The organism is Inquilinus sp. CA228 (assembly GCF_052078665.1).
Taxonomy (GTDB): Bacteria; Pseudomonadota; Alphaproteobacteria; order DSM-16000; family Inquilinaceae; genus Inquilinus.
Window position 1 is genome coordinate 1 of sequence record NZ_JBQJIK010000011.1, and the last position, 54,305, is coordinate 54,305.

Genomic DNA, 54,305 nt, shown 5'->3' on the forward strand with positions numbered 1-54,305 from the left:
GTCCATGGCCGTGTCGACGGCCCGGCGGTCGGCGCCGGCATCGGCGACACCGCGATGCGGTCCGCGGCCCAGCGTCACCACCTCGCGGACCGTCAGCGGGAAGTCCAGCGTCACCTGCTGCGGCAGCACCGCCCGGCGCCGGGCCAGGGCGACCAGGTCCCAGCTTGCGATCGGGGTGCCGTCGAGGGTGACGCGGCCGGACGCCGGCGCGATCTCGCCGCACAGGCAGCGCAGCAGCGTCGACTTGCCGGCGCCGTTCGGGCCGATCACGGCGGTGAAGCGGCCGGGGGCGACGGCGAGGTCGACGCCGTCGAGCAACTGGGCCCGGCCGATGCGGAAGGCGAGGGCTTCGGCCCGGATCATGGCTCGGACCTCCGCCGGCGCAGCAGCAGCGCCAGGAAGACGGGGGCGCCGAGGCCGGTGGTGACGATGCCGATCGGCAGCTCGGCCGGGGCGACCGCGACGCGGGCGACCAGGTCGGAGCCGAGAAGCAGGGCGGCGCCCAGGAGGGCCGAGGCCGGCAGCAGGCCGCGGTGATCGGCGCCGATCACCAGCCGCAGCATGTGCGGCACCAGGAGGCCGACGAAGCCGATCATGCCGCTGACCGCGACCGCGGCGCCGACCGCGAGCGCGACCGTGCCGACCAGCAGGCGGGTCAGCTTCTCGACCGGGAAGCCGAGATGCAACGCCACGGCCTCGCCCAGCAGCATGCCGTTCAGCGCCCGCGCGGCCAGGGCGACGGCGGCCAGCAGCACGAGGGCGAAGGGCAGCACGGCCAGCACCGAGGTCCAGGTCGCGCCGCTGAGGCTGCCCAGGGTCCAGAAGGTGATGGTGCGCATCGCGTTCTCGTCGGCCTTGAACACGACGTAGCCGGTGCCGGTGGCGACCAGCGCGTTCACGGCGATGCCGGCCAGCAGCATCATGGTCACCGAGACCCGGCCCTCCCGCTTCGACAGGCGGTAGACGGCGATGGTGGTGACCAGGCCGCCGAGGAAGGCCGCCAGCGGCAGGGCATAGAGGCGGAGGATGGGGATGCCGGCCAGCGCCGCCGGCAGGCCCAGCGAGATCACCGACACGCCGGCGAAGGCGGCGCCGCCGCTGACCCCGATCAGGCCCGGATCGGCCAGCGGGTTGCGGAACAGCCCCTGCATCATCGCCCCGGAGACGGCCAGGACGGCGCCGACCATGGCGCCGAGCAGCGTCCGCGGCAGCCGGATGGCGTCGATGATGGCGGCATCGCGCGCGGTCACCGCGTCGAGGCTGCCGATCCCGAGATGGTGGCCGATGACCGCCAGCACCTGGCCGACCGGGATGTCCGCCGGCCCGATGCTGATGCTGGCGAGCGCCGAAGCGGCCAGCAGCAGCGTCAGCCCGGCCAGGGTCAGCGACAGGCGCCGGGCCCGCCGCTGCTCCGCCGGGACCGGAAGGACGCCGCTGGTGGCCAAGACCGTCACGAACCCGCGCTCCAGGCCCGGTCGGGCAGGGTGGGCGGGGTCCAGCCGGGATGCAGCACGGCCGCGAGGTCGCGCGCCGCCTGCGGCGTGCGCGGCCCGAAGCCGAGGAGGTAGAGCGAATCCATCGAGATGATCCGGCCCGACTTTGCGGCCGGGGTCTGGGCGAAGACCGGCAGCGCCGCGATCTTCTCCATGCCGCCATTCGGCTCGACGGCATGGCTGGCGATCACCACCACCTCCGGCGCCGCGGCGGCCACCGCCTCGGGCGACAGCGGCTTGTAGCGCTCCATCTCGCCGACCGCGTTGGTGCCGCCGGCCAGGCGGATGATGCCGTCCGCCGCGGTGGCGCTGCCGCCGCCCAGCGGCGCGCCCTGGGTGATCGACAGCACGAACAGCACGCGCGGCTTCGACGGCACCTGGGCGACGGCGGCCGCCACCGTCGCGAAATCGGCACGGACCGCCTGGCTCAGCCCCGGATCGGCCAAGCCGAGCGCCTTCTCCACGCCGACGATCTTGGCGACGACGCCTTCGGCGGTGAAGGCCTCGGGCAGGGCCTCGACCGGCGTGCCGGCGGAGCGGATCTGCTCCAGCACCGCCGGCGGGCCGGCCGACACCGTGGTCAGCACCAGATCCGGGCTCAGCGACAGGATGCCCTCGGCCGAAAGCTGGCGCAGATAGCCGACATCCGGCCGCTCACGGGCGGCGCGCGGGTACAGGCTGGTGGTGTCGACCCCGACGATGCGGTCCTCGGCATGCAGGGCGTAGACGATCTCGGTGATGTCGCCGCCGGCGACGACGACGCGCTGCGGCGGCTCTGCCTGGGCGGGCAGGGCGGCCACGAGCAGCGCCGCGGCGGCGAGGGAGATCAGCGGGCGCATCAGGCGGCGCCCTGGGCGCAGACCCGGGCCACCAGCTCGCGCCAGTCGGTCCGTTCCGGCTGGCCCGGCTTGCGGGCGCCGAACAGCATCGCCATCAGCGTGTTGTCGACGTCGAACAGCTCCAGCGAGGTGACGACGCCGTCCTTGGTCGGCTTGCGCACCACCCAGGCACTGTCGATCCGGTCCTCGCGCAGATGCAGGTTGAAGCCCGGATCCAGCACGTTCAGCCAGGGGCCCATGTCGTGCAGCCGGTGCACCGGGCCGGTGTGGATCTGCAGGCAGCCGGGATTGCCGACGAAGACCATGATCGAGGCGCCCATCGCGGCCGCGTCGGTCAGCACCCGGCGCAGCGCGTCGCGGCCGACCGGCTCGGCCCGCTGCGGCTCGGCCAGGCGCATCGCCTGCAGCCGGTCGAGCCGGTGCGACTTGAGCAGGCCGAAGAACTGGTGCGTGTCCTCCATCGCGTCCCAGCCGGCGCGGAAGCCGGCGACGTCGATCTCGGCATCGTCCAGCACCGCCGGGCGGATCATCTCCTGCGGCGCCAGCAGCGGCGCCTGGTCGGCATGGCGGAAGCGCTCGACCAGGGCGGCGAAGGCGGCACGGTCGCTGCCCTCGGTCAGGTAGATCTTGTGGATCGCGGTGCCGGCGGCGTCGAAGAACTGCAGGCTCGGCTTCGGCCCGGGCTGTGTCGTCTCGGCGCCGCCGACGGCGAAGCCGTGCGCCCAGCGGGTGTAGAACAGCCGCAGGTCGATGTCGGGGCCGAGCGCCAGCCCGACATGGCTGCCGGCCGAGACGTTCTGGTAGCTGCCGGTCTTCTCGTGCACCACGCTCTCGTTGCGGGTCAGCGCCATGACCGGGCCGAGCCCCTCGACCGCCTGCAGGATCGTGCTCCAGTCGCCGCCGATCCGCGTGGTGCCCGCACCGACCTGTGAGGCGACGAGCTCGCCCTCGCTGACGCCCAGCGCCGCAGCGGCGTCGCGGGCGCGCAGCTGCGGCTGCTCGGCACGCAGCGCCGCCCAGCGCGCGGCGAGGGCGGTCGGCGGGGACTGGAGATCAGGTTCGAGGCTCTGCATCATGCTCTCCGATCACCGGTGACGTGGTGCGCCGGCGGCCGGCGGGGTGCGACAGGACATGCGAAAACGCGGCCGAAACATGGGCCGCCTGGACTGCAGAAGCATGACGAGAACCTGTGCGGGCGACGGGTCCTCGCGCAGACCTGGCGGCGGGCGGTGCCCGGCTTGCTGGGGGCGCGAGCGAGAGAGGGCTACTTGGTCAGGATCAGCTTGCTGTTGCGGGTGATCCGCAGGCGGTAGAGTTCCTCGCCGTGCTGGATCGTCAGCTCACGGCGGGCGCCGAACAGGTCGCGTGTGTCGAGGCTGGTGGTGGCGGGCCGCTGCGGCGGCTCGACGGCATGCGCTGTGGGTTGATCCAGCATGGTGTCCCCATCCACGGTGAGATTGATCGGACAAGACGATGTTGAGAGTCATTCTCACATCCAGCCGTGCCGGTCAAGCGATTGCGTGTCATTCCTAATTGCATTTATCGAAAACGCCTCGCATCAATACGGAAACGGGTCCGGAAACCTTGCGAAACGCGATGCTTGGTGCCGGCGGCGTCGACGCGCATATAATGTGGCATCAGCGGTGGCCGGTGAGGGCGGTGCGGATGGAGACAGGGCTGGCGATGACCGAGGTTCAGGAGATCGAACGCAGGCCGGCGGAGCGGCCGGTTCCGCCTTCAGCCGGTCTCCCCATCTGCGAGGACCGCGTGGTCGAGCGCTTCCTCGACCGTCCCGCCGCCCCGCGCAGCGACACCGACTTCCTGCGCCGGCTCAACCGCAGCCTGTTCGACGAGCCCGAGTATCGGCCGAGCGTGCCGAGCCTGCGCAGTCTGCTCGCGGTGGCGGTGGTGGCGCTGCTGGCCGTGGGGGCGGCGGCGCTGATCGGCACCGCCTGGCACGATCTGGGCGGCGGCCGGGCCACGGAACAGGAGGCACGCTGAACCGCGGATCCGGTCCGATGGCCTCAGCTGTCGTATTGCAGCAGCGAAATGATCGGCGCGTCGAGCTTCTGGCGCCCGCCGAGGAAGGACAGCTCGATCAGGCACGCGGCGCCGCGGACATCGGCACCGACCCGGCGCAGCAGCTGGATCGCCGCCGCCATGGTGCCGCCGGTCGCCAGCAGGTCGTCCAGCACCACCACCTTCATGCCCGGCTTGATCGCGTCCGCCTGGATCTCGATCGCGTCCGACCCGTATTCGAGCTGGTAGAGATGGCCGATGGTCTCGCCCGGCAGCTTGCCGCGCTTGCGGCACATCACGAAGCCGCAGCCTAGCACATAGGATAGTGGTGCCGCCGCCAGGAACCCGCGAGATTCGATGCCGACCAGCATGTCCGGTTGCCACTCGCGGACCTTGGCCGCCAAGCTGTCGACGGCATGCCGCCACGCTTGCGGATGGGCCAGAAGCGGCGAGATGTCGTAGAACAGGATGCCTGGCTTGGGAAAATCCGGAATACCGCGTATGTGCGACTTGAGATCCATGAGACGTCCTTGGTTGCGGGCCGGAGCGACCCTGCATCGTAGTGCCTGCGGCCCGAAAGGCAATTCGCAGGTGCGGCAGCCGGCCGCCCTGGGGGCTGCGCGGTGACGACAGCGGCGGCGGCCGCGGACGCCGAGGCCCGGATCGACAGCCGCGTCGAGAGCGGCGTCACCCGCCTGCGCCTGGAAGGGCCGTGGGTGACGCGGGCGGCGGCGCCGCTGGACCGCGAGCTGTCGGAACTGGTGCAGAGTTCGGTCAAGGGCGAGGTGGTGCTGGACCTGTCCGGCGTCACCCGGCTGGACACGGTCGGCGCCTGGCTGGTGCACCGCACCCAGGAGGATCTCACGACGGCCGGCGCCACGGTCCGGGTCGAGGGCGTCTCGGACGACCAGAAGGGCCTGCTCGAGGCCGTGTCGCGGGTCGAGCGCGACGAGCCGATCAAGCATCCCGACCGCAACATCTTGTACGAGCTGGCGTTCCGCACCGGCAGGGCGACCTACCATTTCCGCGACGAGGCCGTGGCGCTCCTCAGCTTCCTCGGCATGCTGGTGGTCAAGAGCATCACCACGCTGCTGCATCCGAGCCGGATCCGCATCACCGCGCTGGCGCACAACATCGAAGCCACCGGCCTCAACGCCATGCCGATCGTCGGCCTGCTGTCCTTCCTGATCGGCGTCGTGCTCGCCTATCAGGGGGCGGACCAGCTCAGCCGCTTCGGCGCCCAGATCTTCGTGGTCAACCTGCTCGGCGTGTCGGTGCTGCGCGAGCTCGGCGGCCTGATCACCGCGATCATCGTCGCCGGCCGCTCCGGCTCGGCCTTCACCGCGCAGATCGGCACCATGCAGGTCAACCAGGAGGTCGACGCGATGGAGACGCTGGGCCTCGACCCGATCGAGGTGCTGGTGATCCCGAGGGTCTTCGCCCTGGCCATCACCCTGCCGCTGCTGACCTTCTACGCCAGCATGATGGCGATCTTCGGCGGCGCGCTGATGTCGTATTTCGTGCTGGACATCAGTGGGCCGCAATTCCTGCAGCAGTTCAAGGCGGCGATCACCGTCGGCACCTTCTGGGTCGGCATGGTCAAGGCCCCGGTCTTCGCCTTCGCCATCGCCATGGTCGGCTGCTATGAGGGGCTCAAGGTCTCCGGCAGCGCCGAGAGTGTCGGCCGCCTGACCACCCAATCCGTCGTCGTCTCGATCTTCCTGGTGATCGTGCTCGACGCCCTGTTCTCCATCCTGTTCGCCACCCTGGGAGTCTGATCATGCACAAGGACCCCCAGGCCCCGCCGCCTGAGGCGCCGGACGACGATGTCGTGATCCGCGTGCGCGGGCTTCGCACCCAGTTCGGCGCCCAGGTGATCCATGACGGGCTGGACCTCGACGTCCGGCGCGGCGAGGTGCTGGGCGTGGTCGGCGGCTCCGGCACCGGCAAGTCGGTGCTGCTGAAGGAGATCATCGGCCTGATCCGGCCCGCCGCCGGGTCGCTCGAGGTGCTCGGCATCGACATGGACCAGGCGGGCGAAGCGGAACGCAGGGCGGTGCAGCGGCGTTGGGGGGTGATGTTCCAGGACGGCGCCCTGTTCAGCTCGATGACCGTGGCCGAGAACATCCAGGTGCCGATGAAGGAGTACACCCGACTGTCGCACCACATGATGGACGAGCTGGCGCGGGTGAAGATCGCCATGGCCGGCCTGGCCTGCAGCGCCGGCATCAAGCATCCCTCCGAGCTGTCCGGCGGCATGCGCAAGCGCGCGGCGCTGGCGCGGGCGCTGGCGCTGGACCCGGAGATCCTGTTCCTCGACGAGCCGACTGCGGGCCTCGACCCGATCGGCGCCGCCGCCTTCGACGAGCTGATCTCGGAGCTGCAGCGCAGCCTCAAGCTGACGGTGTTCATGGTCACCCACGACCTCGACAGCCTGGTCACGATCTGCGACCGCATCGCCGTGCTGATCGACAAGAAGGTCGTGGTCGACACCTACGAGAACCTGCTCAAGGTCGACCATCCCTGGATCCAGGAATATTTCCACGGGCCGCGCGGCCGCGCCGCGGCGGCCGAGCATGCCGCCCTGGAGCGTGCGCATACGGGGGCGGAGGGCTGAGATGGAGACGCGTGCGAGCTATGTCGCCGTCGGCAGCTTCGTCCTGATCCTGATGGTCGGGCTGGTGGTGTTCGCCGTCTGGCTCGGCGGATCGGGGCTGCGCGAGAACGCGGAGCGCTACCTGATCTACTTCTCCGGCAACGTCACCGGCCTGCAGGAGGGCAGCCAGGTGCGCTATCGCGGCATCCCGGTCGGCGCGGTCGAGGACATCCAGATCGACCCGTCCAATGTCGAGCGGGTGCAGGTCCGGATCGCGGTCCGGCCGAACACCCCGATCGTCAAGGGCAGCGTGGCGTCGCTCGAGATCCAGGGCCTGACCGGCGGCGCTTTCGTCCTGCTCAGCGGCGGCGTCCAGGGCGCGTCGCGGCTGGACAAGGAGGAGGGCAAGGAATACGCCGTCATTCCTTCGCGCCAGTCCGGGCTGCAGGCGATCGTCGACACCGTGCCGCAGCTGCTCGACCGGCTGTCGGACATCTCGCGCGAGGTCCAGCGGATCTTCTCCGAGGACAACGTCCGCAACATCTCCGAGGTCCTGGCCAATGTGAACACCCTGACCGCGGCGCTGGCGCAGCGTTCGGCCCAGCTGGCGAGCACGATCGAGCGGATCGACACGCTGACCCAGAATGTCGACGGGCTGGTCACCGACGCCCGGGCGGACCTGAACAAGCTCACCACCGGGGCGACCGGCTTCCTGTCGACCACCGACACCCAGGTCAACGCCGCGGTGGCCGACGCCCGGGCGATGATCGCCTCGCTGCGCCAGAGCGCCGAGGACGTGGCCAAGCTGCTGAAGCAGTCCGGCCCGGGGGTGGAGAGCTTCTCCACCGACGGGCTGTACGAGATCACCCAGCTGATCACCCAGCTCCGCGGTCTGACCGACAACCTGAACCGGACCCTGTCCCGGCTCGACCGCAGCCCGGCCCAATTCCTGTTCGGCGGTTCGTCCAGCGGCGTGCCGCCGCAAGGTACCTCGAGGTGAAGATGAGCGTCTCCCCCCTGTCCCGGCGCCTTTTCCTGCGGCAGGCCGCTGTCTCCTCGGCCGCAGTCGGCCTCGTCGGCTGCGGCGGGATCAGCGCGCTGGCCCCGCCGGCGCCGCAGGTCTACGAGCTGACGCCGAAGAACACCTTCGACCCCGGCCTGCCGAAAGCCAGCTGGCAGCTGCTGGTCGACATGCCGACCGCCAATGCCGGCATCGACACCGACCGGATCGCGATCAGCGAGACCCAGACCTCGCTCGACTATTTCGCCAAGGTGGCCTGGGTCGACCGGGCCCCGGCGATGGTCGTCGGCCTGCTGGTCGAGAGCTTCGAGAACACCGGCAAGATCGTCTCGGTCGGCCGCCAGATCTCCGGCCTGCGCGCGAACTACGTGCTGCAGCCCGAGATCCGCGAGTTCCGGGCCGAGCGTTGGGAAGGCCAGCCCTACCGGGTGCGGGTGCGGATCGGCGTCAAGCTGGTGCGCTTCCCGCAGCGGACGATCATCGGCGGCGAGAGCTTCGAGCGGGTGGTGGACGTGCAGGGGCCGGAGTTCACGGATGTGATCCGGGCCTGGGACGACGCCCTCGGCGGTGTGCTGAAGCAGGTGGTCGAGTGGACGCTGCGCACCGGCGAGCGCGATGACCGCGCCGCGGGCCGGCCGCGGCGGTAGGGAGCGCGCCCCGAATTGGGGGCCTGGACGGGATCGTAGGCTTCCGTTTCCAGCAAGGATTTCTGGATATTCCATAATATATGGATATTATGGAGAATATACCAAGGAGTCCCGCCATGCGCAGCTTCACGACCTCGGACCTGAACAAGCAGGTGGGTGAAATCACCGAAGCGGCCCGGAAGGGGCCTGTCGTGATCACCCACCATCGCAAACCCAAATTCGTCCTGATGTCGATGGAGCACTACGACCGGCTTCGTGGCACTGATGATCCACGCCGGGCCTACGGCGTCGGGGAGACGCCCACCGATATTGCGGCCCAATTCGCCGACGAGCTCGACAGGCTGGCTCGCGGCGAAGGGTATGACGATGAAGCCTGAGGATCTGAAGTCCGGCGTCATCGTTGACTATCCGTATCTCTGGCGCTGGCAGCAGGAGCGGGGCGAAACCGAGGGCCGGAAGGACCGCCCCGTCTGCGTCGCCATCGCGCTTCGCCGGCTCGATTCCAGTAAGACCTATCTTGCGCTGTTGGCGATATCCGGGACACCGCCGCAGCCCGGCCGCCGCACCCTGGAACTCGCCGAGATCGAATGCCGGCGCGCCGGCATCAAAACCTGGAAGGCGGCTTGGATCTACATCGACGAATACAACTTCGATATCGCGGAATGGTCCTATTATCTCGACCTGTCCCAGGAGCCGCGCGGCCGATTCAGCAAGTCCTTCATGATGAAGCTGGCCGCCGAATGCAGCCCTTTCTTTAAGACACGGCAATCCCGCGTCGATCGTACGGATTGAGTTGTCGCCGGGCGCCTGCACGGAACGGACAACGCGCCTTGTCCGGCGGGCCGGCCGTCGAAATGGTGGCGCTGCAGCGGCCCCGGTCAGCGAGCACGGGCCGGAGGCTCGGTCAGCGGGTGACGGTCTGCCAGAAGAAGAAGGCGATGACGCCGATGATGATGACCCACTCTGCACCCATGATCCGGTCCATCCCCGTGTTTCTTGCCGTCCTTCATAGCACGGCATGGCGCGATCGCAAGGCGCTCGCGGCTGCGTCGTGCCGGGCCGATGTTCGCAAATGAAAATATTGGCATCGTTTCCGCTTCCCGATTAGCATTCTTGTTCGTCCAGCCAGGGGAAGAAGAGCGGCCATGAACGCCACGGCGCGGCAGAGCCAGATCGTCGATCTGGTCCGCCAGGAGGGCTATGTCACGGTCGAGACCCTGGCCGACCGCTTCCAGGTGACGCCGCAGACCATCCGCCGCGACATCTCGCTGCTGCAGGACCGGGCCCTGCTGCGGCGCTTCCACGGCGGCGTGACGGCGCCGGGCAGCGTCGAGAATTTCGCCTATTCGACCCGGCAGGTGCTGTGCCTGGAGGAGAAGCGCCGGATCGCCCGGCTGGTGGCGCGGCAGGTGCCGGACAACGCCTCGCTGTTCCTCAACATCGGCACGACGACGGAGGAGGTGGCCCGGGCGCTGCTGGGCCATCGCGGCCTGCGGGTGATCACCAACAACATCAATGTCGCGAACATCCTGTATTCGAATGCGAGCTGCGAGGTGATCGTCGCCGGCGGCGTGGTGCGGGCCCGGGACGGCGGCATCGTCGGCGAGGCGACGCTCGACTTCGTCCGCCAGTTCAAGGTCGATGTCGGGATTATCGGCATCAGCGGCATCGACGGGGACGGCACGCTGCTCGACTACGACTACCGCGAGGTGCGGGTGGCGCGGGCGATCATCGACAATTCGCGCCAGGTGTTCCTGGTGACCGATCACACCAAGTTCGGCCGCAACGCCATGGTACGGCTGGCCTCGATCGGCGAGATTCACGCCCTGTTCACCGACCGGGCCCCGCCGGCGCCCTTCAGCGAGGCGATCGCCGCCACCACCTGCCGCGTCCACGTCGCCGACTAGCGCCGATTCGGGGCTGGGCCGGCGGCGTCCTCAGATCACCTTGTCCTGCTGCAGCCGGGAAACCAGATCCCTGGCCGCCCGGGCGGCGAGATCGGCGAAATTGCTGTTCGAGCCGCCGCGCGCGACGGCCTCGCCCTTCCAGATGGCGGCGCCGCCGCCCGCCTCCTGCATTGTGGCGTCGTAGCGGGCCGTCGGCTCCTCGACCCAGCGGCCGCCCGTCGTCATCCCGGCGAAGGGGCCGGGATAATAGCCGAAGCCGTAGCCGTAATACGGGAAGAACGGGTCACCGACATAGGTCGGCGGCAGGTAGCGGGCGACCGTGGCGCGCTGGTCGACGGCGATGCGCAGCACGGCGCGCACGCCGGCCGCCCGGATCGCGGTGGTCTCGGCGGCCGGGCCGCCGGGCCGGGTCGGCGGCGCCAGGTCGATCATCCGCCGGGCCTGCACGCCGCGGGCGGCGAGCTCGGCGACGGCCGCGCTCTCCAGGGCTTCGCGTTCCCCGAGCCGCGGCGTCTCCGCGACCACCACGATCGAGCGGATCGGCGGCCCGCCGCGATAGGCGGGGTCGACATAGCCGGCCACCTGCGTCTGCGCGCAGGCGCCGAGGAGCAGGGCGGTCAGGGCAAGGACAAGGGCGCGCATGACGCCTCCTGAGAATCGGTCTCAAAGAGATGGCGCAGCGGATCGCAGCCGCCAAGGACCATTGTTACGGTTGTGACAAATTTGTCTCTCACCCGGGAGGACCGAAGCAGAGAGGCGCCCGTCGCCCCATGCGGCGGCTGGGCTTACGGGGGCTTCTTGTGTATTAGGGCGAGGTATTCGGGGCCGTCCGGGGGGAATAATGGCCGTTGCGAGGAAGATTGCCATAGCCGTTGCCGCTGCCGTCATCTCGGCCGGCACTGTCGCAGCGACGACGGGAACGGCGACGGCCAGCCCGTGGGCGGAGCCGGGCGATTCGACCCTGCGCAACGACATCCACATCCTGGAGAACTTCCGGCTCATCGACGGCGTGCTCAGCGCCTGGCCGCTGCCTTGGGCCCAGATCACCTATCGCCTGGCCAAGGCCGACCGGGATTCGCTGCCGGCCTATGCCCAGGCGGCGCTCGACCGCGTCCGGGCCCGGGCCGCGTCCGAGACCCGGCAGGGCCAGCTGCACGCCGAGCTGCGGGCCGACCTGACCAACCAGCCCGCTTTGGTGCGCGGCTTCGACTACACGGCGCGGCAGCGGGGCGAGATCTCCACGTCCTTCGAATATATGGGCGATTCGACCGCGCTGCGGCTGTCGCTGGGCGCCTATTCCCGCTTCATGAAGGGCGACAGCCCCTGGTACTACGGCGGCGAGGATTCGTTCCAGGCGTCGCTCGACGGCACCTATCTCGCCCAGCGGATCGACAACTGGATCCTCTATGCCGGCTGGCTCGATACGTGGTGGGGGCCGGGCGAGACCACCAGCCTGATCCTCTCGACCAACGCCCGGCCGTTCCCGAAGGTCGGCTTCATGCGGTCCAACCCGCATGCCTTCGAGACGCCGTGGCTGAGCTGGATCGGCCCCTGGCAGTTCACCGGCTTCCTCGGCGTCCTGCCGGACGACCGGCTCGTCACCAACCCGCTGATGTTCGGGCTGCGGCTGTCGATCAGCCCGATCCCGGGGCTCGAGCTCGGCGGCTCGCGCATCATGATGTTCTGCGGCAGCGGCCGGCCCTGCGGCCCCGGCACCTTCTTCGACGGCTTCTTCGGCAACACCAACGTCGATGATCCTGCACTGCAGGCCCTGGATCCGGCCAACCAGATTGCCGGATTCGACGCCCGCTACAGCACCCAGATCTTCGGCCAGCCCTTCGAGATCTATGGCGAGCTGACCGGTGAAGACGCGGCCTTTTCCGACGTCGGCATTCCGCTGCCGTCGCGGAACGCCGGCGTGCTGGGCGCCTCGCTGTGGAACGGCTGGGGCGACGACGGCGCGACGTGGAAGGTCAATGTCGAGTATTCGAATTCGACCGCGAACTTCCTGAACGACAAGATCTACGGCTACTTCTACGAGAGCGGCGCCTATCCGGACGGCTACCGCTTCTACCAGCGCTCGATGGGCGACAGCCTCGACAGCGACGCCGAGCTGTTCGGCGTCACCGGCACCTTCGTCGACGCCCACAACTGGACCTACAAAGTCTCCTATTCCCACGCCTATCTGAACCCGCGGAACAACCCGAACAACACGGTCACCCAGACCAAGGAAACCATCAATTTCGTCGATCTCGGCGTCTCGATCCCGCTGCGGCGCAACACGGTCGGCATCAATCTGCGGCTGCAGGACGACTCGCCGAACAGCCCGGGTGAGCAGAAGCCGATGGCGGCGCTGGGCCTTTCGACGACGATCCGCTTCTGACCGGCGTCGGCGGGCCTCTCAGGGCTCCTCGAGCCGGACGACGTCGTCCTCGCCGAGATAGGGGCCGGTGCGGACCTCGATCAGTTCGAGGTCGATCTTGCCGGGGTTCTCGAGCTTGTGGTCGGTGCCGATCGGCAGGTAGACGGCCTCGTTCTCGCGCAGGATGCGGGACTGGCCCTCCATGGTGACGCGGGCGGTGCCGGACAGCACGACCCAGTGCTCGGAGCGGTGGTAGTGGCGCTGCAGGGCGATCGCCTGTCCCGGGTGGATCAGGACGCGCTTGACCTGGAAGCGGTTGCCGGCATGCAGCGACTTGACGGTGCCCCAGGGCCGGTAGATCTCGCGATGGATTACAGCCTCGGGCCGCTTGGCCGCCTTGAGCCGGTCGGTGACGGCCTTGACGTCCTGGACGTGGTCCTTGGCGGCGACCAGCACCGCGTCGTCGGTGGCGATGACGATGGCGTCGTCGAGGCCGATCACGGCGGTGAGGATGCCGTCGGAGCGGACCAGGCAGTTGCGCGAGGACAGGGTCAGGGCGTCGCCCTGGGTCAGGTTGCCGTCGGCGTCGCGGTCGCCAATCTCCCACAGCGACGACCAGGAGCCGACATCGGTCCAGCCGATCGCGGCCGGGACGATGCCGGCGCGGTCGGTCTTCTCCATCACCGCATGGTCGATCGAGATCGAGGGGGCCTGGACGAAGGCGGCGGCGTCGAGGCGCAGGAAGGTGAGGTCGCGGGTGGCGGCCTTGAGCGCGGCGTCGGCGGCGGCGAGGACCTGGGGCGCGTGGCGGGCGCATTCGGCCAGGTACTGTCCGGCGGTGAACAGGAAGATGCCGGCGTTCCACAGGTGGCGGCCTTCGGCCAGGAAGCGCTCGGCGGTCTCGCGCGGCGGCTTCTCGACGAAGCGGGCGACGGTGCGGGCACCGGGGGCGCACGCGATGTCGTCGCCGGGCAGGATGTAGCCGAAGCCGGTCTCGGGCGCGGTCGGCTGCATGCCGAAGGTCATCAGATGGCCGGCGCGGGCGGCCGGGGTCGCCATGGCGATGGCAGCGCGGAAGCCCTTGGGGTCGGCGATGTGGTGGTCGGCGGGCAGCACCAGCATCAGGGTGTCGGGGTCGCGGTCGGCCAGGAAGCGGGCGGCGACGGCGACGGCCGGGGCGGTGTTGCGGGCCGAGGGCTCGAGGATGATGGCATCGGGGAAGACGCCGATCTGGCGCATCTGCTCGGCGACGATGAAGCGGTGGTCGTCGGCGCAGATGAACACCGGCGGGGCGAAGCCGTCGGCCTCGCCGACCCGGGCCACCGTCTCCTGGATCATGGTGCTGCCCGACACCAGCGGCAGGAACTGCTTGGGATAGCCGGCCCGCGACAGCGGCCACAGCCGCGTCCCCGAACCGCCGGACAACACCACCGGCACCACCGCCTGGCTGCCGGGCTGCGTCGTGGTCACCGGCCGGTCGACCGTCTTCGCCTTCGCCATGACCTTCTGTCCCATCAATCTCGATTGGGACGCTTATCGGCCATCCGGCCCGGCCGGTTCAAGCCCGCCGCGTCCTGAGCCGTCCGTTGACAGTGGCCGAACAATCATCCGACAATTTGAGCTGAACAAAGAGTCGGGATCGCGGCGCGGCACCGCCCCCGACAGCCAAATCGCCGTGGAGGAGAGCTCATGACTGGTACGTTGCAGCGCGCCCTGCTGGGCGCGGTCCTGGCAATCGCGATCGCCCTGCCGGCGGCGGCGCAGGACAAGAAGACCATCCTGACATCGGTGCCCAGCCTCGGCTTCCCGTTCTTCGTCCACATGATGAACGAGCTGAAGGCCGAGGCGGAGAAGCTGGGCGTCGCCTCGGTCGAATCCGACGGCCAGAACAGCGCGCCGAAGCAGACCGCCGATGTCGAGGCGGCGATGGTGCAGAAGGTCGACGGCATCGTGATCAGCCCGATCGACGTCAACGCCATGGCGCCGGTGCTGACCGAGGCGGTGGAGGCCGGCGTGCCGGTGGTGACCATCGACCGCCGCGTCACCGGGGTCGACGGCATCCTGGCCCATGTCGGCGCCGACAACGTGCTGGGTGGCGAGGCCCAGGCGAAATGGCTGATCGACAGCTATCCGAACGGCGCCACCATCGTGAACCTGCAGGGCCAGCCCGGCGCCAGCCCGGCGATCGACCGCAACAAGGGCCTGCACAACGTCCTCGACGCCCACAAGGACAAGTACAAGATCGTGGCGGAGCAGACTGCCAACTTCGCCCGCGACCAGGGGCTGAGCATCACCGAGACGATCCTGGCCGGCCTGTCGACGCCGCCCGACGTGATCGTCGCCGCCAATGACGACATGGCGCTCGGCGCGCTCGAGGCGGTGCGCGGCCGCAACCTGCAGGACAAGATCAGGATCATCGGCTTCGATGCGCTGCCGGAGGCGCTGGGCAGCATCCGCGACGGCGGCCTGGCCGGCACCATCGAGCAGTTCCCGGGCGGCCAGAGCCGCAAGGCGGTCGAGGTGCTGGTCGACTATCTGAAGACCGAGAAGAAGCCGGACCCGTCGCTGATCCTGCTGACCCCGATCGCCATCACCAAGGCCAATCTCGACAAGGCCGAGCGCATCGGCGAGGTGAAGTAGGACGGGGATGGGCCGTAGGTTGGGTTCGCGGTATCGCGAACCCAACAGAACAGCCGGAAAGTGTTGGGTTCGCCACGGCGAACCCAACCTACGCCGCATCGCAGGAACACCATGACCGAACCGCTGCTGCGCATGACCGCGATCACCAAGCGCTTCCCGGGCGTCGTCGCCCTGGACGGCGTCGGGCTGGAGGTCGCGGCCGGTGAGGTGCATGGCCTGCTCGGCGAGAACGGAGCCGGCAAGTCGACGCTGCTGAAGATCCTGTCCGGGGCGCAGGCGCCGGACGGCGGCAGCATCGTCTTCGCCGGCGAGACGGTCAGCTTCGCCGCGCCCTACGAGGCGCAGCGGCGCGGCATCGTCACGATCTATCAGGAGTTCAACCTGATCCCGAGCCTGACGGTGGCGGAGAACATCCTGATCGGGCGCGAACCGGGCCGGGCCGGGCTGGTCGACTGGGGCGCGATGCACCGGGCGGGGAAGGCGGCGCTGGACCGGATCGGCCTGGCCATCGACCCGCGCCGGCTGGTGCGCGACCTCAGCGTCGCCGAGCAGCAGATGGTCGAGATCGCCCGCGCCCTGTCGATGGAATCGCGGGTGATCGTGATGGACGAGCCGACCTCCGCCCTGAGTTCCACCGAGGTCGACCGGCTGATGGCGATCATCCGCGCCCTGCGCGGCCAGGGTATCGCCGTGATCTACGTCACCCACCGGCTGGACGAGGTGATGACGGTGTGCGACCGGGTCACCGTGCTGCGCGACGGCAGGCTGGTCGGCGATGCGGCGGTCGCCGCGATCACGGTCGACGACATCATCCGGATGATGGTCGGCCGCGACCTCGGCGCCCTGGCCCGGATCGAGGGCGGCGCGGCCCAGGGCGGCCCGCCGGCGCTGCGGGCCGAGGGCATCGCCACCGAGCGCAGCGCGCTGAATCCGCACGCCACGGTGCTGCACGATGTGTCGCTGGCGGTGCAGCGCGGCGAGATCCTGGGCATCGCCGGGCTGGTCGGCGCCGGGCGGACCGAGCTGGCCCGCGCCATTTTCGGCGCCGACGCCCGCACCGGCGGCCGTGTCCTCGTCGAGGACAGACCGGTCGACATCCGGTCGCCGGCCGACGCCATCCGGCACGGCATCGGCCTGGTGCCGGAGGACCGCAAGCAGCAGGCGCTGTTCCTGTCGCTGGCGGTCCGCAGCAACCTCGCCATCGCCGCGCTCGGCAAGCTGGCGGGTCTGTTCGGCTACGTCTCGGACAGCAAGGAGCGGGGGCTGGTCGAGGAGTATCGCCGGGCGCTCGGCATCCGCATGGCGGGGCCGGAGCAGCAGATCGCCAACCTGTCCGGCGGCAACCAGCAGAAGGTGGTGCTGGCCCGCTGGCTGGCGCTGCGGCCGAAGGTGCTGATCGTCGACGAGCCGACCCGCGGCATCGACGTCGCCGCCAAGGCCGAGGTGCACCAACTGCTCGGCCGGCTGGCGCGGGAGGGCATCGCTGTCATCGCCATCTCCTCGGAGCTGCCGGAGGTGCTGGCGATCAGCGACCGCATCGTCACCATGTGCGAGGGCCGGATCACCGGCGAGGTCGGCCGCGCGGAGGCCGACGAGGAAACGCTGATGCGGCTGATGACGCGCCGCCGGGCGGCATAGGAAAGACCAGGATGGCGCAGGGCACGACACTTCCGGACCGGGGCGGATTCGACCTGTTCGGGCTTCTGGCGCGGTTCGCGCCGCTGATCTTCCTGGTGGTGCTGATGGCCGGCTTCGCTATCGCCGAGCCGCGCTTCATCTCCACCGTCAACCTGCTGAACGTGCTGCGCCAGGTCTCGATCTACGGGCTGCTGGCGATCGGCATGACCTTCGTCATCCTGACCGCCGGCATCGACCTGTCGATCGGCGCCGTGCTGGCCTTCTGCGGCCTGGCCGCCGCGATCGTGGCCAAGGGCAGCGCCACCGGCAATTTCGCGCTCGGCAGCGAGGAGGCGCAGGGCTGGGGCTGGGGCGCCGCCGCCCTGGTCTCGATCCTGCTCGGCATGGTCGCCGGCGCGGTGCAGGGCTTCGGCATCACCCGGCTGAAGGTGCCGCCCTTCGTGGTCACGCTGGGCGGCATGTCGGCCTTCCGCGGCGCCGCGCTGCTGCTGTCCGGCGGTGGGCCGATCAGCGGCTTCGACGCGGATTTCCGCTACTGGGGCCAGGGCAAGATCCTGGAGATCCCGGTGCCGGTGCTGGTGTTCCTGGGCTTCGCCGTGCTGGCCCATCTGGTGCTGCGCTACAGCCGCTTCGGCCGCCAGGTCTATGCCGTCGGCGGCAATCCGGAGGCGGCGCGGCTGTCCGGGCTGAAGGTGCGGCGAGTGCTGCTCAGCGTCTACGTCATCATGGGCTTCTTCGTCGGGCTCGGCGCCTTCGTGCTGTCGGCCCGGCTGAACTCGGCCGAGGCGGTGGCGGGGCAGGGCTACGAGCTGACCGTGATCGCCTCGGTGGTGATCGGCGGCACCAGCCTGTTCGGCGGCATCGGCACCATCTTCGGCACGGTGATCGGCACCGTGCTGATCGGCGTGCTGCTGAACGGCCTCGTGCTGCTGAACGTCTCCTCCTACATCCAGCAGATCATCATCGGCGTGATCATCGTGCTGGCCGTGGCCTTCGACACCTTCGCCAAGTCGCGCCGCCGCCGGGTGTAGCCGCCGCTGATTTTTTCGCGGACGATGTCGAAAGGCCTTCTGCCGGCCCGTCATGGGGGTGAGCGAGATGCGCTCGACCCATGCGATGGAGACGATCATGCAGTACGCCTTGCTGTTCCAGCAGACTCCCGAGGAGTTTGCCGCCCGCAGCGACCCGCAAAAGCACGCCGCCTTCTGGGCCGCCTTCATGCCCTATATGACGGCGCTGAAGGAGGCCGGCCTCGTGGTCGCCGGCGCCGGGCTGGAGCCGCCCGCCACCGCCACCTCGATCCGCATCGGCGGCAGCGGGCGGCAGGTGCAGGACGGTCCCTTCGCCGACACCAAGGAGCAACTCGCCGGCTTCTTCATCATCGAGGTGCCGAACCTGGACGTGGCGCTCGACTGGGCCTCGCGCTATCCGGGCGGCCCGGGCGGCGGGGTCGAGGTGCGGCCGGTGGCGCCGCCGAAGCCGCAGCAGTGAGCCAGGAGGCGCGCCGCACGGTCGAACGGGCGGCGCGTGACTCCTACGGCCGGCTGGTGACCTTCCTGGCCGCCCGGTCGCGCGACATCGCGGCGGCCGAGGACGCGCTGGCCGACGCCTTCCGGGTGGCGCTGGAGACCTGGCCGCGCGACGGCGTGCCGGATCGGCCGGAAGCCTGGCTGCTGACCGCGGCGCGGCGCCGGCTGATCGACGGCGCCCGCCACCTCCAGGTGTGGGCGCAGGCCGTGCCCGATCTCCGCATCGTGGCGGAGGAGGCCGAGGCCCTGGCCGAGGTCGACAGGTTCCCGGACGAGCGGCTCAAGCTGCTCTTCGTCTGCGCCCATCCGGCGATCGACCCGGCGATCCACACTCCGCTGATGCTGCAGACTGTGCTGGGGCTCGACGCGGCGCGCATCGCCTCGGCCTTTCTGGTCAGCCCGTCGGCCATGGGCCAGCGCCTGTCGCGCGCCAAGGTGAAGATCCGCGACGCCGGCATCGGCTTCGAGCTGCCGGAGGCGAAGGAGCTGCCGCCGCGGCTCGACGCGGTGCTGGAGGCGATCTACGCCGCCTATGGCAGCGGCTGGGACGATGTCGCCGGCGCCGATCCGCGCCGCCGGGGCCTGGCGGCGGAGGCGATCGATCTCGGCCGGATGCTGCGGCCGCTGTTGCCGGCCGAGCCGGAGGTGGAAGGGCTCCTTGCCCTGATGCTGCTTTGCGAGGCCCGGCGGGAAGCGCGCCGCAGCCCGGCCGGCGACTATGTCCCGCTGTCGGAGCAGGACACCGCGCGGTGGGCGAAGCCCATGATCGCGGAGGCGGAGCGGATCCTGTCGGCCGCCGCCCAGGACCGCCGGTTCGGGCGGTTCCAGCTCGAGGCCGCGATCCAGTCGGTGCACGCCCAGCGGGCCCGGACCGGCCGGACCGACTGGGAGGCGATCGCCCAGCTGTATGAGGGGCTGGTGCGCCTGGCCCCCACCATCGGCGCGCTGGTCGGACAGGCCGCCGCCGTCGCCGAGGCGCGCGGCGCCGCAGTTGGATGGGTGCTGCTGGAGGGGCTCCCGGCCGAGGCGGTGGCGAGCTATCAGCCCTACTGGGCTCTGGCGGCCCATCTGCGGCGGCGGCTCGGCCAGCCGGCGGACGCGGCCTATGAGCGTGCCGTCGGCCTGTGCGAGGACCCGGCGATGCGGGCGTTCCTGCTGCGGCGGTGGCGGGACCGATCCTAGGGGGCCACGGCTTCTTCCCCGATCATCCGGTCGAGGTTGCCGTTGAGGCGCCGCAGCAGGCCGCACAGGGCTGCGACCTCGTCGTCGCTGAACCCCTGCAGCAGCGCGTCGCGACCCTGCTGCAGCGCCTCGCGCAGGGCGGGCAGCTTCGCCCGGGTCGCCTCGGTCAGGGAGATCAGGTTGCTCCGGCGGTCATGCGGATCGGGTGTGCGCCGGATCAGCCCGTCGCGCTCCATCCTGGCCAGCATCTGCGCCATCGACGGCTGCTCGACGCCGGCAAGACGCGCCAGCTCCTTCTGCGGCATCGCCCCGCCATCCCGCAGCAGATAGAGCACCGGCACCTGGCCGGCACTGAAGCCGAGCGGCTTCAGGCGGCGCTCCGCAAGCCGCAGCAGGGCCCGCGAGGCCATGTTGATCAGCGGCGCCGGCGTGTCGAACAGATCCCAGTCGGTCACTTGAATAGGGGCCTATCTTAATTATATAGGTGCCTATATATATCGAAGCATGAGCTCTCCGTCCATGACCCGATCTCCCCGCATCGCCATCATCGGCGCCGGCCCGGGCGGCCTGACCCTGGCCCGCATCCTCCATCTCGCCGGCATCCAGGCGACCGTGTTCGAGCGCGAGGACCACGCGCTGGCGCGGCCGCAGGGCGGTACCCTCGACCTCCATGCCGAGTCCGGCCAGCTTGCGCTCCACCGCGCCGGATTGGCCGGGGAGTTCCGCCGGATCGCGCGTTATGAGGACCAGGGCAGCCGGGTCTACGACAAGACCGGCGTGCTGCTGTTCGCCGACGATGCCGATGGCGGCGACCGCCCCGAGGTCGACCGGACCGCGCTGCGGCAGGTGCTCCTGGCCTCGGTGCCTGGCGAGACCATCCGCTGGGGCCATGCCGTCCGCGATGTGCGGTCCCGCGAGGACGGGACCTATGATCTGGTCCTCGACGGCGGCACGGCCGGCCCGTTCGACCTCGTGGTCGGCGCCGACGGAACCTGGTCGCGGGTTCGGCCGCTGGTCTCGCCCTATGCGCCGCAATACACCGGCCTGACCTTCATCGAGTTCGGCATCGACGACGTCGACGACCGCCACCCCGCGCTGTCGCGGCTGGTCGGGCGCGGCAAGATGGACGCCCAGGGCGACGGCCGCGCGCTGATCGTGCAGCGCAACGGCAACGCCCATCTGCGCGGCTATGCGATCTTCCGCGTTCCCGCCGACTGGGCGGCCGCGACCTTCGACTTCTCCTCGCCGGCCTCCGCCCGTACCCGGCTGGCGGCGGAGTTCGCGGGATGGGCGCCGGAGCTGGTCGACCTGATCCGCGCCGGCAACGACCATATCGTGCCGCGGCCGATCCATGCGCTGCCGGTCGGGCATCGCTGGGCGAACCGCGTCGGCGTCACTCTGCTCGGCGACGCCGCCCATGTCATGTCGCCCTTCGGGGGCGAGGGCGTGAACGCCGCCATGCTCGACGCCGCCGAGCTGGGCCGCCATCTCGCCGAGGCCGCGGATTGGACGGATGCCGTCCGACGCTACGAGACCGAGATGTTCGCGCGTGTCGTGGAGCCGGCCGGCCGGGCTGCGGAGGCCGTCGCCACGGAGCTGTCGCATATCGGCCTGGAGCTCACGCTCCGGCAGATGAGTGAGCATGCCGCCGGGCGTTAGTCCCAGAGCGCCATGGTGTCCGCGATCCGCTGTCGGGCGGTGGCGACCACCGCGTCGGAGACTGTCGGACGGGTGAGGAACTCGGCCCAGCTGAACAAATCCGCCAGCGTCGCCATCCGATGCCACTCCGCCGGCAGGGCGCCGCCCGCCGTGCGGTAGCCGGCGGCGACGGCGTCGGGGAAGCCGGGACGGGACCCGAGCGGCGGCCGCAGCAGGTTGCCGAAATCGAAGAACGGGCTGCCGGCGAAGACGAATTCCCAGTCCAGCACGGCGGCCACGGTCCAGCTATCCGGCCCTGGACGGACCAGGATGTTGGTGCCGCCGAAATCGGAATGGGTCAGGCAGGGCGGGCCGGGCCAGCGGTCGAGCAGCCCGGCCTCGCGCTCGGCGAAGCCGACCAGCCGGTCGGCCAGGTCGCGGCCGAGGCGGTCGCCGCCGGGCCCGTCGACCAGCACAAGGCGGAGGAATCCGATCAGCCCGGCCCCGCCGGCATCGGCCGGCTCGGCCACGGCCAGCGAGGCGTCGAGGAAGCCGCTGCGATCGAAGGTCACGGCATGGATCGCCGCCAGGGCCGCGCCCACGGAGCGGGCCAGCGGCAGCAACGCCGCGTCGTTCAACCCGCGGGCGGCCTCGTCCAGTTGCCGGCCCTCGATCCATTCCAGCAGGGCGAAGGGCAGGCCAGTGGCCGGGTCGTCGCCGCTGCCCAGCAGCCGCGGGGCGGGCAGGCCACGGTTGGCGGCGAGGCCATGGATCGTCCGTTCCTTCGCCGCCTGCGCCGGGTCGCGCTAGAACAGCCGCAGCACCACCGGCGGATGGCCGTCGAGGTCGAGGCGGAGATTTGTGTTGGCAAGGCCGCCCGACAGCTCGGTGACCCGCAGCACCGCCGGCCGGCCGGGCAGGGACCGGACCAGCGCGGACGCCTCGTCGGGGCTGAGGACGACCGCCGGATACGGCCTCGACCAGCTCTCGCGCACGATCCGCTACCGGGCCAGGGCGCGGGCGACCCGATCGGCCATGGCCGGCACCTCCGCCAGGTCGTGATAGAGGCCGAAGCCGAAGCGCAGCCGGTCGTCGCGGTGGTCGACGACGATGCCGGCCGCCCGCAGCCGGTCGTCGATCGTCCCGGCGGCTTCGGTCCGATAGGTCAGGAAGTGGCCGCGCACCGGCGTATCGAGCGGCACCAGCAGCCGGTCGCGGGTGAGGTCCGGCGGCCCGGCCCGATCCAGCGCCTCGGCGAAGCCCTGCTGCAGCGCCAGCACATGGGCATGGATCGCCGGCACGCCGATGCCGCGCTCGGCCAGCAGGTCGAGCACGGCGAGCAGGCGGTAGAGGCCGGACGGATCGAAGGTCGAGCCGAGGAAGCGGCTGCCGTCGATGCCGTAGGGCACGCGCCCGTCCTGCGCCCCGGCCAGCGCGCCGAAGGCGGCGTACCAGCCGGTGTCGCGCGGCCGTGGGCCGTAACCCGGCGGCACATGCAGGAAGCAGGCGCCTTCGCCGGCCATGGCGTATTTGTAGCCGCCGGCGATGTAGAAGGCGCGGCCGGCGATGGCGGACAGGTCGGTCGGCAGCGCCATGAAGCCGTGATAGCCGTCGATCGCGACCAGCGTCTCGCGGTCCGGCACCGCCGCCACCAGCGCCGCCAGGTCGGGCACGGCATAGCCCGAGTTGAAGAACACCTGGCTGAAGAACACCAGATCGTGGCCGCCGGCCGCGGCCGCCGCGGCGAAGCGGGCAGGGAAGTCGGCCGTCGGCTCCTGCGCCACGCGGGTGACCTGGACCAGCCCGTCCTCCTCCAGCCGGGCCAGCTGCCGGCGGACGCTGTGGAATTCGGAATCGGTGGTCAGCACCCGGGCCGGCCGGTCCGCCGGCAGGCAGGACAAGAGGCGCCGCACGAACTCATGCGTGTTCGGCGCGAAGGCCAGCGAGGCCGGGTCGGGCAGGTTCAGGATCGCCGCGATCCCGGCCTGCAGCCGCGGCACCAACGCGCCGAAGACCAGCTCCCATTTGTGGTCGGCCAGGCGGGCGGTGTCCTCGACGTAACGGAGCTGGGCCTCGAACACTGTGTCGGGCCACAGGTGGTGGCTGTGCGCGGCCAGGTGCAGCCGCTCCGGCGCCGCCGCCAGGAAGCGGGAGAACAGCGGCTTGAAGCTCATGCCCCGGCCTCCCCGCCGTAGGACAGTCCGGTGCGGCGGGTGATCTCCTCGGGCAGCGGCGGCAGGGCCGAGCGCGGGATCAGATAGGTCGACAGGGTGAACAGGTCGCTGAACACCCGGTGCCGCTCGGCGGTGCGGGCCAAATAGTCGTGGCCGGACGACCCGCCGGTGCCGGTCTTCAGCCCGATCATGCGCTGGACCATCAGCGCGTGGCGGTAGCGCCACAGCGTCATGGTCTCGTCGAGGTCCATCAGCAGGCTCAGCAGCCCGAACGGCACCTGCAGCGCCGGCTCGTCGCGGTACAAATTGATGAACAGCGCCGCCTGCAGCGCCCGCCAGGACATCCGCCACGACCCCTGCGCCGCCTCCTCGGCGTGGCGGGTCTCGTCGAACAGCGCGTCGAAGCGCGACAGCGCCTGGCGCAGCGCCGCCACCTCCTTCTCCCGCGCCGTCTCGTCCAGCGTCGGATGGGCGGTCAGGTGGCCGATGTCGCCCTCCAGCATCACCACCACGGCCTGGCGGTAGGCCTCGCGGAAGCGGTAGCCGCCGAGCTCGATGAAGGGCGTGCGGGCCAGCCAGGCGTCGAGCTGGTCGAACAGGCTGGGCTGGACGCCCGCCGCCTCGACCCGCTCGCGCCCCGAAGAGTCCAGCCGGGCCTCGAAGGACCGGCCCTCATAGGCCAGCCGGTCGGCCGCGCGCAGGCCGAGGCGGATCTCGATCAGCCGGAACTGCGCGCTCTGGAAGCCCGAGGCCGGGCGCAGCAGGTCGCGGAAGTCGAGGAAGTCCAGCGGCGTCATGGTCTCGAGCACGTCGAGCTGGTGCACGCCGAGCTTGAGGATCTCGTGGATGCGCCGCAGGGCGCGGCTGGCGCGGCCGACGGCGCGGTCGTCGACCCGGTCGGCGGCGAACACACCCTGCACGGCGTCGAGCTCGAACAGGATCTGCTTGAACCACAGCTCGTAGGCCTGGTGCACGATGATGAACAGCATCTCGTCATGCGCCGGCCGCCCGGCCCTCTCGCTTTCGCGGGCCTGCAGGTCGAGCAGCTGGTCGAGCTGGAGATAGGATGCGTAGTGGACGCCTGGTTCGGCCATGGCGCGTCTCCCGGTGGCTATGCCTGCCGGTTGCCGACCGGAGTCGACCGCGGTCCAGTGCTGATGGTGACGGAAGGCTAGCGTGCCGAAAGCGTTCCTCGCAAGGGGCGGAACCAGGCGGTCGCGGCGCGAACGAAGAGGGAACTGCTGGCCAGGGTGCCGCGGAATCGAGTATAATCCTATGTCAACGAGGCTGCCTCCGGATGGAACGGATGGCGGGTCCATGGCCCGAGGGCCGCGGGACCGGCTGCCGCACGCAGCGAAATCGGCGGCATTCAGCAGCTTCGACACGGGCATGGAGACCGGCAACACACCCCGCGGCAATCGCGAAGGGGAGACCATGTCCATCATCCACGGCAACGACAACGCCAACACCCTCACCGGCACGGCGTCCGACGACAGCATCTTCGGCCATGGCGGCAACGACACGCTGATCGGAGGCGGCGGCGGCGACCTGCTCGACGGCGGGACCGGCACCGACCGCGTGTCCTACCTCGACTCCGGCGCCGCCGTGTTCGTCAACCTGCTGACCGGGTCCGGCTTCGGCGGCACCGCCTGGGGCGACAGCTATGCCAGCATCGAGAACGTCTACGGCTCGTTCTATGCCGACATCCTGACCGGCAGCGACGTCGCCAATGTCCTGACCGGCTTCGACGGCGACGATGTCCTGATGGGCAAGGCCGGCAACGATACCCTCCACGGCGACGGCGGGGACGATGTTCTCGATGGCGGCGTCGGCGCCGACAAGCTAATCGATGTCGGCGGCGACAGCCACGACGCTGCCAGCTACGCCAATTCCGCGGCCACCGTGATCGTCGACCTGGGCGCCAACAGCGGCAGCGGCGGCGATGCCGAGGGCGACACCTTCAGCGGCATCGAGGACATCCGGGGCTCGGCCCACGCCGACTTGCTGATCGGCGATGGCCATTCGAACGTGCTGGAGGGCCGCGGCGGCGCCGATATCCTCCGCGGCGGGGCCGGCGGAACCGATATGCTCGACGGCGGCGCCGGCGACGACCTGATGATCGCCGGCGGCGCGGCCGAGGAGTTCCATGGTGGCGCCGGCAACGACACGGTCAGCTACCACAACTACGACAACGGCCCGCTGACCGTCGACATCGGGGCCGCGGCCACCAACGAGGGCGTCGCGAGCCAGGACCTGCTCTGGGACGATGTCGAGAACGTCACGGGCACCAGCCTCGGCGACGACGACATCACCGGCTCCAACGGCGCCAATGTCCTGACCGGCCTCGGCGGCGACGACCTGCTCGGCGGCTATGCCGGCGACGACCGGCTCGTCGGGGGCGCGGGTGACGACGCCATGTATGGTGGTAACGGCGCCGATGTGCTGGACGGCGGCGGCGGCGTCGATTGGGTCCAGTACCACCCCAGCACGACCGCCATCACGGTGAATCTGACGACGGGCAAGGGCTCCGGCGGCCAGGCCGCGGGCGACAGCTTCATCGGCGTCGAGAACGTCTCGGCGAGCGGCCACGCGGATATCATCACCGGTAACGGCTCCGCCAACTGGCTGCAGGGCCATGACAGTGCCGACACGCTGTCCGGCGAGGGCGGCGACGACATCCTCGACGGCGGCCTCGGCGACGACGTACTGCGCGGCGGCGCCGGGGCCGACCGACTGACCGGCGTCTCGGGCATCGACACCGCCAGCTACTACACCGGCTCGGTCGGCGTCGTGGTCAATCTGGCGACCGGCGTCGGCAGCGGCGGCGAGGCGCAGGGCGACACCCTGGCCTTGATCGAGAACCTGTCCGGCAGCCAGGGCGGTGACAGCCTCGTCGGCAATAGTGGCGCCAACACGCTGCAGGGCTGGAATGGCGACGACCTGCTCACCGGGGCCGGCGGCCAGGACCTGCTGACCGGCGGCATCGGTGCCGACCGCTTCGTCTATGCCAGCGTCGCCCAGAGCCCAGTCGGCGCCGGGGCCGACCGGATCACCGATTTCAGCCATGCCCAGGGCGACCGGATCGACCTGTCCGCGATCGACGCCGTCACCACTGTCGCCGGCAACCAGGCCTTCACCTTCATCGGCACGGCGCTCTACAGCAACACGGCCGGCCAGCTGCGCTACGCCCAGTCCGGCGGCAACACCACCGTCGCCGGCGATGTCGACGGCGACGGCACCTCCGACTTCCACATTGTGCTCAGCGGCACCATCGCCCTGGTTGCCGCAGATTTCGTGCTGTGACGGTGCCAATCAGGGCCAGGGATAGCCGGCCACGGGGATCCCGGCCTTGGCCAGCTCGGCCGCCACCTCGCGCCGGTAGGCGACGACATCCGGCACCGGCACGGCGCGGAGGCGGTCGACCTCCTCGGCCGTGAAGGGTGGGACGCCGGCCCGGGTCTCCGGCGCGCCGAAGCTGGCGATGACATAGTTCATGACGGCGGCGATCCGGCCGTTCGGCAGGCTGGAATTGACCACGCCGGGGACATGCATGACGTAGATCCGGCCCGTCTCGGTCCGGCCGAAGCCGTCGACATAGCCGCGGAAATCGGGGATGCCGCGGTCCGGGCTGCCCGACCCGTCGGCGCCGTGGCAGCCCGAGCATTTCAGCATGTAGTCGGTCCGGGCCGAGCGGGAAGGGGCATCTTGAGCCCAGGCGGGAGCGGCCAGCAGCAGTGCGGCGAGGACGGGCGTAAGGATCGGCCGCAGGGCCTTCATGACCCCTTGCGCAGCTTCTGCAGCGCCGAATGCGACGGCGGCGCCTCGCGGGTCCTGGCGATCAGGCCGGGGTCGATCGTCTGGCCGGTCTGGTTGAGCGTGCCGAGGAGGTAGGCGCCGATCGCCGCCAACTCCTCGTCGCTCATCGCCTGGGGCGGCATGACCAGGCCGGCATAGACCTGGCCGCCGGACTGGATCATGCCGGACAGGCCGGAGGTCATCACCCCGGCGACATAGCCGGGCGCCCGGTCGCCCAGGCGCTGCCAGAGGGCGGCGTCGTTGAGCGGCGGAGCGATGCCCGGATTGCCGACCCCACCGGCCTGGTGGCAGGCGGCGCAGGCGGAGTCGAACAGCGCCTTGCCGTCCTGCGCCCAGGCCGCCGGCGCGGCCGAAACCGCCGCCAGCAGCAGGAGCATGGTCGCCGGGCCGATCCTCATTCGGCGATGCCCACCAGCGCCGCCACGGTGCAGTGATAGCCCTGCGAGGTGTTCGCCATGCACCAGTTGATGTCGTTGTGCAGGCCCATGCGATAGCCGGGGCGCTCGCGCTCATTGGTGTTGCAGAACGGGCTGTTGTCGCAGATCGCCTTGCCGCAGCAGTCGTTGTAGGAGACCAGGTAGTCCTTGCCGTCGGTCGGGTTGCGGCAGGTGCCGACCCAGGTGACCTTGGACACCTCCGCGCCCGGCGGACACTGGTTCACCGAGCCGCCGCAGCTGCTGCACAGATTGCCGTCCAGCGCGCAGTAGCGCCAGTACTCGCAGGCGGTCGGGTCGTCGATCGCACCGACGGCCGCGTGGGCCTGGCCGAAGGTGCGGTCGAAGGGCAGGACCGGCAGCAGCATGCCGCCGACCAGGGCCGTGCCGGACTTGGCCAGGAAGGAGCGGCGGCTGCTGCCCAGCGCCAGCCGGCGGCTGCCGGTCTCGGCGATCCGGTCGATGAAGCCGGTGAGCGTGTCGAAAAGCGTGATCACGGGATGCTCCTTTCCGGCGTCAGCTGCGGGCCGGGGCGTAGCCGTCCAGGAAATCCTGGATCGAGGCGACGCCCATCTCCTTGGCGTTGAACAGGCTCTCGAGCTGCTCGCGGCTGTTGACCAGCCCCTTGGAGAGGACGGTGCCGTCCTCGCCGAGCAGGACGGCGAAGGGCAGGCGTGAGACCCGGTAGGCGAGGCCGAGCTCGGTCGAGTTGACATAAGGGAAGCCGGTCAGCCCCGCGGTCTGGATGAAGCGGCGCTGCCTGTCCTCCTCGCCGTCGCTGGCCAGCACCACATCCAGCCACGGCCGCTCCGCCTCGCGCACCGAGCGCAGCACCGGCAGCAGCTTCTTGCAGATCGGGCAGGTCGGGGACAGGAAGAAGACCAGCGTCGAGCGGCCGGGCCGCGGCCCGATCACGACCTCGCCGCCGTTCAGGTTTTCCAGCGCGAAGCGTGGCGAGACATCGCCGATCTTCGGCCCGGAATCATTGACCAGGGCGCCGAGCGGGGTGATGCGCTCATACAGCACGCCGATCTGCCGCGACAGGGCGAACAGGGCGACGATCAGGCCGAGCACGACGACCCAGAGCAAGGCCAGTGCGAAGATCATCAGAGTCATGGAATGGCCCCTTCCTTGAACGTCAGCGCCGGATGCCGATGAATGCGGCGTTGGCGAGGATCTGCTCGGCCAGCAGATAGGCGGCGAATCCGGTCAGCCCGCCGAGGGTGACGACCAGCGTCCCGGCCAGGCCGGGGACGGAGAGCGGGACGGCCGCCGCGGTCCCGGCGATCGCGGCCAGGACCAGGTTGCGCCCGACCAGCAGCCAGCCGAGCGGCTGGGGCGCGCCGCCGCAGCCGCATTCGATCCGGTCGCGGCCGCGCCGGAGGTTCACCGCCATGCCGCCGGCATAGGCCAGCAGCAGGCCGGCGGCGAGTATGGCGCCGACGGCCTGGCCCCCGGGGACGATCAGCGCCAGGACGGCGGCGATTTCGGCGGCCGCGACCAGCGCCGCGAGCGGCCGCGCCATCGATGCCGGCACCAGGCGGTAGTCGGCGACGAAGCCGGTGAAGGCGGTGAAGTCGAAGACCTTGTGGATCGCGGCCCGGGCGAACAGCAGGGCGATGAAGGCGATCGCCGTCGCCGCGGCGAGGAGCGTCGCGTCCATCACTCGACCACCGCGAGCGCCATCGGGAAGCCGGTGATGCCGGCCTCTCCGGCCGCCTTCAGGGCATAGCCGGCAGCCGGGTCGGTGGTGAAGCGCAGCAGCGACCCGGTCTCCGTGGTGCCGAACAGCACCGGCGTGTCACCGCTGCTGACGGCGATCGAGACGACATGCTCGACCGGCGAGCGCGACAGCAGCTTCTTGGCCCGCAGGTCATAGGCCCAGATCTCATGGGCCGGCGCCTTGTGGCTGCCGTCCTTGGCGTCCGGATGCATGGTGACGAACAGGATGCCCTTGGCGGCGTTGACCGCGGCGATGCCGTAGCCGCCCGGCGCCCAGCCGCCCGTGACCCCGGTGGTCAGGTCGAAGGTCTCGGCGGTCTTCATCGGGCCGCCGTCATCCTTCAGCAGCAGCGCCTTGCCGCCATAGGTCACGAAGACGCGGCCGCCATCATAGGCGGCGGGGGAGATGAAGACCGGGTCGGCATCGGCGTCGAACAGGGCCGCGCTCTGCACCTTCTCCGCCGCCTTGCCGTCCGGCCCGAGGGCGATGTCGTGGAAGGTGCCGTCGCCGCAGGCGGTGGCGAAGCGGTCGCCCTGGGCCGAGGGGTAGATGCCGTAGCAGCCCGGCGTCGGGATCTCCTCGCTGACGCTGCCGGCGGTCAGGTCGACGACCGTGACCGAGGTGGCCGGTGTCGCGTTCTGCACCAGCAGGAACCGGCCGGTCGCCGTGCGCTGCAGCAGCGGCGCGTAGCCCAGCGCCATGGCGGCCTTGGGCGGCAGCGCGATCTCCTTGGTCAGGGAGAGCCCGACGACGTCGTAGATCTCGACGACCTGCTCGTTCGGGCCGTGGGTGATCCGCTTCAGGTAGCTGGACTGGCCGTAGGCCGTCTTGCCATCCGGCGCGACCAGCATCTGGCCCATGGATCCGGCGGTCAGCAGCCCCTTGAAGGCGAGGTCGGCCTGGCCGAAGACGGCGATGCTGCCGGCGCCCTTCCATTCCTGCTGATAGACGAAGACGTTCGGCCCCGGATCGATCGCCGCCTTGACGGTCACGACCTCCGGGGTGAACTCCGCCGCGAAGGCGGCGGGGGCGAGGGCCAGGACGACGGCCCCCAGGACGAGTCGGCTCGGAGTTGCCACGTCGTGATCTCCCCCTCTGTCGCTTGCGGGGCCCGTTCGAACGGGCCGCGGCGCCTTCGAATGTTCCCGGGGGAACAGTAGCGGCGGAATTTTCGGTACCGCTATCCAGTTTCCCGGGCTTGATTGCCCAAGAATTGGGCTGTCACCCCGATTGACCGGATTCCGGGCTCGTGGTCGGATCATGCCGATTGGCTGGACGAGCGGCCCGATGCCCGATGTCGTCTACACCCGTCGCGACTACACCGACGCCTGCGCCCAGGAAGGCGCGCTGCTGGGCTGGCACCAGCGCTATGCCCAGCTGAATCCCGGCCCCTATCGCGGCGCGGTCGAGATGCTGCGGCTGGACGGCGTCTGCTTGTGGCGGGAACGGGTCAGCGTCGCGGTGGAGGAGGCGACGGCGGCCCCGGACGGCCAGCTGGTGTTCGTGCGCGCGCTGGCGGACCGGGCCACCTATCGGATGAACGCGGTGCCGGTCGGCAGCGGGGAGGTGCTGGTGATGCGGGGCGGCGAGGAGCTCCATGCCAGCCTCGCGCCGGACAGCGACATCCTGATCGTCTCGGTCGAGGCGGAGAAGGTGTTCGGGGCGCCGGCCCTGCGGGCCCCGGCGCTGGCGGCGCCGACCTTCCCGGACATGGAGGCGGCGGCGGAGTGGTTCGTCGGGCTGATGGCGCTGTTCTCGGGCGCGATGGCCCTGCCGGGAGACGACCTGGCGCGGCTGCTGCCGGAGCTGATCGCCGACAAGCTCGGTTTCCTCTATGCGCAGATTCTGCACCGGACGCAGGAGACGCGGCCGCTGCGCTCCGGCGACCACAGGCTGTACCGCCGTGCGCGGGAGGTGGTCGAGGACCAGCAGGACGAGCCGATCGGCGTGACCCAGCTCGCCCGCCGGCTCGGCGTCCCGAGCGAGATCCTGCGCTCCGCCTTCAAGGAGACGGTGGGCGTCGGCCCGGGCCTGTGGCTGCGGCTGAAGCGGCTGGACGGCGCCCGGCGCGACCTGCTGGCGGCGGAGGGCGCGGACCGCACAGTCTCCGATATCGCCATGAAATGGGGTTTCTGGCATCTCGGCCGGTTCTCGGCCTATTACGCCGCGCTCTACGGCGAATCCCCGTCCAGGACGGTGCGCGGCCGCGGGTGAGCGGGCCGTCGCTTAGGTGAGCTTGCGGGTGTCCTCGATCACCTTGCCGTCATTCGGCAGGCTGCCCGGCGGCACCGCCGCCACCGCGGCGCGCAGCTTGGTGACGTCGAGCATGGTCTCGGCTGCGGCTTCGGCCACCGCGGCGTCGGCGCTCTCCACCTGCAGCACGACGTCGTCGATGCCTTGCTGGCTCTTCACCACCAGCCGGCCGCGCTCCAGCCCGTGGCGCTTCAGCACCTCGGCGATCTGGCCGGGATGGACGAACAGGCCACGCACCTTGGTGCTCTGGTCGGCCCGGCCGAGCCAGCCGCGCAGCCGCGGCGCGGTGCGGCCGCAGGGGCTGCGCCCGGGCAGGATGGCGGACAGGTCGCCGGTGGCGAAGCGGATCCAGGGCGTGCAGCGGTCGAAGCTGGTGACCACCACCTCGCCGACCTCGCCCTCCGCCACCGGATCGCCGGTGCCGGGGCGGACGATCTCGACCAGGATGCCCTCGGCCAGCACCAGCCCCTCATGCGCCGCGGTCTCATAGGCGATCAGGCCGAGATCGGCGGTGCCGTAGCTCTGGAACAGGTCGATGCCGCGGGCCGAGTAGAACTCGCGCAGCGGCGGCAGCAGCGGTCCGCCGGAGACATGGGCGAGTTTGACCGAACCGGTGTCGTGGCCGAGCTGGTCCGCCTTCTCCAGGATCAGCTTGAGGAAATCGGGCGTGCCGACATAGCCGCGCGGCTTCAAATCGGCCATGGCCCGGGCCTGCAGCTCGGTGTTGCCGGTGCCGGCCGGAATCACGGCGCAGCCCAGCGCCTCGGCGCCGGTCTCGAACATCACGCCGGCCGGGGTGAAGTGGTAGGAGAAGCAGTTCTGCAGGATGTCGCCCTCGCGGAAGCCGCTGGCGAACAGGGCCCGGGCGAAGCGCCAGCTGTCGATGCCATGCGCCTCGCCCTCGTAGATCGGGCCGGGGGAGCCGAAGATCCGGCGGAACCGGCCCGGCCGGATCGTGGTCAGCCCGCCGAAGGGCAGGTCGACGCCCTGGATGGTCGGCAGCTCGGACTTCCGGGTCAGCGGCAGCTCGGCCAGCTCGGCCCGGCTGGTCACCGCGGCCGGATCGAAATCGGCCAGGCGCTTGGCATAGCCGGGGGCGGCGGCCTTGGCATGGGCGATCTGGGCCGGCAGCTCGGCCAGCAGCGCCGCCTCGCGCGCCTCGGGCGGGCGGGTTTCGAGATCGTCGTAATGCTCGGCCATGGAGAGGGGCCCTTGTTGCGAGAGATGCGCGAGCGTACCAGGCCGCTCGCGATCAGAGGGTCTTGGCGAGAGTGACGCCGATGGCCAGCAACGCGATCATGGTGCCGCCGAGCCAGACGGTCTGGCGCTGGATCGCGGCTGCAAGATCGGTCCGCACGGCCGAGATTTCGCTCCGGACCATGGCGATTTCGCCTCGGACTCCGGCAAACTCTGCTTTGACGTTGGCTTCAAGCACGTCGATGCGGTGGTCGATTTGCTGCAACTCGGTCTTCAGCACGGCAGTTTCCTGGGCCAAGTCGGCTCTTGTGGCGACGCTCTCGCGAAAAGCACCGTCGAGGGCATCGGCCTGGGCGACAGCATGCTGTTCATCGATGCCGGCGCTGCGGAGGCGCTGGACGTAGAGTAGGCGGTCGAAGAGCGGCGCAGCGGCGGTCATGATGGTCTCCCGAACGCAATATATGGGATTTCCGGGGAGTGCCGCCAGCATGCCGGATGTTGCCGATATGCCGGGACGGCAGCTGACAGCTATAGCCAGCGCTTGCGGCGCTTGAAGCTCTTCAGGTTCTTGAAGCTCTTGCGCTGCTCCCCGCCGCCGCCGAGGTAGAACTCCTTGACGTCCTCATTGGCCGCCAGCGCCTCGGCGGTGCCGTCCAGCACCACCTTGCCGTTCTCCATGATGTAGCCGGTGTCGGCGCAGGACAGCGCCATGCGGGCGTTCTGCTCGACCAGCAGGATCGAAATGCCGAGATCGGCGTTGAGGCGGCGGATGATGCCGAACACCTCCTTCACCATCAGCGGCGACAGGCCCATCGACGGCTCGTCCATCAGGATCAGCTTCGGCCGTGCCATCAGCGCCCGGCCGATCGCCAGCATCTGCTGCTCGCCGCCGGACAGGTAGCCGGCCAGGCCGTTGCGCTCGCGCAGCCGCGGGAAATAGCCGTAGACCCGGTCGATGTCGTCGGCCACGCCGCGGTCGCGCCGGGTGTGGGCGCCGAGCCGGAGGTTCTCCACGCAGCTCATGTCGGCGACGATGCGGCGCCCCTCCATCACCTGGAAGATGCCCCGGCGCACCACGGCGCCGGGGTCGAGGTCATGGATCGGCTGGCCCTCATAGCGGATGGCGCCGCGGGTGACCGCCCCGTCCTCGGTGCGCAGCAGGCCGGAGATCGCCTTCAGCGTCGTCGACTTGCCGGCCCCGTTGGCGCCGAGCAGCGCCACGATCGACCCCTGCGGCACCGCGAGGCTGAGGCCGCGCAGCACCAGGATGACGTCGTTGTAGACGACCTCGATGTTCTCGACCGAGAGCAGCGGCGGGGCGGTCATGCCAGGCTCAGTACCCCAACCATTCCGGGCGGCGGGGCAGGGTGATCTCGGCCACCTTCTCCAGCGACATGGTGCCGTCGGCCATCAGCGCCGTGACCTCCTTGCCCTGGGTCGCGCCCTTCACATGGCCCTGGTAGATCGGCACGGTCATGAGCCCGCGATGGTCGGTCGCGGTCCAGGTCGAGGGCAGGCACACGCCTTCCAGCCCGGCCGGCACCCAGTCCTTCTTCCCGTACATCGCGTCGCGGATGGCGACGCCGGTGATCGTGCCCTTGGCCTTCGCCGCCTTGATCGCCTCGACCATGTAGGAGGTGGCGCAGACCCCGGCGATGTAGCTCAGCGGCCGATAGGTCTCGCCGCTGGAATCGCTGGTCTTCGAGATCTCGCGCACCCTGTCCATGCCGGCGTTCTTGTCGGTCCAGATCGCGCCGGTGCGGACCGCAACCACCACGCCGTCGGCATTCTGGCCCGCCGCCTTCATGATGTTCTCGTCATAGCCCCAGACATTGGCCACGAACTGCACCTTGGTGCCGGCGGTGGCGCAGGCGTTCAAGAGCGACGGGGTCGAGCCGGCGATGTTGGCGATATAGGCGTAGTTGGCGCCCTTCTCCTTCAGGGTCAGGCATTGCGGCGTGAAGTCGCCCGGCGCCATGGTGTACTGGATCGGGTCCAGCACCTCGAAGCCCAGCTCCTGCGCATATTCGTTGCAGGCCACCTTGGGCGAGTTCGGGTACGGGTGGTTGTCGCCCATATGGACCCATTTCGGCTTGCCCTGGCCGCCCTTCTTCTTCCAGTCGTCGGCCGCCCATTGCGCCAGCGCCCGGCAGGCGTCGGAGTAGGACGGGCCGTAGAAGAAATTGAACGGCGTCGCCTTGGTCGCCTTCGGCGCCTTGCCGGTCGGGTCGGTCAGCGCCCCGGAATACGAGCCGGAGTAGTAGGGGATCTGGTCCTTGCCGATGAACTCGATCAGCGCCTCGGTGTCGGCGGTGCCCCAGCCGGCGATGGCGACGACCTGCTCGTTCGCCACCAGCCGCTGGTATTCCGAGACCGCCTGCGGCGCCTTGTAGGCGTAGTCGTAGGTCTCGAAGGCGATGTCGTCGCCATCGACCCCGCCATTCTCGTTGACCCAGTTCAACGTGTCGGCGACGCCGTCGGCATAGGGCACGCCAATCGAGGCGGTCGGGCCGGTCAGGTCGGCGATGTGGCCGACCGGGATGTCGTCCGCCCAAGCCTGGGGGGCGAACGCCGGGGCGGCGGCACAGAGGCCGATCAAGGCGGTGGCGGTGAGCAGGGATCGTCTCGACATCCGGGTGTCCTCCATGGCGGCCGTTCTGTCGCGGCCGGGTTCAGTACGAGAAGGGGTACAGCTTCCACCAGGCCTTGATCTGGCGCCAGCGATGGGCCAGCCCGTCCGGCTCGAAGATCAGGAACAGGATGATGGCGACGCCGACCGCCATCTCCTTCAGGAAGTTGATGCCGACGCGCAGGTCGAGCGTCCTGTACAGCCAGGTGCCGCGGATCAGCCGCACCAGCCAGTCCATCACATCCGGCAGCGACACCATGAAGATGGTGCCCAGGATGGTGCCCATGATCGAGCCCAACCCGCCGATGATGATCATGCCGAGGAACTCGATCGATTTCAGGATCGTGAACTCCTCGACCGAGACCACCTGCAGGTAATGGGCGTAGAGCGCGCCGCCGACCCCGGCGTAGAAGGCGGCGATGCCGAAGGACAGCACCCGGTAGCGGGTCAGGTTGATGCCCATGATCTCGGCGGCCAGGTAGTGGTCGCGCACGGCGACGAAGGCGCGGCCGTCGCGCGAGCGCATCAGATTGGTCGCGGCCAGGTACAGCAGCGCGCCCCAGAACAGCACGATGTAGAAGTAGTTGATGCGGTCGACCTCCCAGCCGAACAGGGTCACCGGGGCGGCATGGGCGCCGGCGACGCCGCCGGTGAACCAGCCGGCGCGGGCGAAGAAATCCTCCAGGATGACCTGGGCGGCGAGGGTGGCGATGGCCAGGTACAGGCCCTTGATCCGCGCCGCCGGGATGCCGAAGACCAGGCCGACCGCGGCGGTCATCACCCCGGCGATCGGGATGCAGAAGAACACCGGGATGCCGGTGGTGCGGTTCAGCCAGGCCGAGGCGAAGGCGCCGAAGCCGAAGAACACGGCATGGCCGATCGAGATCTGGCCGGTGAAGCCGACCAGGATGTTGAGGCCGAGCGCGGCGACGGCGAGGTAGCCGATCTCGATGAAGCTGTCGATCCAGCCCTTGGACAGCCAGCCGAGCTGCACCGCGATCGGCGAGAACGCCAGCAGGACCAGGATGACGATGACGCTGCGCCGGCTGAACGCATCGGCGAAGATGGTGGTGTCGGCGGCGTAGCTGGTGCGGAAGTCGCCGCAGGGGCGGGCATAGGCGTTCGCCATCAGGCCTTTCCTCCGACAGCGCGGCGCGATGCTATGATCCCGACGATGGCAAACCGGGTGGGGGGATCGCCATGCATCGTCGATGGATCCTGGTGCTGGCTGTCGCCATGGCGCTGCCGGGCGTGGCAGGGGCCCAGACGGACCCGGAAAAGGGAATCGCCTGGTTTCGCGAGTCCGACCCGGCGATGAACGGGGCGATCCGGAAGGCCCGCGACACGCTCCCGGTCTTTCGCAAGTACCTGTCGCATCCGTCGACGGATGTCACCTCGATCCAGCTGAAGGTTCGCCTGACCCAAGGGGACGAGAACGAGCATGTCTGGCTGGCCGACGTCGCCATCCAAAACGACGGGTTCGTCGGCACGATCACGAACCGGATCGAGTATGTATCCGGCTACAAGTTGGGCGAGCGGATCAAGGTCCGGCCGGGCTCCGTCTCGGACTGGATGGTGGTGACGACCAAGGGCATCCGAGGCGCCTACTCGCTTCAGGTGATCCTGGCGCGGGAGAAGCCGGCCGATCCGCATGACCTGATCGGCGACTTGGCCGATCTGCCGTTCCTCGATCATTGATCGCTGCGGTCCCGGCATCCTCACACCCTCTCGATGTCGCGGGTGCCGAACAGGCCGTAGGGCTTGATCATCAGGATCACGATCAGGACGTAGAAGGGCGCGATCTTCAGCATGTTGCCCCAGCCCAGGAAGGTCACGTCCAGCCAATGGGCGAAATGCTCCAGCACGCCGATGATCAGCCCGCCCAGCACCGCGCCGACGACGCTGTCGAGCCCGCCCAGGATCACCGCCGGGAACACCTTGATGCCGAAGCCGGACAGGGCGGAGGAGACGCCGTTGACCACGCCGACGACGATGCCCGCGACCGACGAGACCATCGCCGAGATCGCCCAGGCCATGGCGAAGACTTGGCGTACCGAGATGCCCATCGACTGCGCCACCTGCTGGTCGAAGGCGGTGGCGCGCATCGCCAGGCCCATGCGCGAGAATTTGAAGAACCAGGCGAAGCCGCCCATGATGAACAGGCTGATCGCCATCGACAGGATGTAGACGGTCTGCACCTGCAGCCCGAGGATGTTGACCGACTGGGTCTCGAACACCGGCGGGAAGGGCTGGGCCGAGACGCCGAAGATCCAGGCCATCAGCGGCTGGAACACCAGCGACAGCCCGATCGTGACCATGATCACGGAGATCACCGGCTCGCCGATCAAGGGCCGCAGCACCACCACCTGCAGCAGGATGCCGAACACCAGCATGAAGGCGAGGGTGATGGCGAAGCCGACCACGAAGGGCACCTGGTACTTCGTCAGCACCCACCAGCAGATCCAGGCGCCGATCAGCAGGAACTCGCCCTGGGCGAAGTTCACCACCCGGCTGGCCTTGTAGATCAGCACGAAGGACATGGCGACGACGCCGTAGAGCGTGCCGACGATCACGCCGTTGATCAGGAGCTGGAACAGGAAGGCGAGGTTCATGGGCTCACTCCGCCGCGTGGCGCTGCCCGGCGCGGCCGGGGGCGAGGTCGACCACCCTGAGCGTGGTGCGGATCCGCTGCCTGGTGCCGTCCTGGAAGGCGATGGTGGTGTCGACCGGGATCGCCGGGTCGCCGCGATAGATCGCGTCGATGATATCGCCGTATTTCTCGCCGATCACGCCGCGGCGCACCTTGCGGGTGCGGGTCAGCTCGCCGTCATCGGCGTCCAGCTCCTTGTACAGCAGCAGGAAGCGGCGGATGCGCTGCGCCTCCGGCAGGCCGGCATTCACCGTCTCGACCTCGCGGTGGATCAGGCCGTGGACCTCCTCGCGCGCCGACAGGTCGGTGTAGGTGGTGAAGGCGATGCGGCTCTTCTCCGCCCATTTCGAGACGATCGGGAAGCGGATGCAGATGATCGCCGCCAGGTCGGGCCGGCCATGGCCCAGGATCACCGCCTCGCCGACATAAGGCGAGAATTTCAGCTTGTTCTCAATGTATTGCGGGCTGAACCTGCCGCCTTCGCTGGTGACGGCGAGGTCCTTCATCCGGTCGATCACCACCAGGTGGCCCTTGCCGTCGACATAGCCGGCGTCGCCGGTGGCCAGCCAGCCGTCGCGCAGGTCGGCCTTCGACGCCTCCTCGTTGCGGTAGTAGCCGAGGAACATGTTGGGGTGGCGGGTGACGATCTCGCCGACGCCGTTCGGGTCCGGCGCCTCGATCCGCAGCTCGACGCTGTCGTCGAAGCCGATTCCGACCGTGTCGAAATCGACGTCGCCTTCCCGGTGGATGGTGTAGGCGCCCAGGAGCTCGGTCTGGCCGTAGAGCTGGCGCAGCGGCACCCCCATCGCGAGGAAGAAGCGGAAGGTCTCCGGCCCCAGCGCCGCCCCGCCGGTCGCGGCCGAGCGCAGCCGCGAGAAGCCCAGCCGGTCGCGCAAGGCCGCGAAGAGCAGGATCTTCGAAAGCGGTGATTTATTTTTCTGGTCAAGCGCTTTCAAGCCAAACTTCATGCCGAGGTTGAACAGGCGGCGCTTGAGCCAGGAGGCGTCCATCATCCGGCTGCGGACATCGGCGGCCAGCCCTTCCCACACCCGCGGCGCCAGCAGCACGAAGGTCGGCCCGATCTCGCGGAGATCAGCCCAGCTGGTGGTCTGCTCCTCGACGAAGTTCACGATCATCCGGCACTGCAGCGCTTTCCCGAAGACGTAGACCTGCTCCATGATCCAGGGCAGCGGCAGCACCGAGACGTACTCGTCCCGCGGCCCCTGCGGGTCGACCGCCAGGTAGCTGGCGGTGTGCCGGATCACCGACCCGGCCGAGAGCATGGCCAGCTTCGGCTGCGCCGTGGTGCCGGAGGTTGTGCACAGCACCGCGACATCCTCGCCGCGCGTCGCCGCCACCATGCGGTCGTACAGGCCGGGATCGGCGGCCAGCAGCGGGGCGCCGCGGGCGATGAAGTCCTCGACTGGCAGCAGCCGCGGATCCTCGTATTTCCGCATGCCGCGCGGGTCGGAATAGACGATGTGGCGGACGCTCGGGATGCGGTCGCCCAGGCCCAGCAGCTTGTCGACCTGCTCCTCGTCCTCGGCCAGGACGATGGCGACCGAGGCGTGCCCGATCAGGTACGCCACCTCCTCGTCCAGCGCGTCGCGGTACAGGCCGAGGCTCATGGCGCCGGCGGCGTGGGCGGCGATCTGGCCGGCCACCCAGTCCGGCCGGTTGTCGCCGATCAGCCCGACCACGGCGCCCGGCCCGATGCCCAGCGCGCGCAGCGCCAGGGCGAAACCGCGCACCCGGGTGTGGAAGCCGGCCCAGCTGATCTCCTGCCAGATGCCGAAATCCTTCTCGCGCAGCGCCACCTCGCCCGGCCATCGCGCGGCGTTGCGGGCCAGCAGCTTGGGGAAGGTGTCGAACGCGGCGTCGCTCACGCCGCCGCCTCCGCGTCATCGACCTCGCCGAGATAGGCGCGGCGGACATGGGCGTCGGCCAGCACCTCCTCGGGCGTGCCCTCGGCGATCTTGCGGCCGAAATCCAGCACCATGACGCGGTGCGAGATGTCCATCACCACGCCCATGTCGTGCTCGATCATGATCACCGTCATGCCCCATTCGGCATTGAGGTCGACGATGTAGCGGGCCATGTCCTCCTTCTCCTCGAGGTTCATGCCGGCCATCGGCTCGTCCAGCAGGATCAGATCGGGCTTCAGGGCGATGGCGCGGGCCAGCTCCACCCGCTTGCGCAGCCCGTAGGAGAGGGTGCCGGCCAGGGCGCGGCGGATGTGCTGGATCTCGAGGAAGTCGATGATCTCCTCGACCGCGCGGCGGTGCCGCAGCTCCTCTTGCCGGGCGCCGCCCAGCCACCACAGCGCGCCGGTCAGCACGTTGTTCTTCAGCAGGTGGTGGCGCCCGACCATGATGTTGTCGAGCACCGACATATGCGCGAACAGCGCCAGGTTCTGGAAGGTGCGGCCGAGGCCGAGCTCGGCCCGGGCGCTGGGCCGCAGCCGGGTGATGTCGCGGCCCTTGTAGTGGATGCGCCCGGCGGTCGGGCTGTAGCGGCCGGAGATGCAGTTGACCATCGAGGTCTTGCCGGCGCCGTTCGGACCGATGATCGAGAACAGCTCGCCGCGGCGGACGGTGAAGCCGACATCGGTCAGGGCCTTGACCCCGCCGAAGGCGAGGCTGACCGAGTCCGCGGTCAGTAGCGCATCTCCCGGTGCGGGCGGCGCGGCCCCAGCCTGCATACTCTCTCCCCCTGTACGCGTCCGGCACCTCTGGCGGGCGCCTTGTCCTCATCAATGTCGTGGAAGCCGCAGGAAAGGCAATCAGCAAAACGTCTACAGCATGCCGATGGCGGTATCGCCGATGGCGTGGTCGTCCTCCGCCCCGGCGCCGGCGATGCCGAGCGCCCCGACCACGGCGCCGGCGTCGCGCCAGGGGAAGCCGCCCGGCTGCACCAGGATCTCGCCCAGCCCGGCCAGCTGCGCCGCCTCGGCCGGGTCGCGGGCCAGGCGCAGTGCCGGCTCGCGGGTCGGCTCACCGAAATGCAGCGCCGCGGCCGCCCGGCGCCGCGCGATCTCCAGCGTCAGGTGGCCGACGCCGTCCATCCGCGCCGCGGCGACGATGTGGCCGCCGCGGTCGACGACCACCGCCGCGATCTGCTGCTCGCGCCGGCCGGCCTCGGCCAGGGTGGTGGCCAGCGCGGCCTGGGCTTCGGCGAGGGCGGGGGCGAAGTCGGGCATGGCGCTCTCCGGCGGAATCGGCGCGGCCAGCATAGCAGCCTCGGGAGCGTCCCGCCGCAGCGCGAAAGAATCGTACGCACGGCCCTTGATCCCAGGCCCGGTTGCGGCCACGCTCATTCCATGAGCTTCACGCTGAACGCCGAACAAGACGCCATCCGCGATGCCGCGCGCGCCTTCGCCGCGGAGCAGATGGCCCCCCATGCCGCCCGCTGGGACGAGGAGCAGATCTTCCCGGTCGACACGCTGCGCCAGGCCGCGGCCCTGGGCTTCGCCGGCATCTATTGCGGCGAGGCGCATGGCGGCAGCGGCCTGACCCGCCGCGATGCCGCGATCGTGTTCGAGGAGCTGTCGGCGGCCTGCGTCTCCACCGCCGCCTACATCTCGATCCACAACATGGTCGGCTGGATGATCGACAGCTTCGGGTCGGAGGAGCTGAAGGCGCGCTTCCTGCCGTCGCTGATGACGATGGAGCGCTTCGCCAGCTACTGCCTGACCGAGCCCGGCTCCGGCTCCGACGCCGCCTCGCTGCGCACCAAGGCGGTGCGCGACGGCGACCATTATGTGCTGAACGGCACCAAGGCCTTCATCTCCGGCGGCTCGACCTCCGACGTCTATGTCGTGATGGTGCGGACCGGCGAGGCGGGGCCGAAGGGCATCTCGGCGGTGATCGTCGAGAAGGGCACGCCCGGCCTGTCCTTCGGCAAGAAGGAGAAGAAGCTGGGCTGGAACAGCCAGGTCACCACCATGGTGATCTTCGAGGATTGCCGCGTCCCGGTCGCCAACCGGCTGGGCGAGGAAGGGCAGGGCTTCACCTTCGCGATGAAGGGGCTGGACGGCGGCCGGGTCAATATCGGCGCCTGCTCGCTGGGCGGCGCCCGCGCCTGCCTGGAGGCGGCGCGTGGCCACATGCGGCAGCGCAGCCAGTTCGGCCGGAAGATCGCCGAATTCCAGGCCCTGCAGTTCAAGCTGGCCGACATGGCGATCGACCTGGACGCGGCCCGGCTGATGATCCACCGCGCCGCGGATTCGCTCGACCGCCGCGACCCGGACGCGACCCAGCATTGCGCCATGGCCAAGCGCTTCGCCACCGACGCCGGCTTCCGGATCTGCAACGATGCGCTGCAGCTGCATGGCGGCTACGGCTACATCAAGGACTATCCGGTGGAACGCTTCCTGCGCGACGTCCGCGTCAACCAGATCCTGGAAGGCACCAACGAGATCATGCGCCTGATCGTGGCCCGCCGCCTGCTGGCGGAGTAGGGGCCGGATGACACTGCCATGACCGACGAGATCCTGTTCGACCGCGAGGGGCCGATCGCCATCGTGACGCTGAACCGGCCGAAGGCGCTGAACGCGCTGACGCTGGCGATGTGCCGGGCGCTGCTGCCGAAGATCGCGGAGTGGGCGGCGGATCCAGGGCTGCACGCCGTGGTGCTGCGCGGCGCCGGCGACCGCGCCTTCTGCGCCGGCGGCGACATCCGCGCGGTCTATGAGCGGGGGCCGCAGCCGGGCGTGCCGGGCGGCGACCTGGAGCAGGATTTCTTCTGGGTCGAGTACCGGCTGAACCATGCCATCCACCATTTCCCCAAGCCCTGGATCGCGCTGCTGGACGGCGTGACCATGGGCGGCGGGCTCGGCCTGTCGGTGCACGGCTCGCACCGGGTGACGACCGAGAAGACGCTGAGCGCCATGCCGGAATGCGGCATCGGCCTGTTCCCGGACATCGGCGGCGGCTGGTTCCTGTCGCGCTGCCCGGGCGAGACCGGCACCTACCTCGCCCTGACCGGGGCGCGCATCGGCGCCGCCGACATGCTCTTCACCCGGATGGGCACGCATCACGTCGCCTCGGCCCGGGTCGACGACCTGGTCGCGGCCCTGGCCGATGCCGGCTGGATCGGCAATGGCGGGCTGGTGGCGGAGGCGGTGCTGCAGCGCTTCGCCGCCGATCCCGGCGCGCCGGCCCTGGCGCCGCTGCGCCCGGCCATCGACCGCTGCTTCGGCCACGACACGGTGGAGGAGATCCTGGCGGCACTCGACGTCGAGAGCGGCGACTGGGCGCAGGCCGCGGCGGCGCAGATCCGCGCCGCATCGCCGACCAGCCTGAAGGTCACGCTGCGCCAGATCCGCCAGGGCAAGACCATGCCCTATGACGCGGTGGCGGCGATGGAGTACCGCATGGTCCACCGCGTCCTGGCGGCGCCGGATGTCTTCGAGGGCGTGCGGGCGCAGCTGGTCGACAAGACCCGCGACCCGATATGGCGGCCGGCGACGCTGGCCGAGGTGGACGACGCCGCGGTTGCCGCCTATTTCCAGCCGCTGCCCGGCCATGAGCTGAGCTTCGACTGAAGAATGATCGTGACAGGATCTTCCGATCGGGGCTGTTCCTCTATTGTCATTGCCGGGCTTGACCCGGCAATCCAGAGGGCGTCGACATTTTCTGGATGCCCGGGTCAAGCCCGGGCATGACAGCTCTCTTAGGCAGGTTCCTGTTCGAGGTGGCAGGAACAGGCCGATCGAAGACGGGACAGGCGGTGCACGCCTGGTTGGGAGGATTCCTATGTCGCTGCGTATAGCCTTTCTCGGGCTTGGCCATATGGGCCGGCCGATGGCGCTGAACCTGGTCAAGGCCGGGCACCGGGTGTCGGGCTTCGACCCGGTGGAGTCGGTGCGCGAGGCGGTGGCGAAGGAGCGCATCGCCGCCAAGCCGTCGATCGCCGCGGCGGTCGACGACTCCCAGTGGGTGGTCAGCATGCTGCCGACCGGCGCCCATGCCCGCGAGGCCTATCTCGGTGCCGACGGGGTCTGCGCCAGCGTGCCGGCGGGCGCGCTGCTGATCGACTGCTCGACCATCGATGTCGACAGCGCGCGCGTGATCGGGAAAGAGGCGGCGGCCCGCGGCTTCGCCATGGTCGACGCGCCGGTCTCGGGCGGCACCGGCGGCGCCGCGGCCGGCACCCTGACCTTCATGGTCGGCGGCCCGGATGACGCCTTCGGTCGGGCCGAGCCGGTGCTGCTGGCGATGGGCAAGGCCGTGATCCACACCGGCGGCCCGGGCACCGGCCAGGCGGCGAAGATCTGCAACAACATGGTGCTCGGCATCTCGATGATCGCGGTGTCGGAGGCCTTCGCTTTGGCCGACAAGCTGGGGCTGGAGCGGCAGAAGCTGTTCGACGTGTCGTCGAAGAGCTCCGGCCAGTGCTGGTCGCTGACCACCTATTGCCCGGTGCCGGGGCCGGTGCCGACCTCGCCGGCCAACCGCGACTACAAGCCCGGCTTCACCGCGGCGATGATGCTGAAGGATCTGCGCCTGTCGCAGGCCGCGGCCCAGGCCTCGGGCACCGCCACGCCGCTCGGCGCCGCGGCGGCCGCGCTGTATACCCTGTTCGTCAACGAGGGCGCGGCGGAGACCGATTTCTCGGGCATCTTCAAGATGATCTCCGGCGAGAAATAGGCAGACTTTCCGGTTTGTCGGGCATAATTCCTGCCCACAGACTCGGGAGGGACCCCATGCGCAAGATCGCCGCGTCGATCGCGGTTCTTCTGTCCTTGAGTGGAGCGCCGTCGATGGCCGCCGATCCCGGCATTCCCGCTTTGCCGCCGGCCGACCAGCCGCTGCGCGACTTTGTCACCCGGGTCGAGGCGGACCGCCGCATCACCTTCCGGCTGTTCGCGCCGGAGGCGAAGGCGGTCGCGGTCGTGTTCGGCTCGATGGACCCGGCCAAGGTCAAGGCGACGCCGATGGCCAAGGACGGGCGCGGCGTCTGGAGCGTCACGGTCGGCCCGGCCGCGCCTGACCTTTACGAGTACTATTTCAACGTCGACGGCTTCCGCGCGACGGATACGGGGACCAACGCGCCGAAGCCGCAGCGCCAGGTCAACACCAGCCTGATCCTGGTGCCGGGCAGCATCGTCGACACCAAGCCCGTGCCGCATGGCGACCTGCGGGTCGTGACCCTGACCAGCCAGGCGCTGGGCTCCGAGCGGCAGATGCTGGTGTGGACGCCGCCGGGCTATGGCGACGGCTCGGCGCCGCTGCCGGTGCTGTACCTCTATCACGGCTTCGGCGACACAGTGTGGTCCTGGGTCACCCAGGGCCGGGCGCCGCAGATCCTCGACAATCTGCTGGCCGAAAAGCAGATCGTGCCGATGATCGTGGTGATCCCGGACACCGAGACCGACATCGTTGCGGCGGTGCCGGAGGATTTTCCAGGCGCGACCCGGCGCCAGACCTTCTATCCGGCGAACGCCGCCGCCGCCGACCGCGAGCTGATCGGCGACATCATTCCCTATATGGAGGCGCATTACCGGGTCCGCACCGACGCGGCGGGCCGGGCGCTGGCCGGCCTGTCCCAGGGCGGCTACCAGGCGCTGGTTTCGGGCCTCGGCCATCTCGGCACCTTCGCCTGGCTGGCGACCTTCAGCGGCGTGTCGCAGACCACGGTGCCGGACGCCGGCATCGCCAAGGCGCTCGCCGACCCGGCCAAGGTCAATGCCAGCCTGCGCGGCTTCGCCGTCACGGTCGGCAGCGACGACACCATCACCGGCAAGGACATTGCCGGGCTGCGCCGCGACCTCGACGCCGCCGGAATCCGCTATGATTACAAGGAGTACCCAGGCCTCTCCCACGAGATGGCGGTCTGGCGCCCCTCTCTGATCGATTTCCTGCAAACGATCTTCCGGGACTGATCGGGCGGCCCTGCCGATCCCGGAACGAAATTCCGCGCGCGTCTGTTACGATCCCGCAACGGCGATAGGACGCTCGCGTCGCATCGCAAGCAAAGCCGGATCCGAACCGCTGCGAGATGGGAGGGCGACCCGAAGGTGCCGTCGCCACGGCCACGGAAGGATGGGTCATGCGGATTCGCGTCGGCTTCGAACTGGTCTACGACTGCCCGCAGCCCACCCCGATGATGCTGATGCTGCGGATCCATCCGGAGCGCGCACAGGATCTGGCCGCTCCGGACACGCTGCGATCCGACCCGGTGGTGCCGGTCGATGTCTATATCGACGGCTTCGGCAACATCTGCAGCCGGATCCTGGCGCCCGCCGGGCAGATCCGCCTGTCGACGGAGACCGTGGTCAGCGACAGCGGCCTGGCCGACGAGATTGCGCCCGACGCACCGGAGATCAGGGTCTCGGACCTGCCGACGGAGGCGCTGGTGTTCCTGCTCGGCAGCCGGTACTGCCAGACCGACCTCATGTCCGAAACCGCCTGGGGGCTGTTCGGAAAATCGCCGCCGGGCTGGGCCCGCGTCCAGGCGATCTGCGACTTCGTCCATGGCCATGTCCGGTTCGGCTACGACCACGCCCGGCCGACCAAATCGGCCTGGGACGTGCATCAGGAGCGGGCGGGCGTCTGCCGCGACTTCGCCCATCTCGCGGTCACCCTTTGCCGCTGCATGAACATACCCGCCCGCTACTGCACCGGCTATCTCGGCGATATCGGTATGCCGGCAGACTCTGCACCGATGGATTTCAGCGCCTGGTTCGAAGCCTATCTCGGCGGCCGCTGGTACACCTTCGACGCCCGCCACAACCGGCCCCGGATCGGCCGGGTGCTGATGGCGCGGGGGCGGGATGCGGCGGATGTCGCCCTCAGCAACGGCTTCGGCACGACGACGCTGGCCGGATTCAAGGTCCGGGCCGACGAGATCGCCGGCTGAAAGCCGGCGGCGGTCACTCCCAGTCCGCGACCTTGCCGGCGCTCAGCCCGTCCCCGGCCAGGAGCCGGGCGAGCAGGCGGTCGGCGGCAGCGTCGGGCGCCGGCTGGGCGCCGGGCGCTTCGCCCGGAAAACCCTGCTCGCGCAGGCGGGTGGCCATCGGCCCGGGATGGAACAGCGCCACCCGCAGCTCCGTCTTCGCCGTCTCCGCCGCGTAGAGTCCGGCCAGGGTGTCGAGCCCGGCCTTGGCCACGGCGTAGGCGCTCCAATAGGCGATGCCGCTGCGGGCGATGCGGTCGGTGACGAAGACCGCGCGCGGCGCCTCGGCGGCGCGCAGCAGCGGGTCGACCGAGCGGATCAGCCGGTAATTGGCGTTCAGGTTGAGGTCGAGCACCCGGGCCCAGACCTTCTCGTCGCTGTAGGCGACCGGGCCGAGATGGCCGAGCATGGCGGCGTTGGCGACCAGCAGGTCGAGCTTGCCGAAGCGCTGCGCCAGCGAGCCGCCGAGCAGGTCGATCTGCTCGAACTTCGACAGGTCCATCGGCACCAGCGTGGCGCTGCCGCCCGCGGCCTTGATGGCGTCGTCGGTCTGCTCCAGCCCGCCGACGGTGCGGGCGGCGCAGACGACATGGGCGCCGGCGGCGGCGAGCCGCACCGCGACCGCGGCGCCGAAGCCGCGCGACGCACCGGTGACAAGCGCGATCCGGCCCTCCAGAGGCCTCGTGGTCTCGGCCATCGGATCAGACGCGCTCGGAGAGGGCGGAGCTGCGGCGCGGCGCCGCCGTGTGGTCGGTCAGCGGCGTCGGATAGTCGCCGGTGAAGCAGGCGTCGCAGAACTGGCGGGCGTTGCCGGCCCGCTTCGGCGCGCCCATGGCCCGGTACAGCCCGTCTATCGAGATGAAGGCCAGGCTGTCGACGCCGATCAGCTCGGCCATCTGCTGCACCGAGTAGTTGTGCGCCAGGAGCTTCGACTTCTCCGGCGTGTCGATGCCGTAGAAGCAGGGGTTGGTCGTCGGCGGGCTGGAGATCCGCATATGGACCTCCTTGGCGCCGGCGTCGCGCACCATCTTCACGATCTTCTGGCTGGTGGTGCCGCGCACGATCGAATCGTCGACCAGCACCACCCGGCGGCCCTCGATCATCGCCCGGTTGGCGTTGTGCTTCAGGCGCACGCCGAGATGGCGGATCTGGTCAGTCGGCTCGATGAAGGTGCGGCCGACATAGTGGTTGCGGATGATGCCGAGCTCGAACGGGATGCCGCTCTGGGCGGCGAAGCCAATGGCCGACGGCACGCCCGAATCCGGCACCGGGATGATGACGTCGGCCTCGATCGGCGATTCGACCGCCAGCTCGGCCCCGATCCGGCGCCGCGCTTGGTAGACCGAGGAGCCCTCGACCACGCTGTCGGGGCGGGCGAAGTAGATGTATTCGAAAATGCAGAAGCGCCGCTCGGTCGGCTGGAACGGCTTGATGCTGGTGACGCCGTCGGCACTCAGCACCACCATCTCGCCCGGCTCGACGTCGCGGATGAACTCGGCGTCGATGATGTCCAGCGCGCAGGTCTCCGACGCCAGCACGTGGCTGGTGCCGGACGCCGTCTCCAGCTTGCCCAGCACCATCGGCCGGAACCCCATCGGGTCGCGGATGCCGATGACATGCTCGGACGACAGGGCGATCAGCGAATAGGCGCCCTCGGCCTGGCGCATCGCCTCGACCAGCCGGTCGATCACGTTGCCGCCGCGGGCGGTCGCCATCAGGTGCAGGAACACCTCGGTGTCCGAGGTCGACTGGAACAGGCAGCCGCGGCTGACCAGCTGGTGCCGCAGGCGCCCGGCATTGGTCAGGTTGCCGTTGTGGGAAATGGCGAAGCCGCCGAACTCGAAATCCGCGAACAGCGGCTGGACGTTGCGCAGGCCGGCGCCGCCGGTGGTGGCGTAGCGGTCATGGCCGATCGCGGCGTTGCCCTTGAGCTGGCCGACGACCGCTTGCGACGAGAAGGCGTCGCCGACCAGGCCGTTAGCGCGGTGGACATAGAACTGCTCGCCGTCATGCGAGACGATGCCGCAGGCCTCCTGGCCGCGGTGCTGCAGCGCGTGCAGCCCCAGCGCGGTCATCGCGGCGGCCTCGGGGTGCCCCATGATGCCGAAGATGCCGCACTCCTCACGGAGCGTGTCGCCGTAGAGGTCGAAGGGATCTGTCGTCAGCATGTCGCCGCGAGGGCTCCTGATCCTGGGCGCCATCGGCGCCAATCGGCCCGGCGCCACTTACAACGTCTGGCGCCTATATAATGTCAACCGCCACCGGTTGCACCCGCGTTCGACGGGGGGGCCGGATGCGTCTGCGTCGGGTGTGTCGGCGTGATGCCGGGTGCGGCCGGCGCCGGAGCAGGCGGCTGGGCCGGCTGCGGCTGCGCCGGTTGCGGCTGGGCGGGAGCCTGGTTCTGGTTCAGCAGACTGCCGATCGGGTCGGCGATCTGCGGCACCAGGGCCGGGGCCTCCTGCTTGGCCTTGTCGATGGCGCCGGCCAGCGCCTCCTGCGGCACCAGGCCCTTCAGGTACTCGGCACCGGCCTGCACCCAGGGCAGCATCCGGGCGTTCTCCAGCCAGGGCGGCCGCCGGGTCTCGGGGAACACCCAGGTCAGCAGCAGATAGGCGAGGCAGACCAGCACGGCGCCGCGCACCACGCCGAACACGAAGCCGAGCGAGCGGTCGACGGCGCTGAGCGCGGAGCCCTTCACCACCCGGGCGATCAGATGGCTGATGGTGGAGAAGATCACCAGCGCCACGACGAAGATGCCGACGCCGGTCAGGATGTCGGCCAGGAGCTGCATCTCGATGTACTGGCGCAGATAGGGCCTGGCGTCGTTGAAGGTCCACAGCGTCACCAGCGCGGCGCCGAGCCAGCCGGCGATCGACAGCACCTCGGCCACGAAGCCGCGCGCCAGCGCCAGGAAGGCTGAGATGGCGAGGATGATCAGGATCGCGATGTCGCCGGCGGCGATGGGTAGGCTATCCAGAATCGGTCTCCTCGAAACTCCTGCGGCGGCCTGCTGACGCGCCGCGCCCGTCGGTGTTGAACAGGGCCACCAGCTCCTCCAGCCGGGCGATGCTGCGCCGCTCGATCGGCAATGCGTCGCGGCTGGGCGCACGACCCCGCTTCGGGTGACCTTGTGGCACGATCGCGGCGGCGAATCCAAGCTTCGCGGCTTCCTTCAGCCGCGCATCGCCCTGGCCCACCGCGCGGATCTCGCCGGACAGGCCGATCTCGCCGAACACCACCGTGTCGCGCGGCACCGGCACGCCGGTGAGGGAGGAGATCAGGGCGGCCGCCACCGCCAGGTCCGCCGCCGGCTCGACGATGCGCAGGCCGCCGGCGACGTTGAGATAGACGTCGTTCATGCCGATGGCGACGCCGCAGCGCGCCTCCAGCACCGCCAGCACCATGGCCAGCCGGGCGCTGTCCCAGCCGACCACGGCGCGGCGTGGGGTGCCGAGCGACGAGGGCGCGACCAGGGCCTGGATCTCGACCAGCACTGGCCGGGTGCCCTCGAGCCCGGCGAAGACCGCGGCGCCGGAGACGTCGCCGCTGCGGTCGGCCAGGAACAGCTCGGACGGGTTGCTCACCTCGGCCAGGCCGGCATCGGTCATCTCGAACACGCCGATCTCGTCGGTGGCGCCGAAGCGGTTCTTCACCGCGCGCAGGATGCGGAACTGGTGGCCGCGCTCGCCCTCGAAATAGAGCACGGTGTCGACCATGTGCTCGAGCACGCGCGGGCCGGCGATGGCGCCATCCTTGGTAACATGGCCGACGATCAGGAGGGCGGTGCCGCGGCGCTTGGCGTGGCGGATCAGCTCGGCGGCGGAGGCGCGGACCTGGGCGACGGTGCCCGGCGCGCTCTCCAGCGCTTCCAGGAACATGGTCTGGATCGAATCGATCACCACGACCTTCGGCCCGTCCGGCCGGTCCATGGCGGCGATGATGTCGCGGACGTTGGACGAGGCGGCAAGGCGGACCGGCGCCTCGGCCAGGCCCAGGCGCCGGGCCCGCATCCGGATCTGGTCGACCGCCTCCTCGCCCGAGACATAGGCGCAGTCGATGGTGCCGGCCAGGCGGCACACCACCTGCAGCAGCAGGGTCGACTTGCCGATGCCGGGGTCGCCGCCGATCAGGATGGCCGAACCGGCGACGATGCCGCCGCCGCAGACCCGGTCGAACTCGTCATTGCCGCTGCGCCAGCGCGGCTCGTCGATCGTGGCCGCGGCCAGGTCGGCGAAGGCGACGGCGCGGCCGCCGCCGGCCTTGGCCCCGCCGAACGCCTTCGGCGCGGCCTCGACCACCTCCTCGACCAGGGTGTTCCACTCGCCGCAGGACTCGCAGCGCCCGGTCCAGCGCGAATAGCTGGCGCCGCAGTTCTGGCAGATGTAGCGGGTCGCGTTCTTCGCCATGGGCGAACCCTACGTCAGGAAACCCGGACCTGCATCTGGATCGGCCCGTCCGCGCGGCCGTGCACGAACTGGTCGACATGGGCGTTGCCGGAATCATCCACCTGCGCCGCCGGCCCGGCCCAGATGATCCGGCCTTCATAGATCATGGCGATGCGGTCGGCGATCTTGCGGGCGCTGGCCATGTCGTGGGTGATCGACAGGGTGGTGGCGCCGAGGTCGCGGCGGCATTTCACGATCAGGTCGTTGATCACGTCGGCCATGATCGGGTCGAGGCCGGTGGTCGGCTCGTCGAAGAAGATGATCTCCGGCTCCGCCGCGATGGCGCGGGCCAGGCCGACGCGCTTCTGCATGCCGCCCGACAGCTCGGCCGGGGTGAGCACGGCGACGTCGGGCCCGAGGCCGACCTGGGCCAGCTTGTCGACCGCGATCTCCTTGGCCCGCTTGCGGGATTCGCCACGGCCCTGGATCAGGCCGAAGGCCACATTCTCCCAGACCGACAGGCTGTCGAACAGGGCGGCGCCCTGGAACAGCACGCCGAAGCGCTTCATCAGATCGACCCGGTCGCCGCCCGACAGCCGGGTGGTCTCGGCGCCGTCGACCAGGATCCGGCCGCGGTCCGGGCGGATCAGGCCCACGATCGACTTCAGCAGCACCGATTTGCCGGTGCCGGAGCCGCCGATCACGACCAGGGATTCGCCCGCCGCGATCTCCAGGTCGATGCCGCGCAGCACCTGCTTCGAGCCGAAGCCCTTGTGCACGCCCTCCAGTTTGATCTTGGGGGTGGTCGCCATCTCTGCCGTCACCCCACGTACAGGCCGGTGATCATGAAGTCGAACAGCAGGATCAGGATCGAGGCGGAGACCACCGCATTGGTGGTGGCCGCGCCGACGCCCTGGGCCCCGCCGCGCGAGTTGTAGCCGTGGTAGCAGCCCATCAGCGCGACGACGAAGCCGAAGGCCGCGGCCTTGAGCAGGCTGAGCACGACGTCCTCGACCTCGAGCGCCTGCCAGGTCGCGACCATATAGGCCGAGGGATTTTCGCCGAGTCGGTAGACGCTGATCAGGAAGCCGCCGAACACGCCGATGATGTCGGCCACGATCACCAGGCACGGCAGCATCAGCAGGCCGGCGATCAGCCGCGGCGCCACCAGGTACTTGTACGGGTTGGTCGACAGGGTGCTGAGCGCGTCGATCTGCTCGGTCACCCGCATGGTGCCGATCTCGGCCGCCATCGAGGCGCCGATGCGGCCGGCGACCATCAGCCCGGCCAGCACCGGCCCCAGCTCGCGCACCACCGACAGCAGGACGACGCTGGCCCCGAAGCCGCCGGCGCCGAAGCGGGCGAAGCCCGCCTGGGTCTGCAGCGCCAGCACCATGCCGGTGAACAGCGCGGTCAGCCCGACCACCGGCAGCGAGTAGTAGCCGATGTCGATGATCTGACGCAGGAACAGCCGCGGGTAGAAGGGCGGCCGCAGGCATTGCCCCAGCGCGGTCAGGGTGAACAGGGCGAGGCGGCCGACCGCGGCGAGGAAGGCCAGGAAGGTGCGCCCGATCGTGGCGAGGAAGTTCATTCGGCCCCGCCGAGATAGCGGCGGGCACAGCGCCGGCCGAGGCTGGTCAGGATCTCGTAGCCGATGGTGCCGGCGCTCTCGCCCAGCCGGTCGGGCGGCAGCTCCGGGCCGATGATCTCGGCCAGGGCGCCGGGCGCGGCCAGCGGTTCGGGAATGTGGGTCACGTCCACCGTGATCAGATCCATCGAGATGCGGCCGGTGATCGGCGCGGTGAAGCCTGCGATGCGCACGGCGCCACGACCACTGGCGGCCCGCGGCACCCCGTCGGCATAGCCCACGGCGATCGTCGCGAGCCTGGCCGGACCCTCCACGCGGTGGGCGGCACCGTATCCAACGGTCATGGGGGTGTCAACGCGGCGGATCTGCAGGATTCTGGCTTCCAGCCGCACCACGGCGGCCATCGGATTCGGCCGGCCCGGCGTCGGGTTGAGGCCATAGAGCGCGGCGCCCGGGCGGGTCAGGCCGCCGTGGAAGTCCGAGCCAAGGAAGATGCCGGCGGAATTGGCGATGCTGACCGGCGCCGGCGGCAGCGTCGCCACGACCCGGCGGAAGCGGTCGAGCTGGGCCCGGCTCATCGGGTTCCCGGCCTCCTCGGCGCAGGCGAGGTGGGTCATCCAGGCGATCGGCCCGATGCCGTCCAGCACCGTCGGATCCGCAGCCAGCCTGGCCTGGTCTTCCGGCGTCAGGCCGAGCCGGTTCATGCCGCTGTCGAGATGGACGAAGCCGGGCAGGGCGGTGCCGAGCGTCTTCGCATGGCCGGCCCAGGCGGCGATCTCTCCGAGGTCGTTCAGCGCCGGGATCAGATCGTGGGCGGTGTAGTCGGCGGCCAGACCCGGCAGCAGGCCGTTGAGGACGACGATCCGGGGCTCGTCGAGCGCGGCCCGCAGCGCGATGCCCTCGTCCAGATGGGCGACGAAGAAGCTGCGGGCGCCGGCGGCGAACAGGGCGCGGCCGACCGGCACGGCGCCGAGGCCGTAGCCGTCGGCCTTGAGCACGGCGCCGCATTCGGCCGGCGCGCCCTGCGCCTGGAGCCGGCGCCAGTTC

Annotated in this window: 57 protein-coding genes and 1 pseudogene (1 of these 58 running past the window's edge); 23 read left to right on the top strand and 35 right to left on the bottom strand. The window is 70.0% G+C overall.

Translation table 11 applies throughout. The annotated features are described in order from the left end of the window. From ACTOWL_RS06975 to hemP, 5 genes are all read right to left on the bottom strand, one after another. Positions 1-363, bottom strand: a 363-nt coding sequence (locus ACTOWL_RS06975; RefSeq protein WP_441320481.1) for an ATP-binding cassette domain-containing protein, incomplete at its 3' end; no start/stop codon positions are given. After that, entirely contained in the window at positions 360-1,454 is a 1,095-nt protein-coding gene (locus ACTOWL_RS06980; protein ID WP_441320482.1) for a FecCD family ABC transporter permease, read from the bottom strand. The genes ACTOWL_RS06975 and ACTOWL_RS06980, both read right to left, overlap by 4 nt. Further along, entirely contained in the window at positions 1,451-2,332 is an 882-nt protein-coding gene (locus tag ACTOWL_RS06985; protein WP_441320483.1) for a heme/hemin ABC transporter substrate-binding protein, read from the bottom strand. Before ACTOWL_RS06985 ends, ACTOWL_RS06980 begins: the two co-directional genes overlap by 4 nt. Further along, entirely contained in the window at positions 2,332-3,405 is a 1,074-nt protein-coding gene (locus ACTOWL_RS06990) for a hemin-degrading factor (RefSeq protein WP_441320484.1), read from the bottom strand. Before ACTOWL_RS06990 ends, ACTOWL_RS06985 begins: the two co-directional genes overlap by 1 nt. A gap of 191 nt (positions 3,406-3,596) precedes the next feature. After that, the gene (gene hemP / locus ACTOWL_RS06995; protein ID WP_441320485.1) at positions 3,597-3,767 is read right to left on the bottom strand and encodes a hemin uptake protein HemP; all 171 of its coding nucleotides are present in this window, start codon (positions 3,765-3,767) and stop codon (positions 3,597-3,599) included. A gap of 248 nt (positions 3,768-4,015) precedes the next feature. Between hemP and ACTOWL_RS07000 the strand changes: the two genes are divergently transcribed. Continuing rightward, entirely contained in the window at positions 4,016-4,333 is a 318-nt protein-coding gene (locus tag ACTOWL_RS07000) for a hypothetical protein (RefSeq protein ID WP_441320486.1), read from the top strand. 23 nt (positions 4,334-4,356) lie between these two features. Here the strand turns inward: ACTOWL_RS07000 and ACTOWL_RS07005 are convergent, their stop codons facing one another. Then, the gene (locus tag ACTOWL_RS07005) at positions 4,357-4,872 is read right to left on the bottom strand and encodes an adenine phosphoribosyltransferase (RefSeq protein WP_441320487.1); all 516 of its coding nucleotides are present in this window, start codon (positions 4,870-4,872) and stop codon (positions 4,357-4,359) included. A gap of 102 nt (positions 4,873-4,974) precedes the next feature. On the opposite strand from ACTOWL_RS07005, the gene ACTOWL_RS07010 reads away from it, so the two are divergent. The 7 genes from ACTOWL_RS07010 to ACTOWL_RS07040 all read left to right on the top strand — a co-directional run bounded on the left by ACTOWL_RS07010 (position 4,975) and on the right by ACTOWL_RS07040 (position 10,522). Further along, entirely contained in the window at positions 4,975-6,129 is a 1,155-nt protein-coding gene (locus ACTOWL_RS07010; protein ID WP_441320488.1) for an MlaE family lipid ABC transporter permease subunit, read from the top strand. Positions 6,130-6,131: 2 nt separating this feature from the next. Further along, positions 6,132-6,968, top strand: a complete 837-nt coding sequence (locus ACTOWL_RS07015; protein ID WP_441320489.1) for an ABC transporter ATP-binding protein — start codon at positions 6,132-6,134, stop codon at positions 6,966-6,968. A gap of 1 nt (position 6,969) precedes the next feature. Further along, positions 6,970-7,947: an MlaD family protein gene (locus ACTOWL_RS07020; RefSeq protein WP_441320490.1), complete on the top strand. Its 978-nt coding sequence runs from the start codon at positions 6,970-6,972 to the stop codon at positions 7,945-7,947. Between the two features lie 2 nt (positions 7,948-7,949). Continuing rightward, on the top strand, positions 7,950-8,615 hold the full coding sequence (locus ACTOWL_RS07025) for an ABC-type transport auxiliary lipoprotein family protein (protein WP_441320491.1): 666 nt from the start codon (positions 7,950-7,952) through the stop codon (positions 8,613-8,615). A gap of 116 nt (positions 8,616-8,731) precedes the next feature. Further along, positions 8,732-8,992, top strand: a complete 261-nt coding sequence (locus ACTOWL_RS07030; RefSeq protein ID WP_441320492.1) for a type II toxin-antitoxin system prevent-host-death family antitoxin — start codon at positions 8,732-8,734, stop codon at positions 8,990-8,992. Next, positions 8,982-9,407: a hypothetical protein gene (locus ACTOWL_RS07035; RefSeq protein ID WP_441320493.1), complete on the top strand. Its 426-nt coding sequence runs from the start codon at positions 8,982-8,984 to the stop codon at positions 9,405-9,407. The genes ACTOWL_RS07030 and ACTOWL_RS07035 overlap by 11 nt, the downstream gene beginning before the upstream one ends. Positions 9,408-9,760: 353 nt before the next feature. Then, complete coding sequence (locus ACTOWL_RS07040) at positions 9,761-10,522, top strand: DeoR/GlpR family DNA-binding transcription regulator (RefSeq protein ID WP_342236575.1); 762 nt, start codon at positions 9,761-9,763, stop codon at positions 10,520-10,522. Between the two features lie 30 nt (positions 10,523-10,552). Here ACTOWL_RS07040 and ACTOWL_RS07045 read toward each other — a convergent pair whose 3' ends face one another. Then, entirely contained in the window at positions 10,553-11,164 is a 612-nt protein-coding gene (locus ACTOWL_RS07045; protein WP_441320494.1) for a hypothetical protein, read from the bottom strand. Positions 11,165-11,363: 199 nt separating this feature from the next. On the opposite strand from ACTOWL_RS07045, the gene ACTOWL_RS07050 reads away from it, so the two are divergent. Next, positions 11,364-12,905, top strand: a complete 1,542-nt coding sequence (locus ACTOWL_RS07050; RefSeq protein WP_441320495.1) for a capsule assembly Wzi family protein — start codon at positions 11,364-11,366, stop codon at positions 12,903-12,905. 18 nt (positions 12,906-12,923) lie between these two features. Here the strand turns inward: ACTOWL_RS07050 and ACTOWL_RS07055 are convergent, their stop codons facing one another. Then, positions 12,924-14,384, bottom strand: a complete 1,461-nt coding sequence (locus ACTOWL_RS07055) for a mannose-1-phosphate guanylyltransferase/mannose-6-phosphate isomerase (protein WP_441320496.1) — start codon at positions 14,382-14,384, stop codon at positions 12,924-12,926. Positions 14,385-14,573: 189 nt separating this feature from the next. Here ACTOWL_RS07055 and ACTOWL_RS07060 point away from each other — a divergent pair, with 189 nt between their 5' ends. The 5 genes from ACTOWL_RS07060 to ACTOWL_RS07080 all read left to right on the top strand — a co-directional run bounded on the left by ACTOWL_RS07060 (position 14,574) and on the right by ACTOWL_RS07080 (position 19,873). Continuing rightward, on the top strand, positions 14,574-15,524 hold the full coding sequence (locus ACTOWL_RS07060; RefSeq protein WP_441320497.1) for a substrate-binding domain-containing protein: 951 nt from the start codon (positions 14,574-14,576) through the stop codon (positions 15,522-15,524). A gap of 111 nt (positions 15,525-15,635) precedes the next feature. Continuing rightward, positions 15,636-17,162, top strand: coding sequence for a sugar ABC transporter ATP-binding protein (locus ACTOWL_RS07065; protein WP_441320498.1), 1,527 nt, complete (start codon positions 15,636-15,638; stop codon positions 17,160-17,162). A gap of 11 nt (positions 17,163-17,173) precedes the next feature. Beyond that, a complete protein-coding gene (locus tag ACTOWL_RS07070) occupies positions 17,174-18,193 on the top strand; it encodes an ABC transporter permease (RefSeq protein ID WP_441320499.1) in 1,020 nt (339 codons plus the stop codon). 67 nt (positions 18,194-18,260) lie between these two features. Beyond that, positions 18,261-18,653: a YciI family protein gene (locus ACTOWL_RS07075; RefSeq protein ID WP_441320500.1), complete on the top strand. Its 393-nt coding sequence runs from the start codon at positions 18,261-18,263 to the stop codon at positions 18,651-18,653. After that, on the top strand, positions 18,650-19,873 hold the full coding sequence (locus ACTOWL_RS07080; RefSeq protein ID WP_441320501.1) for an RNA polymerase sigma factor: 1,224 nt from the start codon (positions 18,650-18,652) through the stop codon (positions 19,871-19,873). The genes ACTOWL_RS07075 and ACTOWL_RS07080 overlap by 4 nt, the downstream gene beginning before the upstream one ends. Here the strand turns inward: ACTOWL_RS07080 and ACTOWL_RS07085 are convergent. Beyond that, on the bottom strand, positions 19,870-20,328 hold the full coding sequence (locus ACTOWL_RS07085) for a MarR family winged helix-turn-helix transcriptional regulator (RefSeq protein ID WP_441320502.1): 459 nt from the start codon (positions 20,326-20,328) through the stop codon (positions 19,870-19,872). The genes ACTOWL_RS07080 and ACTOWL_RS07085 overlap by 4 nt on opposite strands. 64 nt (positions 20,329-20,392) lie before the next feature. Between ACTOWL_RS07085 and ACTOWL_RS07090 the strand changes: the two genes are divergently transcribed. Next, positions 20,393-21,532 (top strand): FAD-dependent oxidoreductase, encoded by a 1,140-nt coding sequence (locus tag ACTOWL_RS07090; RefSeq protein WP_441320503.1) that lies wholly within the window; start codon positions 20,393-20,395, stop codon positions 21,530-21,532. Here ACTOWL_RS07090 and ACTOWL_RS07095 read toward each other — a convergent pair. From ACTOWL_RS07095 to ACTOWL_RS07110, 4 genes and pseudogenes are all read right to left on the bottom strand, one after another. Then, a pseudogene (locus tag ACTOWL_RS07095) lies at positions 21,529-22,299 on the bottom strand (phosphotransferase family protein); the annotation flags it as partial. The gene ACTOWL_RS07090 and the pseudogene ACTOWL_RS07095 sit on opposite strands and share 4 nt — an antisense overlap. An 18-nt stretch (positions 22,300-22,317) precedes the next feature. After that, complete coding sequence (locus ACTOWL_RS07100) at positions 22,318-22,506, bottom strand: hypothetical protein (protein ID WP_441320504.1); 189 nt, start codon at positions 22,504-22,506, stop codon at positions 22,318-22,320. Between the two features lie 6 nt (positions 22,507-22,512). Then, complete coding sequence (locus tag ACTOWL_RS07105) at positions 22,513-23,685, bottom strand: aminotransferase class V-fold PLP-dependent enzyme (protein WP_441320505.1); 1,173 nt, start codon at positions 23,683-23,685, stop codon at positions 22,513-22,515. Continuing rightward, positions 23,682-25,184, bottom strand: a complete 1,503-nt coding sequence (locus tag ACTOWL_RS07110) for a tryptophan 2,3-dioxygenase family protein (protein ID WP_441320506.1) — start codon at positions 25,182-25,184, stop codon at positions 23,682-23,684. Before ACTOWL_RS07110 ends, ACTOWL_RS07105 begins: the two co-directional genes overlap by 4 nt. On the opposite strand from ACTOWL_RS07110, the gene ACTOWL_RS07115 reads away from it, so the two are divergent. Next, positions 25,120-26,988, top strand: coding sequence for a calcium-binding protein (locus tag ACTOWL_RS07115; RefSeq protein ID WP_441320507.1), 1,869 nt, complete (start codon positions 25,120-25,122; stop codon positions 26,986-26,988). The two genes, ACTOWL_RS07110 and ACTOWL_RS07115, sit on opposite strands and share 65 nt — an antisense overlap. A 9-nt stretch (positions 26,989-26,997) precedes the next feature. Here the strand turns inward: ACTOWL_RS07115 and ACTOWL_RS07120 are convergent, their stop codons facing one another. The 6 genes from ACTOWL_RS07120 to ACTOWL_RS07145 are packed head-to-tail and all read right to left on the bottom strand — an operon-like array spanning position 26,998 to position 30,737. Continuing rightward, positions 26,998-27,462 carry a hypothetical protein gene (locus tag ACTOWL_RS07120; RefSeq protein ID WP_441320508.1) on the bottom strand — a complete coding sequence of 155 codons (465 nt, stop codon included), beginning with the start codon at positions 27,460-27,462 and terminating at the stop codon, positions 26,998-27,000. After that, complete coding sequence (locus ACTOWL_RS07125) at positions 27,459-27,899, bottom strand: c-type cytochrome (protein ID WP_441320509.1); 441 nt, start codon at positions 27,897-27,899, stop codon at positions 27,459-27,461. The genes ACTOWL_RS07120 and ACTOWL_RS07125 overlap by 4 nt, the downstream gene beginning before the upstream one ends. After that, the gene (locus ACTOWL_RS07130) at positions 27,896-28,432 is read right to left on the bottom strand and encodes a methylamine dehydrogenase light chain (protein WP_342237240.1); all 537 of its coding nucleotides are present in this window, start codon (positions 28,430-28,432) and stop codon (positions 27,896-27,898) included. The genes ACTOWL_RS07125 and ACTOWL_RS07130 overlap by 4 nt, the downstream gene beginning before the upstream one ends. Positions 28,433-28,451: 19 nt before the next feature. Continuing rightward, positions 28,452-29,051 (bottom strand): methylamine dehydrogenase accessory protein MauD, encoded by a 600-nt coding sequence (mauD, locus tag ACTOWL_RS07135; protein ID WP_441320510.1) that lies wholly within the window; start codon positions 29,049-29,051, stop codon positions 28,452-28,454. 22 nt (positions 29,052-29,073) lie between these two features. After that, positions 29,074-29,598, bottom strand: coding sequence for a MauE/DoxX family redox-associated membrane protein (locus tag ACTOWL_RS07140; RefSeq protein WP_441320511.1), 525 nt, complete (start codon positions 29,596-29,598; stop codon positions 29,074-29,076). Beyond that, a complete protein-coding gene (locus ACTOWL_RS07145) occupies positions 29,598-30,737 on the bottom strand; it encodes an amine dehydrogenase large subunit (protein ID WP_441320512.1) in 1,140 nt (379 codons plus the stop codon). The genes ACTOWL_RS07140 and ACTOWL_RS07145 overlap by 1 nt, the downstream gene beginning before the upstream one ends. Positions 30,738-30,945: 208 nt before the next feature. On the opposite strand from ACTOWL_RS07145, the gene ACTOWL_RS07150 reads away from it, so the two are divergent. Next, the gene (locus ACTOWL_RS07150) at positions 30,946-31,872 is read left to right on the top strand and encodes a helix-turn-helix domain-containing protein (RefSeq protein WP_441320513.1); all 927 of its coding nucleotides are present in this window, start codon (positions 30,946-30,948) and stop codon (positions 31,870-31,872) included. A 12-nt stretch (positions 31,873-31,884) separates the two neighbouring features. On the opposite strand, the gene ACTOWL_RS07155 is transcribed toward ACTOWL_RS07150, so the two are convergent. The 5 genes from ACTOWL_RS07155 to ACTOWL_RS07175 form a co-directional block, all read right to left on the bottom strand. After that, entirely contained in the window at positions 31,885-33,111 is a 1,227-nt protein-coding gene (locus ACTOWL_RS07155) for a phenylacetate--CoA ligase family protein (RefSeq protein WP_441320514.1), read from the bottom strand. A gap of 52 nt (positions 33,112-33,163) precedes the next feature. Continuing rightward, complete coding sequence (locus ACTOWL_RS07160) at positions 33,164-33,547, bottom strand: hypothetical protein (RefSeq protein ID WP_441320515.1); 384 nt, start codon at positions 33,545-33,547, stop codon at positions 33,164-33,166. Positions 33,548-33,636: 89 nt separating this feature from the next. Beyond that, positions 33,637-34,434: an ABC transporter ATP-binding protein gene (locus tag ACTOWL_RS07165; protein WP_441320516.1), complete on the bottom strand. Its 798-nt coding sequence runs from the start codon at positions 34,432-34,434 to the stop codon at positions 33,637-33,639. Between the two features lie 7 nt (positions 34,435-34,441). After that, complete coding sequence (locus ACTOWL_RS07170; RefSeq protein ID WP_441320517.1) at positions 34,442-35,740, bottom strand: ABC transporter substrate-binding protein; 1,299 nt, start codon at positions 35,738-35,740, stop codon at positions 34,442-34,444. A gap of 40 nt (positions 35,741-35,780) precedes the next feature. Beyond that, entirely contained in the window at positions 35,781-36,866 is a 1,086-nt protein-coding gene (locus ACTOWL_RS07175) for a branched-chain amino acid ABC transporter permease (protein WP_441320518.1), read from the bottom strand. Positions 36,867-36,958: 92 nt separating this feature from the next. Between ACTOWL_RS07175 and ACTOWL_RS07180 the strand changes: the two genes are divergently transcribed. After that, positions 36,959-37,435: a DUF2314 domain-containing protein gene (locus tag ACTOWL_RS07180; RefSeq protein WP_441320519.1), complete on the top strand. Its 477-nt coding sequence runs from the start codon at positions 36,959-36,961 to the stop codon at positions 37,433-37,435. 20 nt (positions 37,436-37,455) lie between these two features. Here ACTOWL_RS07180 and ACTOWL_RS07185 read toward each other — a convergent pair whose 3' ends face one another. The 4 genes from ACTOWL_RS07185 to ACTOWL_RS07200 form a co-directional block, all read right to left on the bottom strand. Next, complete coding sequence (locus tag ACTOWL_RS07185) at positions 37,456-38,349, bottom strand: branched-chain amino acid ABC transporter permease (RefSeq protein ID WP_441320520.1); 894 nt, start codon at positions 38,347-38,349, stop codon at positions 37,456-37,458. Between the two features lie 4 nt (positions 38,350-38,353). Then, positions 38,354-40,273 (bottom strand): long-chain fatty acid--CoA ligase, encoded by a 1,920-nt coding sequence (locus tag ACTOWL_RS07190; RefSeq protein ID WP_441320521.1) that lies wholly within the window; start codon positions 40,271-40,273, stop codon positions 38,354-38,356. Then, positions 40,270-41,088 (bottom strand): ABC transporter ATP-binding protein, encoded by an 819-nt coding sequence (locus ACTOWL_RS07195; protein WP_441320522.1) that lies wholly within the window; start codon positions 41,086-41,088, stop codon positions 40,270-40,272. The genes ACTOWL_RS07190 and ACTOWL_RS07195 overlap by 4 nt, the downstream gene beginning before the upstream one ends. Before the next feature lie 93 nt (positions 41,089-41,181). Beyond that, positions 41,182-41,586 (bottom strand): heme-binding protein, encoded by a 405-nt coding sequence (locus tag ACTOWL_RS07200; protein WP_441320523.1) that lies wholly within the window; start codon positions 41,584-41,586, stop codon positions 41,182-41,184. 120 nt (positions 41,587-41,706) lie between these two features. On the opposite strand from ACTOWL_RS07200, the gene ACTOWL_RS07205 reads away from it, so the two are divergent. The 5 genes from ACTOWL_RS07205 to ACTOWL_RS07225 all read left to right on the top strand — a co-directional run bounded on the left by ACTOWL_RS07205 (position 41,707) and on the right by ACTOWL_RS07225 (position 47,249). Next, positions 41,707-42,846, top strand: coding sequence for an acyl-CoA dehydrogenase family protein (locus ACTOWL_RS07205; RefSeq protein ID WP_441320524.1), 1,140 nt, complete (start codon positions 41,707-41,709; stop codon positions 42,844-42,846). Between the two features lie 18 nt (positions 42,847-42,864). Further along, the gene (locus ACTOWL_RS07210; RefSeq protein ID WP_441320525.1) at positions 42,865-43,932 is read left to right on the top strand and encodes an enoyl-CoA hydratase/isomerase family protein; all 1,068 of its coding nucleotides are present in this window, start codon (positions 42,865-42,867) and stop codon (positions 43,930-43,932) included. Between the two features lie 211 nt (positions 43,933-44,143). After that, complete coding sequence (mmsB, locus tag ACTOWL_RS07215; RefSeq protein ID WP_441320526.1) at positions 44,144-45,037, top strand: 3-hydroxyisobutyrate dehydrogenase; 894 nt, start codon at positions 44,144-44,146, stop codon at positions 45,035-45,037. A gap of 56 nt (positions 45,038-45,093) precedes the next feature. Next, on the top strand, positions 45,094-46,272 hold the full coding sequence (locus ACTOWL_RS07220) for an alpha/beta hydrolase-fold protein (RefSeq protein WP_441320527.1): 1,179 nt from the start codon (positions 45,094-45,096) through the stop codon (positions 46,270-46,272). Positions 46,273-46,439: 167 nt separating this feature from the next. Beyond that, positions 46,440-47,249, top strand: coding sequence for a transglutaminase-like domain-containing protein (locus ACTOWL_RS07225; RefSeq protein WP_441320528.1), 810 nt, complete (start codon positions 46,440-46,442; stop codon positions 47,247-47,249). Positions 47,250-47,262: 13 nt separating this feature from the next. Here the strand turns inward: ACTOWL_RS07225 and ACTOWL_RS07230 are convergent, their stop codons facing one another. The 7 genes from ACTOWL_RS07230 to alr form a co-directional block, all read right to left on the bottom strand. Further along, positions 47,263-47,982: an SDR family NAD(P)-dependent oxidoreductase gene (locus ACTOWL_RS07230; RefSeq protein WP_441320529.1), complete on the bottom strand. Its 720-nt coding sequence runs from the start codon at positions 47,980-47,982 to the stop codon at positions 47,263-47,265. A 4-nt stretch (positions 47,983-47,986) separates the two neighbouring features. Further along, entirely contained in the window at positions 47,987-49,453 is a 1,467-nt protein-coding gene (gene purF, locus ACTOWL_RS07235) for an amidophosphoribosyltransferase (RefSeq protein WP_441320530.1), read from the bottom strand. A gap of 83 nt (positions 49,454-49,536) precedes the next feature. Continuing rightward, positions 49,537-50,265 (bottom strand): CvpA family protein, encoded by a 729-nt coding sequence (locus tag ACTOWL_RS07240; protein ID WP_441320597.1) that lies wholly within the window; start codon positions 50,263-50,265, stop codon positions 49,537-49,539. Then, positions 50,255-51,691, bottom strand: a complete 1,437-nt coding sequence (gene radA / locus ACTOWL_RS07245) for a DNA repair protein RadA (RefSeq protein WP_441320531.1) — start codon at positions 51,689-51,691, stop codon at positions 50,255-50,257. The genes ACTOWL_RS07240 and radA overlap by 11 nt, the downstream gene beginning before the upstream one ends. A 14-nt stretch (positions 51,692-51,705) precedes the next feature. Beyond that, a complete protein-coding gene (locus ACTOWL_RS07250; RefSeq protein ID WP_441320532.1) occupies positions 51,706-52,482 on the bottom strand; it encodes an ABC transporter ATP-binding protein in 777 nt (258 codons plus the stop codon). An 8-nt stretch (positions 52,483-52,490) separates the two neighbouring features. Next, positions 52,491-53,261 carry an MlaE family ABC transporter permease gene (locus ACTOWL_RS07255; protein WP_441320533.1) on the bottom strand — a complete coding sequence of 257 codons (771 nt, stop codon included), beginning with the start codon at positions 53,259-53,261 and terminating at the stop codon, positions 52,491-52,493. Further along, on the bottom strand, positions 53,258-54,305 hold the 3' portion of the coding sequence (alr, locus tag ACTOWL_RS07260) for an alanine racemase (RefSeq protein ID WP_441320534.1). The gene runs 71 nt beyond the window's last position; only the last 1,048 of its 1,119 coding nucleotides appear in the window; the start codon falls outside the window, past its right edge; it ends in the stop codon at positions 53,258-53,260. Before alr ends, ACTOWL_RS07255 begins: the two co-directional genes overlap by 4 nt.

Coding starts and splice junctions, on each gene's coding strand:
- ACTOWL_RS07220 (WP_441320527.1), top strand. CDS start 45,094: ATGCGCAAGATCGCCGCGTCGATCGCGGTTCTTCTGTCCTTGAGTGGA.
- ACTOWL_RS07060 (WP_441320497.1), top strand. CDS start 14,574: ATGACTGGTACGTTGCAGCGCGCCCTGCTGGGCGCGGTCCTGGCAATC.
- ACTOWL_RS07020 (WP_441320490.1), top strand. CDS start 6,970: ATGGAGACGCGTGCGAGCTATGTCGCCGTCGGCAGCTTCGTCCTGATC.
- ACTOWL_RS07035 (WP_441320493.1), top strand. CDS start 8,982: ATGAAGCCTGAGGATCTGAAGTCCGGCGTCATCGTTGACTATCCGTAT.
- purF (WP_441320530.1), bottom strand. CDS start 49,453: ATGCTGACGACAGATCCCTTCGACCTCTACGGCGACACGCTCCGTGAG.
- ACTOWL_RS07195 (WP_441320522.1), bottom strand. CDS start 41,088: ATGCAGGCTGGGGCCGCGCCGCCCGCACCGGGAGATGCGCTACTGACC.
- ACTOWL_RS07205 (WP_441320524.1), top strand. CDS start 41,707: ATGAGCTTCACGCTGAACGCCGAACAAGACGCCATCCGCGATGCCGCG.
- radA (WP_441320531.1), bottom strand. CDS start 51,691: ATGGCGAAGAACGCGACCCGCTACATCTGCCAGAACTGCGGCGCCAGC.
- ACTOWL_RS07210 (WP_441320525.1), top strand. CDS start 42,865: ATGACCGACGAGATCCTGTTCGACCGCGAGGGGCCGATCGCCATCGTG.
- ACTOWL_RS07005 (WP_441320487.1), bottom strand. CDS start 4,872: ATGGATCTCAAGTCGCACATACGCGGTATTCCGGATTTTCCCAAGCCA.
- ACTOWL_RS07250 (WP_441320532.1), bottom strand. CDS start 52,482: ATGGCGACCACCCCCAAGATCAAACTGGAGGGCGTGCACAAGGGCTTC.
- ACTOWL_RS07200 (WP_441320523.1), bottom strand. CDS start 41,586: ATGCCCGACTTCGCCCCCGCCCTCGCCGAAGCCCAGGCCGCGCTGGCC.
- ACTOWL_RS07230 (WP_441320529.1), bottom strand. CDS start 47,982: ATGGCCGAGACCACGAGGCCTCTGGAGGGCCGGATCGCGCTTGTCACC.
- ACTOWL_RS07025 (WP_441320491.1), top strand. CDS start 7,950: ATGAGCGTCTCCCCCCTGTCCCGGCGCCTTTTCCTGCGGCAGGCCGCT.
- ACTOWL_RS07030 (WP_441320492.1), top strand. CDS start 8,732: ATGCGCAGCTTCACGACCTCGGACCTGAACAAGCAGGTGGGTGAAATC.
- hemP (WP_441320485.1), bottom strand. CDS start 3,767: ATGCTGGATCAACCCACAGCGCATGCCGTCGAGCCGCCGCAGCGGCCC.
- ACTOWL_RS07150 (WP_441320513.1), top strand. CDS start 30,946: ATGCCCGATGTCGTCTACACCCGTCGCGACTACACCGACGCCTGCGCC.
- ACTOWL_RS07120 (WP_441320508.1), bottom strand. CDS start 27,462: ATGAAGGCCCTGCGGCCGATCCTTACGCCCGTCCTCGCCGCACTGCTG.
- ACTOWL_RS07040 (WP_342236575.1), top strand. CDS start 9,761: ATGAACGCCACGGCGCGGCAGAGCCAGATCGTCGATCTGGTCCGCCAG.
- ACTOWL_RS07075 (WP_441320500.1), top strand. CDS start 18,261: ATGCGCTCGACCCATGCGATGGAGACGATCATGCAGTACGCCTTGCTG.
- ACTOWL_RS07000 (WP_441320486.1), top strand. CDS start 4,016: ATGACCGAGGTTCAGGAGATCGAACGCAGGCCGGCGGAGCGGCCGGTT.
- ACTOWL_RS07050 (WP_441320495.1), top strand. CDS start 11,364: ATGGCCGTTGCGAGGAAGATTGCCATAGCCGTTGCCGCTGCCGTCATC.
- mauD (WP_441320510.1), bottom strand. CDS start 29,051: ATGACTCTGATGATCTTCGCACTGGCCTTGCTCTGGGTCGTCGTGCTC.
- ACTOWL_RS07160 (WP_441320515.1), bottom strand. CDS start 33,547: ATGACCGCCGCTGCGCCGCTCTTCGACCGCCTACTCTACGTCCAGCGC.
- ACTOWL_RS07065 (WP_441320498.1), top strand. CDS start 15,636: ATGACCGAACCGCTGCTGCGCATGACCGCGATCACCAAGCGCTTCCCG.
- ACTOWL_RS07255 (WP_441320533.1), bottom strand. CDS start 53,261: ATGAACTTCCTCGCCACGATCGGGCGCACCTTCCTGGCCTTCCTCGCC.
- ACTOWL_RS07155 (WP_441320514.1), bottom strand. CDS start 33,111: ATGGCCGAGCATTACGACGATCTCGAAACCCGCCCGCCCGAGGCGCGC.
- ACTOWL_RS06985 (WP_441320483.1), bottom strand. CDS start 2,332: ATGCGCCCGCTGATCTCCCTCGCCGCCGCGGCGCTGCTCGTGGCCGCC.
- ACTOWL_RS07170 (WP_441320517.1), bottom strand. CDS start 35,740: ATGTCGAGACGATCCCTGCTCACCGCCACCGCCTTGATCGGCCTCTGT.
- ACTOWL_RS07055 (WP_441320496.1), bottom strand. CDS start 14,384: ATGGCGAAGGCGAAGACGGTCGACCGGCCGGTGACCACGACGCAGCCC.
- mmsB (WP_441320526.1), top strand. CDS start 44,144: ATGTCGCTGCGTATAGCCTTTCTCGGGCTTGGCCATATGGGCCGGCCG.
- ACTOWL_RS07165 (WP_441320516.1), bottom strand. CDS start 34,434: ATGACCGCCCCGCCGCTGCTCTCGGTCGAGAACATCGAGGTCGTCTAC.
- ACTOWL_RS07070 (WP_441320499.1), top strand. CDS start 17,174: ATGGCGCAGGGCACGACACTTCCGGACCGGGGCGGATTCGACCTGTTC.
- ACTOWL_RS06990 (WP_441320484.1), bottom strand. CDS start 3,405: ATGCAGAGCCTCGAACCTGATCTCCAGTCCCCGCCGACCGCCCTCGCC.
- ACTOWL_RS07110 (WP_441320506.1), bottom strand. CDS start 25,184: ATGCTGTCGTCGGACGCCGTGCCGGTGAGGGTGTTGGCGTTGTCGTTG.
- ACTOWL_RS07125 (WP_441320509.1), bottom strand. CDS start 27,899: ATGAGGATCGGCCCGGCGACCATGCTCCTGCTGCTGGCGGCGGTTTCG.
- ACTOWL_RS07225 (WP_441320528.1), top strand. CDS start 46,440: ATGCGGATTCGCGTCGGCTTCGAACTGGTCTACGACTGCCCGCAGCCC.
- ACTOWL_RS07115 (WP_441320507.1), top strand. CDS start 25,120: ATGTCCATCATCCACGGCAACGACAACGCCAACACCCTCACCGGCACG.
- ACTOWL_RS07045 (WP_441320494.1), bottom strand. CDS start 11,164: ATGCGCGCCCTTGTCCTTGCCCTGACCGCCCTGCTCCTCGGCGCCTGC.
- ACTOWL_RS07185 (WP_441320520.1), bottom strand. CDS start 38,349: ATGAACCTCGCCTTCCTGTTCCAGCTCCTGATCAACGGCGTGATCGTC.
- ACTOWL_RS07105 (WP_441320505.1), bottom strand. CDS start 23,685: ATGAGCTTCAAGCCGCTGTTCTCCCGCTTCCTGGCGGCGGCGCCGGAG.
- ACTOWL_RS07015 (WP_441320489.1), top strand. CDS start 6,132: ATGCACAAGGACCCCCAGGCCCCGCCGCCTGAGGCGCCGGACGACGAT.
- ACTOWL_RS07140 (WP_441320511.1), bottom strand. CDS start 29,598: ATGGACGCGACGCTCCTCGCCGCGGCGACGGCGATCGCCTTCATCGCC.
- ACTOWL_RS07175 (WP_441320518.1), bottom strand. CDS start 36,866: ATGGCGAACGCCTATGCCCGCCCCTGCGGCGACTTCCGCACCAGCTAC.
- ACTOWL_RS07090 (WP_441320503.1), top strand. CDS start 20,393: ATGACCCGATCTCCCCGCATCGCCATCATCGGCGCCGGCCCGGGCGGC.